The sequence below is a fragment of the Variovorax sp. AC194 genome (assembly GCF_979257995.1).
Map to the genome: position 1 here is coordinate 5,547,135 of NZ_OZ409823.1, position 55,707 is coordinate 5,602,841.

The 55,707-nt window shown below is 67.6% G+C and carries 53 protein-coding genes and 1 pseudogene (2 of these 54 running past the window's edge); 35 read left to right on the forward strand and 19 right to left on the reverse strand.

The window, feature by feature from the left end; all coding sequences use genetic code 11:
* Positions 1-9, reverse strand: the 5' end (the start) of a protein-coding gene (locus tag ACZYRS_RS26330; RefSeq protein WP_013539832.1) for an HNH endonuclease. The gene continues 552 nt to the left of window position 1, outside the view; only the first 9 of its 561 coding nucleotides appear in the window; the start codon lies at positions 7-9; its stop codon lies beyond the left edge, outside the window.
* A 167-nt stretch (positions 10-176) separates the two neighbouring features.
* On the opposite strand from ACZYRS_RS26330, the gene ACZYRS_RS26335 reads away from it, so the two are divergent.
* The 10 genes from ACZYRS_RS26335 to ACZYRS_RS26380 all read left to right on the forward strand — a co-directional run bounded on the left by ACZYRS_RS26335 (position 177) and on the right by ACZYRS_RS26380 (position 12,224).
* Entirely contained in the window at positions 177-1,226 is a 1,050-nt protein-coding gene (locus ACZYRS_RS26335; RefSeq protein ID WP_463421582.1) for a bifunctional riboflavin kinase/FAD synthetase, read from the forward strand.
* A 123-nt stretch (positions 1,227-1,349) separates the two neighbouring features.
* Positions 1,350-4,199, forward strand: coding sequence for an isoleucine--tRNA ligase (gene ileS / locus ACZYRS_RS26340; RefSeq protein ID WP_463421583.1), 2,850 nt, complete (start codon positions 1,350-1,352; stop codon positions 4,197-4,199).
* On the forward strand, positions 4,199-4,717 hold the full coding sequence (gene lspA / locus ACZYRS_RS26345; RefSeq protein WP_013539829.1) for a signal peptidase II: 519 nt from the start codon (positions 4,199-4,201) through the stop codon (positions 4,715-4,717). The genes ileS and lspA overlap by 1 nt, the downstream gene beginning before the upstream one ends.
* A 161-nt stretch (positions 4,718-4,878) precedes the next feature.
* Positions 4,879-5,892, forward strand: a complete 1,014-nt coding sequence (locus ACZYRS_RS26350) for a LacI family DNA-binding transcriptional regulator (RefSeq protein WP_463421584.1) — start codon at positions 4,879-4,881, stop codon at positions 5,890-5,892.
* Between the two features lie 40 nt (positions 5,893-5,932).
* Positions 5,933-6,946: an ABC transporter substrate-binding protein gene (locus ACZYRS_RS26355; protein WP_463421585.1), complete on the forward strand. Its 1,014-nt coding sequence runs from the start codon at positions 5,933-5,935 to the stop codon at positions 6,944-6,946.
* A gap of 18 nt (positions 6,947-6,964) precedes the next feature.
* Positions 6,965-7,786 (forward strand): ABC transporter permease, encoded by an 822-nt coding sequence (locus ACZYRS_RS26360; protein WP_463421586.1) that lies wholly within the window; start codon positions 6,965-6,967, stop codon positions 7,784-7,786.
* 12 nt (positions 7,787-7,798) lie between these two features.
* On the forward strand, positions 7,799-8,599 hold the full coding sequence (locus ACZYRS_RS26365) for an ABC transporter permease (RefSeq protein ID WP_198785844.1): 801 nt from the start codon (positions 7,799-7,801) through the stop codon (positions 8,597-8,599).
* Positions 8,589-9,650, forward strand: a complete 1,062-nt coding sequence (locus ACZYRS_RS26370; RefSeq protein ID WP_463421587.1) for an ABC transporter ATP-binding protein — start codon at positions 8,589-8,591, stop codon at positions 9,648-9,650. The genes ACZYRS_RS26365 and ACZYRS_RS26370 overlap by 11 nt, the downstream gene beginning before the upstream one ends.
* Positions 9,647-10,501, forward strand: a complete 855-nt coding sequence (locus ACZYRS_RS26375; protein WP_463421588.1) for a phosphodiesterase — start codon at positions 9,647-9,649, stop codon at positions 10,499-10,501. The genes ACZYRS_RS26370 and ACZYRS_RS26375 overlap by 4 nt, the downstream gene beginning before the upstream one ends.
* A gap of 64 nt (positions 10,502-10,565) precedes the next feature.
* Entirely contained in the window at positions 10,566-12,224 is a 1,659-nt protein-coding gene (locus tag ACZYRS_RS26380; RefSeq protein WP_463421589.1) for a Na/Pi cotransporter family protein, read from the forward strand.
* Between the two features lie 53 nt (positions 12,225-12,277).
* On the opposite strand, the gene ACZYRS_RS26385 is transcribed toward ACZYRS_RS26380, so the two are convergent.
* The 3 genes from ACZYRS_RS26385 to ACZYRS_RS26395 form a co-directional block, all read right to left on the reverse strand.
* Positions 12,278-13,276, reverse strand: coding sequence for a bile acid:sodium symporter family protein (locus ACZYRS_RS26385; RefSeq protein ID WP_463421590.1), 999 nt, complete (start codon positions 13,274-13,276; stop codon positions 12,278-12,280).
* Between the two features lie 184 nt (positions 13,277-13,460).
* Positions 13,461-13,862 carry a response regulator gene (locus ACZYRS_RS26390; RefSeq protein ID WP_198785849.1) on the reverse strand — a complete coding sequence of 134 codons (402 nt, stop codon included), beginning with the start codon at positions 13,860-13,862 and terminating at the stop codon, positions 13,461-13,463.
* 134 nt (positions 13,863-13,996) lie between these two features.
* Positions 13,997-14,983 (reverse strand): quinone oxidoreductase family protein, encoded by a 987-nt coding sequence (locus tag ACZYRS_RS26395; RefSeq protein ID WP_463421591.1) that lies wholly within the window; start codon positions 14,981-14,983, stop codon positions 13,997-13,999.
* A 97-nt stretch (positions 14,984-15,080) separates the two neighbouring features.
* On the opposite strand from ACZYRS_RS26395, the gene ACZYRS_RS26400 reads away from it, so the two are divergent.
* Positions 15,081-15,989, forward strand: coding sequence for a DMT family transporter (locus ACZYRS_RS26400; RefSeq protein ID WP_463421592.1), 909 nt, complete (start codon positions 15,081-15,083; stop codon positions 15,987-15,989).
* 3 nt (positions 15,990-15,992) lie between these two features.
* Here the strand turns inward: ACZYRS_RS26400 and ACZYRS_RS26405 are convergent, their stop codons facing one another.
* From ACZYRS_RS26405 to ACZYRS_RS26425, 5 genes are all read right to left on the reverse strand, one after another.
* On the reverse strand, positions 15,993-18,353 hold the full coding sequence (locus ACZYRS_RS26405) for a DUF5672 family protein (protein WP_463421593.1): 2,361 nt from the start codon (positions 18,351-18,353) through the stop codon (positions 15,993-15,995).
* A 191-nt stretch (positions 18,354-18,544) separates the two neighbouring features.
* Positions 18,545-19,339 (reverse strand): SDR family oxidoreductase, encoded by a 795-nt coding sequence (locus ACZYRS_RS26410; RefSeq protein WP_463421594.1) that lies wholly within the window; start codon positions 19,337-19,339, stop codon positions 18,545-18,547.
* 11 nt (positions 19,340-19,350) lie between these two features.
* Positions 19,351-20,316, reverse strand: coding sequence for a DMT family transporter (locus ACZYRS_RS26415; protein ID WP_463421595.1), 966 nt, complete (start codon positions 20,314-20,316; stop codon positions 19,351-19,353).
* A 21-nt stretch (positions 20,317-20,337) separates the two neighbouring features.
* Entirely contained in the window at positions 20,338-21,951 is a 1,614-nt protein-coding gene (locus ACZYRS_RS26420) for a gamma-glutamyltransferase family protein (protein ID WP_463421596.1), read from the reverse strand.
* 130 nt (positions 21,952-22,081) lie between these two features.
* Positions 22,082-23,059: a Bug family tripartite tricarboxylate transporter substrate binding protein gene (locus tag ACZYRS_RS26425; RefSeq protein ID WP_463421597.1), complete on the reverse strand. Its 978-nt coding sequence runs from the start codon at positions 23,057-23,059 to the stop codon at positions 22,082-22,084.
* A 98-nt stretch (positions 23,060-23,157) separates the two neighbouring features.
* Here ACZYRS_RS26425 and ACZYRS_RS26430 point away from each other — a divergent pair, with 98 nt between their 5' ends.
* The gene (locus tag ACZYRS_RS26430; RefSeq protein ID WP_463421598.1) at positions 23,158-24,084 is read left to right on the forward strand and encodes a LysR family transcriptional regulator; all 927 of its coding nucleotides are present in this window, start codon (positions 23,158-23,160) and stop codon (positions 24,082-24,084) included.
* Between the two features lie 332 nt (positions 24,085-24,416).
* Here ACZYRS_RS26430 and ACZYRS_RS26435 read toward each other — a convergent pair whose 3' ends face one another.
* The 5 genes from ACZYRS_RS26435 to ACZYRS_RS26455 all read right to left on the reverse strand — a co-directional run bounded on the left by ACZYRS_RS26435 (position 24,417) and on the right by ACZYRS_RS26455 (position 29,646).
* Positions 24,417-25,928, reverse strand: a complete 1,512-nt coding sequence (locus ACZYRS_RS26435; protein ID WP_198785857.1) for a tripartite tricarboxylate transporter permease — start codon at positions 25,926-25,928, stop codon at positions 24,417-24,419.
* 16 nt (positions 25,929-25,944) lie between these two features.
* The gene (locus ACZYRS_RS26440) at positions 25,945-26,433 is read right to left on the reverse strand and encodes a tripartite tricarboxylate transporter TctB family protein (RefSeq protein ID WP_463421599.1); all 489 of its coding nucleotides are present in this window, start codon (positions 26,431-26,433) and stop codon (positions 25,945-25,947) included.
* Between the two features lie 110 nt (positions 26,434-26,543).
* Positions 26,544-28,340: a type IV pilus assembly ATPase TfpB gene (tfpB, locus tag ACZYRS_RS26445; RefSeq protein ID WP_198785859.1), complete on the reverse strand. Its 1,797-nt coding sequence runs from the start codon at positions 28,338-28,340 to the stop codon at positions 26,544-26,546.
* Complete coding sequence (locus ACZYRS_RS26450; RefSeq protein WP_463421600.1) at positions 28,337-29,119, reverse strand: class I SAM-dependent methyltransferase; 783 nt, start codon at positions 29,117-29,119, stop codon at positions 28,337-28,339. The genes tfpB and ACZYRS_RS26450 overlap by 4 nt, the downstream gene beginning before the upstream one ends.
* A complete protein-coding gene (locus ACZYRS_RS26455) occupies positions 29,119-29,646 on the reverse strand; it encodes a DNA-deoxyinosine glycosylase (protein ID WP_463421601.1) in 528 nt (175 codons plus the stop codon). Before ACZYRS_RS26455 ends, ACZYRS_RS26450 begins: the two co-directional genes overlap by 1 nt.
* Before the next feature lie 167 nt (positions 29,647-29,813).
* Between ACZYRS_RS26455 and ACZYRS_RS26460 the strand changes: the two genes are divergently transcribed.
* The 6 genes and pseudogenes from ACZYRS_RS26460 to cysC all read left to right on the forward strand — a co-directional run.
* Entirely contained in the window at positions 29,814-30,725 is a 912-nt protein-coding gene (locus tag ACZYRS_RS26460; protein WP_463421602.1) for an STM4015 family protein, read from the forward strand.
* 10 nt (positions 30,726-30,735) lie between these two features.
* A complete protein-coding gene (locus ACZYRS_RS26465) occupies positions 30,736-31,818 on the forward strand; it encodes an STM4014 family protein (RefSeq protein WP_463421603.1) in 1,083 nt (360 codons plus the stop codon).
* The gene (locus ACZYRS_RS26470) at positions 31,815-32,621 is read left to right on the forward strand and encodes an STM4013/SEN3800 family hydrolase (protein WP_463421604.1); all 807 of its coding nucleotides are present in this window, start codon (positions 31,815-31,817) and stop codon (positions 32,619-32,621) included. Before ACZYRS_RS26465 ends, ACZYRS_RS26470 begins: the two co-directional genes overlap by 4 nt.
* Positions 32,618-33,961 (forward strand): STM4012 family radical SAM protein, encoded by a 1,344-nt coding sequence (locus ACZYRS_RS26475; RefSeq protein WP_463421605.1) that lies wholly within the window; start codon positions 32,618-32,620, stop codon positions 33,959-33,961. The genes ACZYRS_RS26470 and ACZYRS_RS26475 overlap by 4 nt, the downstream gene beginning before the upstream one ends.
* A complete protein-coding gene (locus ACZYRS_RS26480) occupies positions 33,955-34,803 on the forward strand; it encodes an STM4011 family radical SAM protein (protein ID WP_463421606.1) in 849 nt (282 codons plus the stop codon). The genes ACZYRS_RS26475 and ACZYRS_RS26480 overlap by 7 nt, the downstream gene beginning before the upstream one ends.
* Before the next feature lie 5 nt (positions 34,804-34,808).
* Positions 34,809-35,327 (forward strand): annotated as a pseudogene (gene cysC / locus ACZYRS_RS26485) (adenylyl-sulfate kinase); the annotation flags it as partial.
* 63 nt (positions 35,328-35,390) lie between these two features.
* On the opposite strand, the gene ACZYRS_RS26490 reads toward cysC, so the two are convergent.
* Both ACZYRS_RS26490 and ACZYRS_RS26495 read right to left on the reverse strand, forming a co-directional pair.
* On the reverse strand, positions 35,391-35,849 hold the full coding sequence (locus tag ACZYRS_RS26490; RefSeq protein WP_198785867.1) for a hypothetical protein: 459 nt from the start codon (positions 35,847-35,849) through the stop codon (positions 35,391-35,393).
* Between the two features lie 130 nt (positions 35,850-35,979).
* Positions 35,980-36,840: a TatD family hydrolase gene (locus ACZYRS_RS26495; RefSeq protein WP_463421607.1), complete on the reverse strand. Its 861-nt coding sequence runs from the start codon at positions 36,838-36,840 to the stop codon at positions 35,980-35,982.
* 89 nt (positions 36,841-36,929) lie between these two features.
* Here ACZYRS_RS26495 and ACZYRS_RS26500 point away from each other — a divergent pair, with 89 nt between their 5' ends.
* The 4 genes from ACZYRS_RS26500 to ACZYRS_RS26515 are packed head-to-tail and all read left to right on the forward strand — an operon-like array spanning position 36,930 to position 41,051.
* Positions 36,930-37,940 (forward strand): S1C family serine protease, encoded by a 1,011-nt coding sequence (locus tag ACZYRS_RS26500; RefSeq protein ID WP_463421608.1) that lies wholly within the window; start codon positions 36,930-36,932, stop codon positions 37,938-37,940.
* A 54-nt stretch (positions 37,941-37,994) separates the two neighbouring features.
* Positions 37,995-39,029: an AAA family ATPase gene (locus ACZYRS_RS26505; protein ID WP_463421609.1), complete on the forward strand. Its 1,035-nt coding sequence runs from the start codon at positions 37,995-37,997 to the stop codon at positions 39,027-39,029.
* Entirely contained in the window at positions 39,010-40,017 is a 1,008-nt protein-coding gene (locus ACZYRS_RS26510) for a DUF58 domain-containing protein (protein ID WP_463421610.1), read from the forward strand. The genes ACZYRS_RS26505 and ACZYRS_RS26510 overlap by 20 nt, the downstream gene beginning before the upstream one ends.
* Positions 40,014-41,051 (forward strand): VWA domain-containing protein, encoded by a 1,038-nt coding sequence (locus ACZYRS_RS26515; RefSeq protein WP_198785872.1) that lies wholly within the window; start codon positions 40,014-40,016, stop codon positions 41,049-41,051. The genes ACZYRS_RS26510 and ACZYRS_RS26515 overlap by 4 nt, the downstream gene beginning before the upstream one ends.
* A gap of 1 nt (position 41,052) precedes the next feature.
* On the opposite strand, the gene ACZYRS_RS26520 is transcribed toward ACZYRS_RS26515, so the two are convergent.
* A complete protein-coding gene (locus ACZYRS_RS26520; protein ID WP_198785873.1) occupies positions 41,053-41,631 on the reverse strand; it encodes a TetR/AcrR family transcriptional regulator in 579 nt (192 codons plus the stop codon).
* 149 nt (positions 41,632-41,780) lie between these two features.
* Between ACZYRS_RS26520 and ACZYRS_RS26525 the strand changes: the two genes are divergently transcribed.
* Positions 41,781-42,584: an SDR family NAD(P)-dependent oxidoreductase gene (locus tag ACZYRS_RS26525; RefSeq protein ID WP_463421611.1), complete on the forward strand. Its 804-nt coding sequence runs from the start codon at positions 41,781-41,783 to the stop codon at positions 42,582-42,584.
* Here the strand turns inward: ACZYRS_RS26525 and ACZYRS_RS26530 are convergent.
* Together ACZYRS_RS26530 and paaY are read right to left on the reverse strand one after the other, a co-directional pair.
* Positions 42,566-43,231 (reverse strand): TetR/AcrR family transcriptional regulator, encoded by a 666-nt coding sequence (locus tag ACZYRS_RS26530; protein ID WP_463421612.1) that lies wholly within the window; start codon positions 43,229-43,231, stop codon positions 42,566-42,568. The genes ACZYRS_RS26525 and ACZYRS_RS26530 overlap by 19 nt on opposite strands.
* Before the next feature lie 65 nt (positions 43,232-43,296).
* On the reverse strand, positions 43,297-43,899 hold the full coding sequence (gene paaY, locus ACZYRS_RS26535) for a phenylacetic acid degradation protein PaaY (protein ID WP_463421613.1): 603 nt from the start codon (positions 43,897-43,899) through the stop codon (positions 43,297-43,299).
* Between the two features lie 149 nt (positions 43,900-44,048).
* On the opposite strand from paaY, the gene ACZYRS_RS26540 reads away from it, so the two are divergent.
* The 12 genes from ACZYRS_RS26540 to ACZYRS_RS26595 form a co-directional block, all read left to right on the forward strand.
* On the forward strand, positions 44,049-44,852 hold the full coding sequence (locus tag ACZYRS_RS26540) for an enoyl-CoA hydratase-related protein (protein WP_463421614.1): 804 nt from the start codon (positions 44,049-44,051) through the stop codon (positions 44,850-44,852).
* A gap of 2 nt (positions 44,853-44,854) precedes the next feature.
* Positions 44,855-45,298 (forward strand): hydroxyphenylacetyl-CoA thioesterase PaaI, encoded by a 444-nt coding sequence (gene paaI, locus ACZYRS_RS26545; protein ID WP_463421615.1) that lies wholly within the window; start codon positions 44,855-44,857, stop codon positions 45,296-45,298.
* Between the two features lie 33 nt (positions 45,299-45,331).
* On the forward strand, positions 45,332-46,642 hold the full coding sequence (paaK, locus tag ACZYRS_RS26550; protein ID WP_463421616.1) for a phenylacetate--CoA ligase PaaK: 1,311 nt from the start codon (positions 45,332-45,334) through the stop codon (positions 46,640-46,642).
* Between the two features lie 28 nt (positions 46,643-46,670).
* The gene (locus ACZYRS_RS26555) at positions 46,671-49,115 is read left to right on the forward strand and encodes a penicillin acylase family protein (RefSeq protein WP_463421617.1); all 2,445 of its coding nucleotides are present in this window, start codon (positions 46,671-46,673) and stop codon (positions 49,113-49,115) included.
* 43 nt (positions 49,116-49,158) lie between these two features.
* Entirely contained in the window at positions 49,159-50,166 is a 1,008-nt protein-coding gene (gene paaA, locus ACZYRS_RS26560) for a 1,2-phenylacetyl-CoA epoxidase subunit PaaA (RefSeq protein WP_463421618.1), read from the forward strand.
* Positions 50,163-50,462: a 1,2-phenylacetyl-CoA epoxidase subunit PaaB gene (gene paaB / locus ACZYRS_RS26565; RefSeq protein WP_042578792.1), complete on the forward strand. Its 300-nt coding sequence runs from the start codon at positions 50,163-50,165 to the stop codon at positions 50,460-50,462. The genes paaA and paaB overlap by 4 nt, the downstream gene beginning before the upstream one ends.
* Positions 50,463-50,631: 169 nt before the next feature.
* Complete coding sequence (gene paaC / locus ACZYRS_RS26570) at positions 50,632-51,411, forward strand: 1,2-phenylacetyl-CoA epoxidase subunit PaaC (protein ID WP_463421619.1); 780 nt, start codon at positions 50,632-50,634, stop codon at positions 51,409-51,411.
* Between the two features lie 8 nt (positions 51,412-51,419).
* Positions 51,420-51,935: a 1,2-phenylacetyl-CoA epoxidase subunit PaaD gene (paaD, locus tag ACZYRS_RS26575; RefSeq protein ID WP_463422539.1), complete on the forward strand. Its 516-nt coding sequence runs from the start codon at positions 51,420-51,422 to the stop codon at positions 51,933-51,935.
* A gap of 130 nt (positions 51,936-52,065) precedes the next feature.
* On the forward strand, positions 52,066-53,151 hold the full coding sequence (gene paaE / locus ACZYRS_RS26580; RefSeq protein WP_198785884.1) for a 1,2-phenylacetyl-CoA epoxidase subunit PaaE: 1,086 nt from the start codon (positions 52,066-52,068) through the stop codon (positions 53,149-53,151).
* Between the two features lie 43 nt (positions 53,152-53,194).
* The gene (locus ACZYRS_RS26585; protein WP_463421620.1) at positions 53,195-54,340 is read left to right on the forward strand and encodes an ABC transporter substrate-binding protein; all 1,146 of its coding nucleotides are present in this window, start codon (positions 53,195-53,197) and stop codon (positions 54,338-54,340) included.
* A gap of 192 nt (positions 54,341-54,532) precedes the next feature.
* Positions 54,533-55,561 (forward strand): branched-chain amino acid ABC transporter permease, encoded by a 1,029-nt coding sequence (locus ACZYRS_RS26590; RefSeq protein WP_463421621.1) that lies wholly within the window; start codon positions 54,533-54,535, stop codon positions 55,559-55,561.
* Positions 55,558-55,707: the 5' portion of a branched-chain amino acid ABC transporter ATP-binding protein/permease gene (locus ACZYRS_RS26595; RefSeq protein WP_463421622.1), read on the forward strand. It continues 1,752 nt past the right edge of the window; the window shows 150 of its 1,902 coding nt (coding positions 1-150); the start codon lies at positions 55,558-55,560; the stop codon falls past the right edge of the window. The genes ACZYRS_RS26590 and ACZYRS_RS26595 overlap by 4 nt, the downstream gene beginning before the upstream one ends.

A 55,707-nucleotide genomic window follows, 5' to 3' on the forward strand; every position in this document is an offset into this window, starting at 1 on the left:
GACCTTCACACACGCCTCCTCAAGAAAGTGAGAGAACACGGAAAGACCAGGGACACGGAGCGCATCGGAGACCCACGCCAGGCGACGCACTGCGTCACAATATACCGGCTTTGTGACAAAACGGCCTGATTCGCCCATTCGACGGGCGCAAGGCGCTATCAAAAAGATACTCACCGATGCAGGTTTTTCGCGGCTTCCGGCACCCGGGCGTGGCTCCGGCCTGCGCCCTCACCATTGGCAATTTCGACGGTGTGCACCGTGGCCACCAGGCCATGCTTGCGCTGCTGCAGACCGAGGCCCGCCAGCGCGGGCTGCCCAGTTGCGTGCTGACCTTCGAGCCGCACCCGCGCGACTACTTCGCCGCGCTCACCAAGAAACCCGACCTCGCGCCGGCCCGCATCGGCACCCTGCGCGACAAGTTGAGCGAACTCGCGGCCTGCGGCGTGGCGCAGACCATCGTGCTGCCGTTCGATGGCCGGCTGGCCTCCCAGTCGCCCGAGGATTTCATCCAGAACGTGCTGGTCGACGGCCTGGGCGCGCGCTACGTGCTGGTGGGCGACGACTTCCGCTTCGGCGCCAAGCGGGCCGGCGACTACGCCATGCTGGATGCGGCCGGCGATGCGCGCGGCTTCGACGTGGCGCGCATGAACAGCTACGAGGTGCACGGCCTGCGCGTCTCGAGTTCGGCGGTGCGTGAGGCGCTGGCCGAGGGCCGCATGGCCGATGCGCAAACGCTGCTCGGCCGGCCCTACGCGATTTCGGGCCACGTGGTCCACGGCCGCAAGCTCGGCCGCGCGCTGGGCGCCTCGGCGCCGGGCCAGGACGACGGCTTTCGCACCCTCAACCTGCGCTTCAAGCACTGGAAGCCGGCCGCCAGCGGCATCTTCGCGGTGCTGGTGCATGGCCTGGCCGACAAGCCCTTGCCGGGCGTGGCCAACCTGGGCGTTCGCCCCTCGCTGGACGCCAACGACGTCAACGCCGGCCGGGTGCTGCTGGAGACGCATTGCCTGGAGTGGCCTTCGCATCTGGGGTCCGAAGGGGCCTACGGTAAAATCGTCCGCGTGGAACTCCTGCACAAACTGCACGACGAATTGCGCTACACCAGCCTCGAGGCCCTCACTGCGGGCATCGCCAAGGATGGGCGCGACGCACGCGCGTTCTTTGCATCGACCCACGCCCAACACCACGCGGAAGTCCACCGCCAGACCACGCGCGACCGAATTTAGCCCTGCACGCCCCGTGCTGCCGCCCTTCGACAAGCTCAGGGCGAACGGCTATATCTTCCGCACCGACCGCTCAATGCAGTTCGGGCTGAGCCTGTCGAAGCCCCTCTGTTTCGCACTCCCAACATGTCTGACGCTGCTTCCCCCACCGACTACCGCTCCACGCTGAACCTGCCCGACACCCCCTTCCCGATGCGCGGCGACCTGCCCAAGCGCGAACCGGGCTGGGTCAAGGAATGGAACGACGAAGGCCGCTACCACCGCCTGCGTGATGCCCGCCACGGCGCCCCCAAGTTCATCCTGCACGACGGCCCGCCGTACGCCAACGGCCAGATCCACATGGGCCATGCGGTGAACAAGATCCTCAAGGACATGATCACCAAGGCGCGCCAGCTCGAAGGCTTCGACGCGCTCTACGTGCCCGGCTGGGACTGCCACGGCCTGCCGATCGAGAACGCCATCGAAAAGCAGTTCGGCCGCAACCTGAGCCGCGACGAGATGCAGGCCAAGAGCCGCGCCTACGCCACCGAGCAGATCGCCCAGCAGTTGCTCGACTTCCAGCGCCTGGGCGTGCTGGGCGAATGGGACCATCCCTACAAGACGATGGACTTCGCCAACGAAGCCGGCGAGCTGCGCGCGTTCAAGCGCGTGATCGAGCGCGGCTTCGTCTATCGCGGGTTGAAGCCCGTGTACTGGTGCTTCGACTGCGGCTCGTCGCTCGCCGAATTCGAGATCGAATACGCCGACAAGAAGAGCCAGACCATCGACGTGGCCTTCAAGGCGCACGACCGCGAGAAGGTGCTCAAGGCCTTCGGCACCGACCACACGATCCTGGGCGACATCTTCGCAGTGATCTGGACCACCACCGCGTGGACCATCCCGGCCAACCAGGCGATCAACCTCAACCCCGAGATCGAGTACTCGCTGGTGGACACCGAGCGCGGCCTCCTGATCCTGGCCAACTCGCTGGTCGAGATGTGCATGACGCGCTATGCGCTCGACGGCAAGGTGCTGGCCACGGTGAAGGGCGAGGCGCTCGGCGGCCTGGAATTCGAGCATCCGCTGTACGACGTGGACGCCGGCTACAAGCGCCTGTCGCCCGTGTACCTGGCCGACTACGCCACCGCCACCGACGGCACCGGCCTCGTGCACTCCTCGCCCGCCTATGGCGTGGACGACTTCAACTCCTGCATCGCGCATGGCGTGGCCTACGACGACATCCTGAACCCGGTGCAGGGCAACGGCAGCTACGCGCCCGACTTCCCGCTCTTCGGCGGCCAGAACATCTGGAAGGCCGTGCCGGTGATCATCGCCACGCTGCGCGACGCCAACCGGCTGATGACCACCGAGACCATCACCCACAGCTACCCGCATTGCTGGCGCCACAAGACGCCGGTGATCTACCGCGCGGCCGCCCAGTGGTTCATCCGCATGGACGAGGGCGAAGGCGTGTTCACCAAGGACAAGGCGCCCAAGACGCTGCGCCAGACCGCGCTCGACGCGATCGAGCAGACCAGCTTCTATCCGGAGAACGGCAAGGCGCGCCTGCACGACATGATCGCCGGCCGGCCCGACTGGTGCATCAGCCGCCAGCGCAGCTGGGGCGTGCCGATCCCGTTCTTCCTGCACAAGGATTCGGGCGAGCTGCATCCGCGCACCATGGAAATCCTCGACCAGGCCGCCGACATCGTCGAGAAGGGCGGCATCGAGGCCTGGAGCCGCGTGACGACCGAAGAGATCCTGGGCGCCGAAGACGCGCCCAGCTACACCAAGAGCACCGACATCCTGGAGGTGTGGTTCGACTCGGGCTCGACCTTCTATCACGTGCTGCGCGGCACGCATCCGAACGTTCACCACGAAACGGGGCCCGAGGCCGACCTGTACCTCGAAGGCCATGACCAGCATCGCGGCTGGTTCCATTCGTCGCTCCTGATCGCTTGCGCGCTGGAAGACCGCGCGCCGTACCGGGGCCTGCTCACGCACGGCTTCACGGTCGATGCCAAGGGCATCAAGATGAGCAAGTCGCTCAAGAACGGCATCGACCCGCAGGAAATCAGCAGCAAGCTGGGCGCGGAAATCATCCGCCTCTGGGTGGCCGCGAGCGACTACTCGGGCGACATCGCGGGCGACGACAAGATCCTCGCGCGCGTGGTCGATTCGTACCGCCGCATCCGCAACACGCTGCGCTTCCTCCTGGCCAACACCAGCGACTTCGACATCGCCAAGGATGCGGTGCCGCTCGAGCAACTGTTCGAGATCGACCGCTACGCGCTCGCGCGCGCCGCGCAGTTCCAGGCCGAGATCCTTGCGCACTACAAGGTGTACGAGTTCCACCCGGTGGTCTCCAAGCTGCAGATCTACTGCTCGGAAGACCTGGGCGGCTTCTACCTCGACATCCTGAAGGACCGCCTCTACACAAGCGCACCGGGCTCGCTCGCGCGCCGCAGCGCGCAGACCGCGCTCTGGCACATCTCGCAGGCGATGCTGCGCTGGATGGCGCCGTTCCTGAGCTTCACGGCCGAGGAAGCATGGAAATTCGTGAGCACCGGCAAGCCGGGCGAATCGATCTTCGCGGAGACCTACAGCAAGTTCGCCGCGCCCGACGAAGCGTTGCTCGCCAAGTGGACCCGCATCCGCGAGATCCGCGACGTGGTCAACAAGGACATCGAAGCCGTGCGCGCCGAAGGCAAGGTCGGCTCCTCGCTGCAGGCCGACCTGCAGCTGAGCGCACCGGCCGATGACTTTGCGCTGCTCAGCACGCTGGGCGACGACCTGAAGTTCGTCTTCATCACCTCGGCCATCGCGCTGGCGGCGGGCGACACGCTCGCGACCACCGTCGCGCCGAGCACCGCGCAGAAATGCGAGCGCTGCTGGCACTACCGCGAGGACGTGGGCCACGACCCGGCGCATCCGACGATCTGCGGCCGTTGCACGAGCAACCTGTTCGGCGCCGGCGAATCGCGGAGCTTTGCCTGATGGCCACCACACGTTCCGCATCGGCATCGCGTTCGCGCGGCGGCAGCCTGGGCATCTGGCCCTGGCTCGGGCTGGCGGTGATCATCGTGATCATCGACCAGTTCACCAAGACGCTGATCCTGGGCTACTACAAGCTGGGCGACGCGACCTACGTGACGAGCTTCTTCAACGTCGTGCGGGCGCACAACACCGGCGCCGCGTTTTCATTTCTCGCCGACCACTCGGGCTGGCAGCGCTGGTTCTTCACGGCCATCGGCGTGGCGGCGGCGATCTTCATCGTCTGGATGCTCAGGTCGCACGCGGGCCAGAAGCTCTTTTCGTTCGCGATGGCCTGCATCCTGGGCGGCGCCATCGGCAACGTGGTCGACCGGATGATGCACGGCTACGTCGTGGACTTCCTGAGCTTTCACGCGGGCAACTGGTATTTCCCGGCGTTCAATGCGGCGGACAGCGCGATCACGCTCGGGGCCATCTGCCTCATCGTGGACGAGATCCGGCGGGTTCGCCGGGGCAAGTAAGCCAAGTGATGCAAAGGGCCTTCGGGCCCTTTTTCTTTGGGCCCGGCTTGCAAGCGCTCCACCTTTGGCGGCACGCCGAGGGTTTCTCCCCGCTTCAATCGATGTCATGACGAAGTCATACTGCGGCGGTTCAATGTAATCGATTACATGAATACCGCACGATGAGCATCCAAGCCGTAGCCGCCAAAGCCAAGGTCTCCGTGGCCACCGTGTCGCGGGCCTTCAATTTCCCCGACAAGGTCACGCCCGCCACGCGTGAGCTGGTGGAGCGCGTGGCGCGCGAGCTGCACTACGTGCCCAACGCCAGCGCGCGCACCCTGCGCACCCAGCGCAGCCGCACCCTGGGCGTGGTGCTGCCCACGCTGCTGAACCCGACCTTCGCCGAGTGCCTTCAGGGCATCGCGCGCGCGGCCATCGCGGGCGGCTACGCGATCCTTCCGGTCACCACGGGCTACCGGCTCGACGAAGAAGAGCGCGCGGTGCAGCTGCTGCTCGCAGGCAACGTCGACGGGCTGATCCTCGTGGTCTCCAACCCGTCCACCTCGAAGGCGCTCACGCGGCTGCGCACCACCGGCACGCCCTATGTGCTCGCCTACAACCGCCATGCGGACCACCCCTGCGTCACCGTAGACAGCGAAGCCGCCGTGGCCGATGCGGTCGCGCGCCTCGTGCTGCTCGGCCATCGCCGCATCGCGATGGTCAGCGGCACGCTCGCCGCCTCCGACCGCGCGCAGCAGCGCCTGCGCGGCTACCGCAAGGGCATGGCGGATGCGGGCCTGAAGGCACCGCCGCTGATCGAAGTGCCCTTCGTCGAAAGCGCCGTCGATGCGCTCGCCCATGTGCTGCAGGCCGACAACCGCCCCACCGCGCTCGTCTGCTCGAACGACCTGCTCGCCATCCGCAGCATCCGCGCCGCGCACCTGGGTGGCCTCTCGGTGCCCGACGACTTGAGCGTGATCGGCTTCGACGGCATCGCGCTCGGCGAAGACCTCACGCCCGCGCTCACCACCATCGCCCAGCCCAACAGCGACATCGGCCGCCACAGCGTCGAGCTGCTGGTCCAGGCGATGGCCGGCGGCACCACGCTGCAGGCCGATGCGAGCCTGCTGCTGCCGCACACCTTCCGCGATGGCGAGTCGTGCGCATCCGCGTGCGACGCCGCCACCACCGATTGATCCCCCCGCTACACCTCTCATCCCTTCAAGGAGCTTCTTCATGTCCCTCCGCTTTTCCCGCATCGCTCGTCTCGGCCTGATCGCTGCCACCTTCGTTGCCGCCGGCAGCGTCATGGCCCAGACCGCCATTTGCTACAACTGCCCCACCGAATGGGCCGACTGGGGCACGCAGCTCAAGGCCATCAAGGCCAAGACCGGCGTCACCGTGCCGCCCGACAACAAGAACTCGGGCCAGTCGCTCGCGCAGATGTCGGCAGAGAAATCGAGCCCCGTCGCCGACGTCACCTACCTGGGCGTGACCTTCGCGGTGCAGGCCGCCAAGGACGGCCTCGTCGAGCCCTACAAGCCGGCCGCATGGAAAGACATTCCCGAGGGCCTGAAGGACCCGGCCGGCAACTGGTTCACCATCCACTCGGGCACGCTCGGTTTCATGGTCAACGTCGATGCCCTCAAGGGCAAGCCGATCCCGAAGTCGTGGGCCGACCTGCTCAAGCCCGAATACAAGGGCCTCATCGGTTATCTCGACCCCGCCTCGGCCTTCGTCGGTTACGTGGGCGCGGTGGCGGTCAACCAGGCGCGCGGCGGCACGCTGGACAACTTCACGCCGGGCATCGACTACTTCAAGGCGCTGCAGAAGAACGAGCCCATCGTGCCGAAGCAGACGTCTTACGCGCGCGTGCTCTCGGGCGAAATCGCGATCCTGCTGGACTACGACTTCAACGCCTACCGCGCCAAGTACAAGGACAAGGCCAACGTCGCCTTCGTCATCCCGGGCGAAGGCACGCTGGTCGTGCCCTACGTGATGAGCCTGGTCGCCAAGGCGCCGCACGCGGCCGACGCGAAGAAGGTGCTCGACTTCACGCTGTCCGACGAAGGCCAGGCGATCTGGGCCAAGGCCTACCTGCGCCCGGTGCGCGCGAGCGCGATGCCCAAGGAGATCGAGGCGCAGTTCCTGCCGGCCAGCGAATACGCGCGCGCCAAGAGCGTGGACTACGCCCGCATGGCCGAGGCGCAGCGCGCGTTTTCCGACCGCTACCTCAAAGAGGTGCGCTGATCTTCAGTAGCCCTTGAGATGAAGCCCGCCAACGCCTGGAACCCACGCTGGCGGCTGCTCGCCTGCGTGGCACCCGCAGCCGCCTTCTTCACGGCCTTCTGGCTGCTGCCGGTGGTGCGCCTGCTGGCGCTGCCGGCGGAAAAAGGCTGGGCCACCTACTTCGCGGTGCTGACCGACTCGCGCTACCTGCAGAGCATGGTCAACACCGTCGTGCTGTCGGTGGCGGTGACGTTGGCAACGCTGGTGCTGGGCGCCGCGGTGGGCATCTACCTCGCGCGCCACGCCTTCGTCGGCAAGCGCGTGCTGCTGTCGCTGCTCACGCTGCCGCTGTCGTTCCCGGGCGTGATCATCGGCTTCTTCGTCATCCTGCTGGGCGGCCGGCAAGGGCTCGTGGCCGACGTGAGCGACAGCCTCATCGGCGAACGCATCACCTTCGCCTACGGCCTGCTCGGCCTCTTTCTCGCGTACCTGTATTTCTCGCTGCCGCGCGCCATCGCCACCTACGCCGCGGCGGCCGAGGCGATGAACGTGCAACTCGAGGAAGCCGCCCGCTCGCTCGGCGCCTCGCGCCTGCGCGTGGCGCGCGACGTGTGGATGCCCGAGCTCGCGCCGACCACGCTGGCCTGCGGCGCGATCCTCTTCGCGACCTCGATGGGCGCCTTCGGCACGGCCTTCACGCTGGCCAGCAAGTTCGAGGTGATCCCGATCACCATCTACAACGAGTTCACCAACTACGCCAACTTCGCGCTCGCCGCGTCGCTGTCGATTTCGCTGGGCATCGTGACCTGGCTGGTGCTGTTCGTCGCGCGGCGTTTCGGGGCCAACCCCGTGGCGCGCTGAAAGGGAATCGGAATGCGCACGACATCGCAACCCAAGGCGCCCTTCCTCCTGGCCATCACCGTGCTCGTGAGCCTCTTCATGATCGCGCCGATGCTGCTCTCGGTGATGGCGGGTCTGGTCAACAACTACAGCGCGGGCCTGAAAAGCGGGCTCACGCTGCGCTGGCTCGGCGAGGTGTGGGAGAACTACGGCGGCACCGTCGGCTGGTCGATCGGGCTGGCTGTCGCCTGTGTGATGAGCACCGTGCTGCTGGGCGTGCCTTGCGCCTATGCGTTGGCGCGCAGCCGCTCGCGGGCCGCTCGCATCTTCGAGGAACTGCTGACGCTGCCCGTCGCCGTGCCAGGCCTTGCCACCGCCCTCGCGCTGATCCTCGCCTACGGCCAGCTCACCGCCTTCCGCCAGAGCTTCGCCTTCATCCTCGTGGGCCACATCGTCTTCACGCTGCCCTTCATGGTGCGCACCGTGAGCTCGGCCTTCCAGCGCGACGACCTGCTCGCGCTCGAGGAGGCCGCGCGCTCGCTGGGCGCGAACTTCCGCCAGCGCTTCATGGGCATCCTCGTGCCCGCGGTGTTCCCCGCCATCGTGGCCGGCAGCCTGATGGTGTTCACGCTCTCGGTGGGCGAATTCAACCTCACCTGGATGCTGCACACGCCGCTCACCCGCACGCTGCCCGTGGGGCTGGCCGACAGCTACGCCTCGATGCGCATCGAGGTCGGATCGGCCTACACGCTGGTCTTCTTCGCGGTCATTCTCCCGGTGCTGTGGGGCCTGCAGTACCTTGCCAACCTGATGCAGAAACGCCATGGAACTTGAACGCATCCCCATCGACATCGCGAACTGCGCGAAGACCTACGCCGACGGCACGCGCGGCCTGCAGCCCACCGACCTGCACGTGGAGGCCGGCGAGGTGCTCGCGCTGCTCGGCCCCTCGGGCTGCGGCAAGACCACGCTGCTGCGGCTGATCGCGGGGCTGGAGGCGCCCGACGCGGGCAGCCGCATCGTCTTCGGCGGCCAGGACGTCACGCAGCGCCCGGTCGAGCACCGCGGCGTGGGCATGGTGTTCCAGAGCTACGCGCTTTTTCCGCAGATGACGGTGGCGGCCAACATCGGCTATGGCCTGCGCATTCGCGGTGTGTCAGCCGATGAAGAAAAGCGCGCCGTGGGCGAGCTGGTCGATCTCGTGCGCCTCAACGGCCTGGAGGGCAAGCGCCCCGCCGAACTCTCCGGCGGCCAGCGCCAGCGCGTGGCCCTCGCGCGCGCCGTGGCCGTGCGCCCGCGCGTGCTGCTGCTGGACGAGCCGCTGGCCGCGCTGGACGCCAAGCTCAAGGAGTCGCTGCGCGACGAGCTCGCCGAGCTGCTGCGCCGCCTGCACATCACCGCCATCCACGTGACGCACGACCAGCAGGAGGCGCTCGCCATCGCCGACCGGCTCGCCGTGATGCGCGCCGGCCGCATCGTGCAGGTGGGCCGCGGCGAAGACCTGTACCGCGCGCCCGCGCACCCCTTCGTCGCGGAGTTCCTCGGCCGGGTCAACCGGCTGGAGCGCGCGCCCGAGGCCATCGCGCAAGGCGTTGTCCGACTCGGCGGAAGCACCCTGCCTTGCCCGCCCGCCTGGCAGGGCCATGCGATGCTGTTGGTGCGACCCGAAGACGTCGAAGTGAGCGCGCCCCAGCCCGACTGGGGCACTGCCATCGTCGAGCGCCGCACCTTCCTCGGCGACCGCGTGCAGCTTCAGCTGCGCGTGCACGACCAGCCCCTGCTGGTGGCCGACGTGGGGCGCGACAACCCTTTCGGTCCGGGCGATCCGGTGGGCCTGCGCGTCCACCCCGATCGCCTGATGACGTCGCAGGAGCCCAGTGCATGACGACCACAACGCAAGACACCTTCCTGGTCCAACTGACCGACCTCCATATCCGCGAGCCGGGCCGCCTCGCCTATGGCCGCATCGACACCGCGCCGTATCTCCAGCAGGCGGTGCAGTCGGTGCTCGCGCTGCCGCAGCAACCCGATGCGGTGGTGATCACCGGCGACCTGACCGACTTCGGCCGCGCCGCCGAGTACGAGCACCTCGCGCGCCTGCTCGCGCCGCTCGCCATGCCGGTCTACCTGATGCCCGGCAACCACGACGACCGCGACCAGTTGCGCCGGAGCTTTCCCGGCCATGCGTACCTCGGTACCGGCGACGACACGGCCGGCTTCATCCAGTATTCGGTGCGCATCGGCGCGCTGCGGCTGCTGACCCTAGACACCTGCGTGCCCGGCGCGAGCCACGGCACGCTGTGCGACAAGCGCCTGGGCTGGCTTGAGGCCCAGCTCGACGCCTGCCGCGGCGAGCCGGTCGTGGTCGCGATGCACCACCCCCCCTTCACGACGCTGATCGGCCACATGGACGAAATCGGCCTGCTCGAAGGCGCCGGTGCGCTCGAAGCGCTGATCGCCCGCCACCCCAACGTGGAGCGCGTGATCTGCGGCCACCTGCACCGCGCCATCGATGTGCGCTTCGGCGGAAGCATCGCATCGACTTCGCCAGCGCCGGCGCACCAGGTCTGCCTGGACCTGGCACCCGGTGCGCCCTCCGCATGGACGCTGGAGCCACCCGGTTTCCGCGTGCATGCGTGGTCCACGCGGAGCGGCCGCCTCGTCACCCATCTGGCGGCCTCCGGCCGCTTCGAAGGCCCTTTCCCCTTCCACGACAACGGGGCGCTGATCGACTGAATCGCCACTTGTGGAAAATGGGGGTCAAAACGAACCAAAACGAAAAGGACAGAACCCGACACCCATGAAGCATCTCCTGAATCTGCTCGCGGCAGTCGCACTGCTGGTGTGGGGCACCCACCTGGTTCGCACCGGCGTGCTGCGCGTGTTCGGCGCCAACCTGCGCAAGATCCTCGTGCAGAGCATGCGCAACCGGTTCACGGCCGCCCTCTCGGGCATCGGCGTGACGGCGCTGGTGCAGTCGAGCACCGCCACCTCGCTCATGACCTCGTCCTTCGTCGGGCAGGGCCTGGTCACGCTGCCGGCGGCACTGGCGGTGATGCGGGGGGCCGACGTGGGCACGGCGCTGATCTCGGTGCTGTTCTCGGCAGACCTGTCATGGCTCTCGCCGATGTTCATCTTCGTGGGGGTGGTGCTGTTCATCACGCGCTCGGCCACCGTGGCGGGCCGCGTGGGGCGGGTGCTGATCGGCCTGGGGCTGATGCTGCTCGCGCTGCAGCTGGTGGTGGAAGCCACGGAGCCGCTCTTCTCGGCCCCCGCGATGCGCGCGGTGCTGGCCTCGATCAACAGCGACGTGCTGCTGGAGATCACCATCGGCGCGGTGCTCGCCATCGTGGCCTATTCGAGTCTCGCGGTGGTGCTGCTGGTCGCGGCCATGGCGACGTCGAACGTGGTGCCGCTGGACGTGGCCCTGGGCCTGGTGCTCGGCGCCAACCTGGGCAGCGGTTTGCTCGCCGTGCTGACCACGGCCAAGTCGGCCGTCTCGGTGCGGCAGGTGACGGTGGGCAACCTGCTCTTCAAGGCGCTGGGCGTGGCGATCGTCGCGCCTTTCGTGGGCCTGTGGATCCGCTACGTGCAGCCCGAGCTGCCGAACCAGACGCACGGCGTGGTGCTGTTCCACCTGGCCTTCAACGTCATCATCAGCGTCGGCTTCATCGGCCTCACGCAATGGGTCGCCAAGCTGGTGACGCGCATGCTGCCGACGCCGCAGGCCTCCAGCACCAGCCGCCCGCATCACCTGGACCCCTCGGCGCTCTCGACGCCCTCGCTCGCGATCTCGAACGCCGCGCGCGAGGCGCTGCACCAGGCCGACATCGTGGAGACCATGCTGATCGGCGTGCTCGACGTGATCCGCAACAACGACACGCGGCTCTCGCAGGAGCTGCGGCAGCTGGACGACACGGTGGACGAGCTCTATTCGGCCATCAAGTACTACATGACGCGCATCTCGCGCGAGGCGCTGGGCGAAGAGGAGAGCCGGCGCTGGACGGACATCATCAGCTTCACGATCAACATGGAGCAGATCGGCGACATCATCGAGCGGGTGATCATCGACATCGAGGACAAGAAGATCAAGCCGCAGCGCAATTTCTCGCAGGCCGGGATGGCGGAGATCGTCGAGCTGCATGGGCGGCTGGTGGCCAACCTGCGGTTGAGCATGAGCGTGTTCCTGAACGGGAATGTTCGGGATGCGCAGAAGCTGCTTGAGGAGAAGGCTCGCTTTCGGGATCTGGAAAGGGCCTATGCGACGACTCATCTGGATCGGTTGTCGGATCGGACGACGCTGAGCATCGAGACGAGTTCGCTGCATATCGACTTGATCAGCGATTTGAAGCGGATCAATTCGCACATCTGCTCCATTGCTTATCCGATTCTCGAATCGGCGGGGGCTTTGGCGCCAAGCCGGTTGCGGGAGTCGCGGCTTGGGAAGATCGAGGGGTAGGTTTCTTTTTTGATTCCGAGGCCGGGTCTCGCCCAGGCCTCGGAAAACAAACCCTACTCAGCCGTCTTCAAGACAGAAGTCTCAACACGCCCGCGCCGCGCATACCGCTGAGCCAACACAGCACAAACCATCAACTGCATCTGATGAAACAGCATCAGAGGCAAAACGATGGCCCCCACAGCGTGCGAAGGAAACAGCACCTTCGCCATAGGAATCCCACTCGCCAGGCTCTTCTTGGACCCACAAAAGACGATAGTGATCTCGTCCTCCCGATCGAACCCCAGCTTGCGCGCCAGCAGCGTCGTCATGCCCAGCGCAAGCCCCAGCACCACCGCGCATGCAATGAGCAGCCCGACGAGCGCATGCGCAGGCACCTGCCGCCAAAGCCCCTCGATCACAGCCGCACTGAACGCCGTATAGACCACCAGCAGGATCGACCCCTGGTCCACGAACTTCAGCACCGCAGCACGCCGCTGAATCCACTTGCCGATCCAGGGCCGCAGCAGATGCCCCACGAGAAACGGCACCATCAACTGCAGCAAGATGCGCCCGATCGACCCCAGCGAAGAACTCGCATGCCCCCCGTTCGGCAGCACCACGAGATTGACCAGCAAAGGCGTGATGAACACCCCCAGCAGCGTGGACGCCGACGCACTGCAGATCGCAGCAGGCAGGTTCCCCCGCGCCATCGCCGTGAACGCAATGGCCGACTGCACCGTGGCAGGCAGCACGCAGAGGTACAGCACCCCCGTATAGAGCTCCGGCGTCATCAAAGGCAAGAGCAGCGGCTTGAGCGCCAACCCCAGCAGCGGAAACATCACGAAGGTACTGCCGAACACCAGCAGGTGCAGCCGCCAGTGCGTGATGCCGTTCATGATCGCCTCGCGCGACAGCTTGGCGCCATGCAGGAAGAACAGGAGGCCGATGGCCACCGTCGTCAGCAGCTCGAAGAAGTGAGCCGCATCGCCGCTCGCGGGCAACAGGCTGGCAAGGGTGACGACAGAGACCAGCGCGAAGGTGAAGTTGTCGGGAAGAAAGCGGGAGCGGGACATGGCGGGACAGGAGCGCCCCACGACACGACCCGTGCGGCAGCAGATTCAGCAGATGGATGAGTGATTTCCGCGCATGAATCTCGTCGCCAATTTGCGGAGCCCGGCGCGTGCTCCTCGCGCCCTGTAGAGAGTGATTTTCGGCGAAGCGCCGCGTCGCTGCCGGCCGGCGCCCGAATGCCCCGCCTCAGTGTGCAGGTTGCGAGCTGAACCGCTCGTGGCGGCGGCGCTGGCAGTAGTCGATCAGGTCGTCGATCTCGGTGGCCTTGTCGAACACGGCGTCGGCGCCCAGGTGCGCGCATTTGCGGCGGATCTCGGGCGTGGCGTAGTTGCTGAGCACCACGATCTTCTGCGCCGGGTCGCGGTGGCGGCAGGCCTCGAGCACCCGGAAGCCGGTGCCGTCCTTCAGGAACAGATCGACGATCGCCAGGTCCCACAGCGCCGGGTTGCGCGTGAGCCAGCGCGAGCCTTCGGCCTCCGTCTCGGCCTCGCCGATGGGATCGACGCGCGCCACCTCGCGCAGCGTGCCCACGAGGCTCTCGCGGATGGTGGGGTTGTCTTCGACGATGAAGGTGCGGATGGTGGTCATGACTTCTTGCTGCCTTTGCGCTTGGTCACAAGCCTACAAAGTGCACCCGCCACAAGTCGAAGGCATGACACCCCACCGCGGGTAGGACAAGACTGGCTGCGCGGCCGCCCTGCCCACCCCTGAAACCCTGCGCCTTACAGCGTGAGGATCGTGCAGCCCGTGGTCTTGCGCGCTTCCAGGTCGCGGTGCGCCTGCTGCACGTCGGCCAAGGCGTAGCGCTGGTCGATCGGAATCTTCACCGCGCCGCTCGCGACCACCGCGAACAGGTCGTCGGCCATCGCCTGCGTGGCCTCGCGCGTGGCGATGTGGGTGAACAGCGTGGGGCGCGTCACGTAGAGCGAGCCCTTGGAGGCCAGCGTGCCCAGGCTGATCGGCGGCACCGGGCCCGAGCCGTTGCCGAAGACGGCCAGGAGGCCGAAGGGGCGCAGGCACTCGATGGAGCCCTCGTAGGTGTCCTTGCCCACCGAGTCGTACACCACCTTCACGCCCTTGCCGCCGGTGATCTCCTTCACGCGGGCCGCGAAGTTCTCGGTGCTGTAGTTGATGGCGTGCGCCGCGCCGTGGTCGAGCGCGAGCTTGCACTTGGCATCGCTGCCCGCGGTGCCGATCAGCTGCAGGCCCAGCGCCTTGGCCCACTGGCAGGCGATGAGGCCGACGCCGCCGGCCGCGGCATGAAAGAGGATGAAGTCGCCGGGCTGCAGGCCTTCGGCGGGCAGCGTTTTCTTCAGCAGGTACTGCGTGGTCAGGCCCTTGAGCATCATGGCCGCGCCGGTCTCGAAGGAGATGGCGTCGGGCAGCTTGCAGACGTTCTTGGCCGGCATCACGCGCAGCTCGCAGTAAGCGCCGGGCGGCCCGCTCGCGTAGGCGGCGCGATCGCCGGGCGCCAGGTGCGAAACGCCCTCGCCCACCGCCTCGACCACGCCCGAAGCCTCCATGCCCAGTTGCAGCGGCATCTGGAACGGATAGAGCCCGCTGCGCTGGTAGGTGTCGATGAAGTTCAGGCCCACGGCCTTGTGGCGGATGCGGATCTCGCCGGGGCCCGGGTCGCCGACTTCCACCTCCACGATCTTCAGTTCTTCGGGGCCGCCATGGCGGTCGATACGGACAGCTTTGCTCAACATCGTTGCAGTCTCCACGCGCAGAAAAAGAAGAGGCGCATGGTGCCACGTTTGGCCCTCCGAAGGCGTCCAGGGGCGATGGCCGTTAGAGTCGGCGGCCATGTCGACACCGCAGCCGCGCCTCACCTCGCTCACCGTTCTTCTTCTCACCACGCCGCCGCTGCTGTGGGCCGGCAACGCCGTCGTCGGCCGGCTGGTGCGCGAACTGGTGTCGCCGCTCACGCTGAACTTCGTGCGATGGGTGATCGCCTTCGTGCTTTTGCTGCCGTTCGCGGCGTCGGTGCTGCGCAGAGCGAGCCCGCTCTGGGCGCACTGGAAGCGCTATGCAGTGCTGGGCCTGCTGGGCATCGGTCTGTACAACGCCTTCCAGTACCTGGCGCTGCAGACCTCCACGCCGATCAACGTGACGCTGGTGGGCTCCAGCCTGCCGCTGTGGATGCTCGCGGTGGGCATGCTCTTCTTCGGCGCCCGTACCAATGCGCGCGAGATCGGCGGCGCGCTGCTCTCGATGCTCGGCGTGCTGCTGGTGCTCAGCCGCGGCGAATGGCGCCAGCTGCTGGCGCTGCGGCTGGTGCCGGGCGATCTCTACATGATCGCGGGCACCATCGCCTGGGCCTTCTACAGCTGGCTGCTCGCGCGCACGCACGAGCCGAAAGCCGTGCGGCAGGACTGGGCCGCTTTCCTCATGGCGCAGCTGGTGTTCGGCCTCGCATGGTCGGGCGCGCTGGCCGCCGGCGAGTGGGCGTTGACCCCGGCCCACATCGACCTGGGCTGGCCGCTCGTCGCCGCGATGGCCTTCATCGGCATCGGCCCCGCGGTGGTGGCCTACCGCTGCTGGGGCACCGGCGTGCAGCGCGCGGGGCCGCAGGCGGCGAGCATCTTCATGAACCTCACGCCGCTGTTCGCGGCGCTGCTGTCGGCCGCGTTCCTGCGCGAGGCGCCGCACTGGTACCACGGGGTGGCGTTCGTGCTGATCGTGGGCGGGATCGTGGTGTCGTCGCGGCGCTGAGGTTCAGGGCCTGCGGAACAACCCCGTCAGCAGGTCCTTTTCGTCGAACCGGTCGTCCTTGAAGCACTCGACGGTTTCGAGGCCCGCAGCCTCCATCGCCCGCGCCAGGCTGGCCTCGTTGTAGAAGCCGACGTGGCAGGGGTCCGGGTAGGCCCGGTCGTAGGGAATGGAGATGACGAAGTGGCCGCCGGGCGCCAGCGACTGGCATGCCGATGCAAGAAAGTCGGGCACGTCGTCCGCATAGATGTGCTCGAGCGTATGGAAGCTCACGACGGTGTCGGCCGGCGGAAGAATCGGGCCGTCGGCCGTCATGTCGTGGCCGACGAACATGCTGGGCATGGGCACCGACGCGAAGAGTTCGCGCGCGAGGTCCAAGGCCTGTTCATTCAGGTCCACGCCGATCACCTCGGTCACCGCAGGGTTCTCGCGCAGCCAGTAGGTGCTTGCGCCGTGGTTGCAGCCGAGGTCGAGCACCCGGCCACGGATGAATGGCGCGTAGGCCTGCAGGATGCGGCGGTTCGCATGCCGCTCCCAGAAACCGAAGGGGCTCGGCTCGACGGTGACGTACGACTCCTTGGCGTAGCGCGTGGCGTCGGACGAAGGGTCGGCGAACAGATGCGCCAGCGCCGGCTGGCTGGCCAGCCACTGCGGCGCTTCGTCGCGACCGACGACGCGCCACGCATAGCCCGGGCGGTCGTAGAGATCTTTCCCCGAAGCCAGCAGCGCCGCGATGTCGATGGCGGCCAGGAATTCCGGCGCGTTGTGCTCCTGGTGTGCGAAGCCGCGGACCTTGGCGCGCACCGCGTCCTCGTCCATCGCGAGGTACGAGAGGTGCCAGCCGGCGTCCGCAAGGATCAGCGCGGGCTGCGCGCCGGTGCGAATCCGCATGCGCAACTGGTCGGGCGTGAGTGTATCGAGTTGCGCGCGCGTCGCCGCGACGGTCCACACCGACGACGCCTCCGGCCCCTCGACGTTGCGGTAATTCGCATAGAAGTAATAGAAGGCCAGGCACAGCCCGAAGAGCGCGTGCCGGCGGTCGTCGCGCATCGCGCGCACCACCGATGCGCGCGGAATCTCGTCGGCATCGGAGATCAGCACGAGGTCGTCGGGCACCGCATCGTGCAGCCCTCGCACGATCTGGTTGCGCTGGAATTTCTCGCGGATCCAGAAGCCGGACTTCGGCGTGTCGGAGTGCCAGTCGCCCACCACCGGAACCGCGTCCGCCGCCTCGTCGACGACCGGCATGTCGTGCACCGCGATGTAGCGGATGCGCGGCAGGAACGATGCGATGCGCGGGTCGGCGGCATCGAAGCGCAGCGCTTTGGGCTCGCCGCTGAAGGTACGGTCGGCTTCGACGATCACGAAGCAATCGACGACTTCAGACAACTCGTGCAGCCGCGCCGCGAGGATGTCCGCCTCGCCGTTGTACGTGATGCAGTCGTACACCTTGCGGGGCGCGGCATTCGAGGCCACGGGCTCGGGCGCGAATTCGATGCGGTAGCCGTTGCGCTCGAACATCTGCAGGATGTCGCGCTCGCCGTACCAGGCATCGAGCTCGGACAGCGGAATCAGCGAACGCAGCGTGAGCGGCGAGAGGCTCGCGAGTTGCCGCATCTTCGCGTGGTGCCCGAACAGCAGCATCGCGTTGTAGCCATGGTGCAGCTGCGGCCCCGCGTGCTCGATGGAAAAACTGCGCGCCAACTCCAGCGGCGCGAAGCGCATGCCGACCGCTTCGAGGGCGGGCCGCAGCACGCCGCTGAGCTGCACGTCTTCGAGCAGCGCGTTGTGCTGCCAGTGCATCCTGAGCGGATCGCCTTCGACCGCATCGGGCGGCGGAATCTCCACGCGGATGTGCGGATGGTCGATGAGCGCCCGCATGAAGCGGCGGCTGCGCAGGCTGAAGCCGCCGTTCTGGATCGGCGTGACGACGTGGCCGGGCTTGTCCATCTCGTCGGCCCACGCGAAGCGGTTGCGCCAGTACGTGCCTTGCGGCGAATCGATCTTCGCCAAGTGGATCGGCGCGCCGATGTAGTCGAAGCCGAGGAACTCGTCGCGCCAGTTGTCCGCATTGACGACCCAGCCGTCTTCCTGCACCACCAATGCGAATTCGGTGGGCACCACGCGGCAGAGCGCGAACATCATGAACCAGCCGTACTCGTGGTAGTTCAGCGGCGCGATCGACAGGTGTTCGATGCCGGGTGCGAGGTCGTGCGGCGCCTGCGGGCTGCACAGGAGCGCGCGGGCGCCGGGCATCTGCGCTTGGCTGTGCTGCAGGGCCATTGCCGCGCCGCGCGCATCGGGCAGCCCGGTGACCGACACGAGCGTGATCTTCTCGAAAGACGCCCGGTGATTGCTGTTGCTCACGAAGCGCCTCCCTTCGCTCGTGAGCCGGCTCAGAGGCTGAGAGGCAGTTCGGCGTGACCGAGCAGCCCCCGCAAACGGCGCCGATCAAGGCGCAAAGCGCAGCCATAGCTCGGGCTATGGCGAGCATTTGCAACGCAGAGTGGGGCCGTTTGCGGGGGATGAGCGGTCATGTCGAATTGCCTCTCAGCCTCTTAGTAGGTGCCGGGGTAGGCGCCGCCGTCTGCCAGCACGTTCTGGCCGGTCATGTAGCCGGCCTGCAGGCTGCAGAGAAAGGCACAGATGGCGCCGAACTCGGCCGGCGTGCCGAAGCGCTTGGCCGGGATGTTCTTCTTGCGGGCTTCCCACACGGTGTCGAAGTCCTGGCCGGTCTTCTGCGCCGCGCCGGCCATGGTGCCCTTGAGGCGATCGGTGTCGAAGGAGCCGGGCAAGAGGTTGTTGATGGTCACGCCCTGCGCCGCGATGGCCGTGCGCGCCACGCCGGCCACGAAGCCGGTGAGGCCGCTGCGCGCGCCGTTGGAGAGACCCAGGATATCGATGGGCGACTTCACCGAACTGGAGGTGATGTTCACGATGCGGCCGAACCCGCGTTTGGCCATGCCGTCCACCGTGGCCTTGATGAGCTCGATGGGCGTGAGCATGTTCGCGTCGACCGCCTTGATCCACGCCTCGCGGTCCCAGTTGCGGAAGTCGCCGGGCGGCGGGCCGCCGGCGTTGGTGACGACGATGTCGAAGTCATGGCCCAGCGCGAACACGGCCGCGCGGCCGGCCTCGGTGGTGATGTCGGCGGCCACGTGCTTGACAAACGGGGCGCCCGATGCACCCGCCGCTTCGGTCAGCTTCTTCGCCGCCGCTTCCAGCGCCTCGGCGCCGCGCGCCACGATCACCACGTTGACGCCTTCGCGCACCAGCGCCTCGGCGCAGCCGAAGCCCAGCCCCTTGCTCGCGCCGCACACCAGCGCGGTCTTGCCCGCAATGCCCAGATCCATGTTTGTTGCTCCTAACTTGCAGGGGCCTGGCGCCCCTTGCGTGTGAAAACGAAGATGCCCGCAATGACGAGCACCGTGCCGGCCGCGATCCACGCGGTGAACGGCTCATCGAGTATGACCACCCCCATGAGGATGGTCGACAGGGGCCCGATCATGCCGGTTTGCGCGGCCACCGCGGGGCCGATGCGCTCGATGGCCATCATGACCATCAGGACAGGCACCGCCGTGCACACCGTGGCGTTGAGCACCGAGAGCCAGATGACCTCGGGCGCCAGCTGCATCGCCACGCTGATCGGCCGCGTGAGCACGAACTGCAGGATGCACAGCACGCAGGCCACGGTGGTGGCCAGGCCCACGAGCCGGAGCGACCCCAGGCGCTTGACGAACTCGCCGCTGTAGACGAGGTAGCCCGCGTAGCTCACCGCGCTCAGGAACACGAGGAACGCACCCCAGGCCGCAGCCCCGCCGCCCTTGCCGCCGCCACCGGTCCACAGCTCGTGGCCGAACACCAGCAGCACGCCCGCGTAGCTCACGACCATGCCCAGCACCTGCGGGCGCGTGGCACGCCGCCGGTACAGCAGCCAGCCGAAGAGCAGCACCAGCGTCGGGTTGAGGTACAGGATCAGCCGCTCGAAGCTCGCCGAGATATAGGCCAGCCCTGCGAAGTCCAGAAAGCTCGCGAGGTAGTAACCCGAGAAGCCCAGACCGACGACGCCGAGCCAGTCGCGAAAGGTGAGCGCCGGCTTGCCGCGCCCCGCCCACCACGCCATCACCGCGAACAGCGGCAACGCGAAGAGCATGCGCAGCATGATGAGCGTGATGGCGTCGACGCCGTAGCGGTAGGCCAGCTTGACGATGATCGCCTTGCCGCTGAACGCGATGGCGCCCAGCGAGGCGAGCACGAGGCCGGGCGCGATGCTCTTTGCGCCGGCGGAGGAAGAAAGGGGGATGCCGGTCTGTGCGGCGGTCTTGGTCATCCCCCGATCATCGCGCGCCCGTTAAAACCCTGCCGCCACGCCGTCGCGGCGCGGGTCGCTCGCGGCCACGTAGCCTTCGACCGACGGGTCGCCCGCGCGCCAGATGAACTGGCCCGCGCCGAAGTCCTGGTACGAGTCGTTGATCACGTCCAGGTGATGGCCCAGGTCGCGCAGGCCCTGCAAGGTATCGGCATTCATCGCGGCCTCGACGTTGATCTCCAGCCCCGCATTGAAGCGCCAGCGCGGCGCATCGCAGGCGGCCTGCGGGTTCTGCTTGTAGTCGAGCATGCGCACCAGCGTCTGCATGTGGCCCTGCGGCTGCATGTTGCCGCCCATCACGCCGAAGCTCATGACCGGCTGGCCGTCCTTGGTGAGGAAGGCCGGGATGATCGTGTGGAACGGCCGCTTGCCCGGCGCCACCACGTTCGGGCTCTCGGCCTTCAGGCTGAAGCCATGGCCGCGGTTCTGCAGGCTGATGCCGAATTCGGGCTCCACGCAGCCCGAGCCGAAGCCCATGAAGTTGCTCTGGATGAAGCTCACCATCATCCCGCTCTCGTCCGCCGCGGTGAGGTAGATGGTGCCGCCCTTGACGGGGTTGCCGGCCTTGAAGTCCTGCGCCTTTTTCACGTCGATGAGTCTCGCACGCGATGCGAGGTATGCGTCATCGAGCATTTGCGCGGGGGTCACCGTCATCGACGATGGCTCCGACACGTAGCGGTACACGTCGGCGAAGGCCAGCTTCATCGCTTCGATCTGCAGATGCTGCGATTGCACCGAGTCGACCGGCAGCGACGCGATGTCGAACTTCTCCAGGATGCCGAGCGCGATCAGCGCCGCGATGCCCTGGCCGTTCGGCGGAATCTCGTGCAGCGTATGGCCGCGGTAGTCGCGCGAGATGGGCTGCACCCACTCCGGCTGGTAGGCCGCGAGGTCGGCCACGGTGAGCGCGCCGCCCTGCTCCTCGGAGAACTTCGCGAGCGCCTCGGCGATCTCGCCGGTGTAGTAGGCCTCGCCCTTGGTGCGGGCGATGGCCTTGAGCGCGCGCGCCGCCGCGGTGAAGCGGAACAGCTCGCCCACCTCGGGCGCACGGCCCCAGGGCAGAAAGGTCTGCGCGAAGCCCGGTTGCGAACCCAGCAGCGGCGTGGCCGCGGCCCACTTGCCCTGCACCACCGGCGGCACGAGGTAGCCGCGCTCGGCGATGTCGATGGCCGGCGCCAGCAGGTCGGCGAACGGCAGCTTGCCGAAGCGCTCGCTCATCGCGACCCAGCCGCGCACCGCGCCCGGCACGGTGACCGAGTCGATGCCGCGCATCGGCGGCGTGGCGGCATCGGCGCCGTACTTGGCCTTGAAGTACTCGGGCGTCCAGGCCTTCGGTGCGGGGCCCGAGGCGTTCAGGCCGTGCAGTTCCTTGCCGTCCCACAGGATGCAGAAGGCATCGCTCCCGAGGCCGTTGCTCACCGGCTCGACCAGCGTCATCACGGCCGCGGTGGCGATGGCCGCATCGACGGCGTTGCCGCCCTGCTGCAGGATGCGCAGGCCCGCCTGCGAGGCGAGCGGGTGCGAGGTCGACACCACGTTGCGCGCGAAGATCGGGATGCGCGTGGAGAGGTAGGGGTTGGCGTAGTCAAACTTCATGCTGTGCCTTCAAAGACGGTTCGAACAATCCGGGAACACCGCGGAACCGGCTTTGCCGGGCCGCAGGTGTTGCCCCCGGTAGGGGGTAGGCGAAGCGACACGAAGTGCGCGCAGCCTGGGGGCGAGCCGATTACTCGTTGGTGATCTTGCGGTCCACGACGATCTTTTTCCACTTGGCGGCGTCGATGGCCACCATCTTGGCGAACTGCTCGGGCGTGCCGGCAACGGCGGGTTCGATGCCCAGGCGCGCGAGCTTGTCCTTCACTTCCGGATCGGCGATGGCCTCGTTGGCCGCCTTGTTGACGCGCGCCACGATGTCGGCCGGCAGGTTCTTCGGTCCGTAGAAGCCGAACCAGGTGTTCGACTCGTAGCCGGGCAGCGTGTCGGCGATCGGCGGCAGTTCGGGCGCGAGCGGCGAGCGCTTGAGCGTCGTCACGCCCAGGGCGCGCAGGCGCCCGTCGCGCACGTGCGGCATGCCGGTGGGGAGCGAGTCGAACAGCACGTCGATCTTGCCGCTGATGAGGTCGGGAATGGCGAGCGCCGTGCCCTTGTAGGGAATGTGCGTGACGAACACGCCGGCCTGCGCCTTGAAGAGCTCGGCCGTGAGCTGCACGATGGTGCCGTTGCCGCTCGATGCGTAGTTCAGCTTGCCGGGGTTCTTCTTCGCGTAGTCGATCCACTCGCGCACCGTCTTGGCGGGCGAGGTGACCGGCACCAGCATGATGCTGGGCGCATCGCCCACGTGGCCGATGGGCGTGAAGTCGCGCACCGTGTCGTAGGGCAGTTTCTGCATCACGGCCGGGCCGATCGAATGCGTGCTGGTGGTGGCCAGCAGCAGCGTGTAGCCGTCGGCCGGCGCCTTGGCCGCCTGGTCGGAGCCGATGGCGCCGCCGGCGCCGGGCTTGTTGTCGATGATCAGCTGGGTGCCGAGCTTCTCGCCCATCTTCTGGCCGAGCGTTCGGGCGAAGAGGTCGGTGGCGCCACCCGCGGGAAACGGCACGATGAGCCGGATCGGCTTGTTCGGATAACCCTGGGCCAAGCTGGCGGACGAGGCGGCCATGCACAGCAGCGCAACGGCGGCCCCTTGAAGGAACTGGATTCTTTTCATGGTGCTTAGATTCTGGCCCGGTGGGGAAACCCCCCATGCTATGCAGCCGCCGTGCATCAAGCCAGATAATCCAGCTTATTCAACTATGAGCGCGGCTTATGACAAAGAACGCCACCGAAGAGGTCTCGCTGCAGCAGCTGCGGGCGCTGGCGGCGGTCGCCGAATCGGGCAGCTTCACGCTGGCGGCCGAGAGCCTGCAGCTCACGCAGCCGGCCATCAGCCACCTGGTCAAGCGCATGGAAGAGCAGCTCGGGCAGCCGCTCCTCGTGCGGGGGCGCCGCATCCAGCTCACGAGCGCGGGCCAGGTGATGGTCGAGACGGCCGTGCGGGCGCTGCGGCTGATCGATGAATCCGTTGGCGCCTGCCGCTCGCAATCGCAACTGCGCGAGGGGCGCGTGGTGCTGGCCGTGGGCCACCTCACGGCGGGCGCGCTGCTGCCGCCGATGCTCGGGCGCTTCTCGCAGAAGCACCCGACGCTCGCGACCACGCTGCTGGACAGCACGGCCGAGCAGATGATCTCGCGCATCCTCTCGCAGGAGGCCGATCTGGGCTTCGGTTCGGACATCGGGCAGAAGCACTCCGAACTCGCGACCGAGCCGCTGTTCACGGAGCGCATGGCGCTCTTCGTGCGCGACGACCATCCGCTCGCGCAGCGCGTGGTGGTCGATGCGAAGCACCTGGACGCGCTGCCCTTCATCCACGTCAACCCCGACGCCAACATCTGGCGCGCGGTGAGCCGCCAGCTGTCGAGCGTTGCCAATGTGTACCCGCACGTGGTGCATCACGTGTCGATGCTGTCGACGGCGTTCGGCCTCATCCAGGCGGGCGCGGGCGTGGCGCTGCTGCCGCGTTATGTGGAGGTGCTGATGCCCGGCAACCTGCGCGCCGTGGCGGTGACGCGTCCGACGCTCGAATATCCGGTGGTTGCTGTGCGGCTGGCCAAGCATCCGCTCAGTCCTGCCGCTCTGGCGTTTCTTGCGATGGCTCGGCAGCACATGAAGCCGCTGCGGGCGAGCAAGCCGTAAGAGGCATTCAGGGCGGCGATCACGCCGACGGTGGGCCCTGTTTCGCGAATGTCCCCCGGGCTGCGCCCTCCTCCTTGATTTCGCGAAACAGGGCCCACCGCCAGCGCGATCTTCAAGCGCACTGGTCGTTCGACCCGCACCAGCAGAGCGCTTGATGTGCGCAGGGCATCGGGTGCTCCCCGCAGCGAAATCAAGGAGGAGGGGCGAAGCCCCGGGGGACATTCGCGGAGGGGAGTACCCGGTGGCCTGTGCACACGCCCCGAACCACCCCGACAGAAATGAAAAACGGCGCCCGAAGGCGCCGCTTTTTCCAAAGAGGACCGAAGCCCCGCTTATTCCTCGACGAAGGCTTCCTCGCGCTTCGACTTCACCGCAGGCAGCAGCACGATCACCAGCAGCAGCGCTGCAGCGGCCAGCAGGCTCGCGGAGATCGGACGCGTGACGAACACGCTCCAGTCGCCACGCGAGAGCAGCAGCGAGCGGCGCAGGTTCTCTTCCATCATCGGCCCGAGGATGAAGCCCAGCAGCAACGGCGCAGGCTCGCAACCCAGCTTGAAGAAGGTGTAGCCCACCAGACCGAAGATGCCCACCATCCAGATGTCGAAGGTGTTGTTGTTGGTCGAGTACACGCCGATCGCGCAGAACAGCACGATCGCCGGGAACAGGAACTTGTACGGCACCGACAGGAGCTTGATCCACATGCCGATGAGCGGCAGGTTCAGGATGATCAGCATCGCATTGCCCAGCCACATCGAGGCGATCAGGCCCCAGAACAGTTCGGGATTGCTGGTCATCACCTGCGGGCCCGGCTGGATGTTGTGGATGGTCATCGCGCCCACCATCAACGCCATCACGGCGTTGGGCGGAATGCCCAGCGTCAGCAGCGGAATGAAGGACGTTTGCGCACCGGCGTTGTTGGCCGACTCCGGAGCCGCCACGCCGCGGATGTTGCCCTTGCCGAAGGGCACTTCGCCCGGCTTGAGCTTGGTCTTCTTCTCGATCGTGTAGGCCGCGAAAGCCGCCAGCAGCGCACCGCCACCGGGCAGGATGCCCAGGGCCGAACCCAACGCCGTGCCGCGCAGGACCGCGGGCACCATGCGCTTGAAGTCTTCCTTGGTCGGGAACAGGCCCGAGACCTTGGCAGTGAACACTTCACGCTCGTCGTCCGGACGCGAGAGGTTGGCAATGATTTCGCCGTAACCGAACACGCCCATGGCGATGGCCACGAAGCCGATGCCGTCGGTGAGCTCGGGGATGTCGAAGCTATAGCGCGCGACACCCGAGTTCACGTCGGTACCGACCAGGCCCAGCAAGAGGCCCAGCACGATCATCGCGATGGCCTTCAGGAGCGAACCCGAAGCCAGCACCACGGCGCCGATCAGGCCCAGGATCATCAGCGAGAAGTACTCGGCCGGGCCGAACTTGAAGGCCAGTTCGGTCAGCGGCGGCGCGAAGGCGGCCAGGATCAGCGTGCCGACGCAACCCGCGAAGAACGAGCCGAGGCCCGCGGCCGCGAGCGCCGGACCCGCACGGCCCTTGCGCGCCATCTGGTAGCCGTCGATCACGGTCACCACCGAGGACGATTCGCCCGGCAGGTTCACCAGGATGGCGGTGGTCGAACCGCCGTATTGCGCGCCGTAGTAAATACCGGCCAGCATGATCAGCGCCGAGACGGGCGGCAGCGCATACGTGGCGGGCAGCAGCATCGCGATGGTCGCGACCGGGCCGATGCCCGGGAGCACGCCGATCAGCGTGCCCAGAATGCAGCCGACCAGGCAGTACAGCAGGTTCGTGAAGGTAAAGGCAACGCCAAAACCCATCGAGAGGTGTTCAAACAATTCCATGTGAGCAGCTTTCTTCTCAACCGGTGATGAAGGTCGGCCAGACCTGGATCTGCAGCTTGAGCGCCCAGATGAATGCGATGTAGCTGCCGATGGCAAGCACCGTCGCCAGGATCAGCACGGTGGGCAGCTTGAACTCGTGGCCCGCGAGGCTGGCGATGATCACGAGCGCGTAGATCGCGATGATCATTCCCATGGCCGGCACGCCGATGCTCGGCAGGCCCCCCAGCAGCACGCCGAATGCGAGGTTGGCGCCCAGGATGAACACCACCTGCTTCCAGGCCCATTTGCCGATCTTTTCGCCGTCGGTCGTTTCAACGGTCAGGCCGCTGAACATGATCCCCAGGCCGATCAGGGACATCAGGATGCCGAGCATCAATGGGAAGTAACCAGGACCCATGCGGGCGCCGCTGCCCACGCTGTAGGTGGTGGCGCCCCAGGCGAACCCCACACCCACGATGGTGAACATCAGTCCCGAGAAAAAGTCTTTCTGACTTTTGATTTTCACGAACAGTCTCCTCGAACAAGTTTCGATGCGGGATTGTCCAGTCAGCTTGCGGTCAGGCGGATGTGGATTTCACTAACCGAACGCTTAGGGTTAACCCAAAGGGCAACACCTCACTCCAGGGGTGGCGTGGCGCTCAGCACCTCTTCGATGGTGGTCACGCCTTCGGCCACGCGCAGCGCGCCGGCCAGGCGCAGCGGCCGCATGCCGTCGATCACGGCCTGGCGCCGGAGGCCCGTGAGGTTGGGCTCCTTGGTGACCTTGTCCTTGAACGGCTCGGTCACGCTCAGCAGTTCATAAAGGCCCATGCGGCCCATGTAGCCGGTCATGCGGCAATCCACGCAGCCCACCGGCTTGTAGGCGCGCACGGAGCCGGTGATCTGCCACGGCTTGACGATGGCCTCCAGGCTCTCGCGCGTGACGGCGTCGTCGGGCTGCTTGCAGTGCGGGCAGAGCGTGCGCACCAGGCGCTGCGCGAGCACGCCCAGCATCACGGCGGTCATCAGGTACGAGGGCACGCCCAGTTCCATCATCCGCGTGATGGCACTGGGCGCATCGTTGGTGTGCAGCGTGCTGAATACGAGGTGTCCGGTGAGCGCGGCCTGCACCGCCATCTCGGCGGTGGCGAGGTCGCGGATTTCGCCCACCATGATGATGTCCGGGTCCTGCCGCATCAGCGCGCGCAGGCCCTCGGTGAAACCGAAATCGAGTTGCGGCTGCACCTGCGTCTGGTTGAACGAGGGCTCGATCATTTCGATCGGGTCTTCCACCGTGCTCACGTTCACTTCTTCGGTCGCCACGCGCTTGAGCGTGGAGTACAGCGTGGTGGTCTTGCCCGAGCCCGTGGGGCCGGTCACCAGGATGATGCCGTTGGGCCGCGTGACCAGCTGCTCCCAGCGCTGCGCGTCGTGCTGCGCGAAGCCGAGCGCGTCGAGGTCCTTCACCGCGGTGTCGGGGTCGAAGATCCGCATCACCATCTTCTCGCCGAAGGCGGTCGGCAAGGTCGAGAGGCGCATTTCGACTTCGTCGCCGCGCATGTTGCGGGTCTTGATGCGTCCGTCGAGCGGACGGCGCTTTTCCACCACGTCCATGCGGCCCAGCAGCTTGATGCGCGCGACCATCGCGTTCATCACGCCCATGGGCATCTGGTAGGCCGGATGCAGGATGCCGTCGATGCGAAAGCGGATCACGCCCTGCTCCCGCCGCGGCTCCAGGTGGATGTCGCTCGCGCGCTGGTCGAAGGCGTACTGCCAGAGCCAGTCGACCACCTGCACCACGCTCTGGTCGTTGGCGTCGAGCTGCTTGGTGCTCTTGCCCAGTTCGACCAGCTGCTCGAAGCTCGCGCCGCCGGTGTTGCCGCCGGCCTTCTGCGCGGCGCGCACCGATTTCGCGAGCGCGAAAAACTCGGCCGTGTAGCGCTGGATGTCGGCCGGGTTGGCCACCACGCGCCGCACCGTGCGCTTGGACTGGCGCTCGACCTCGGCGATCCAGTCGGTGAGAAAAGGCTCGGCCGTGGCCACCACCACCTCGTTGGGCAGCACCTGCACGGGCAGCACCTTGTGGCGCTCGGCGTAGGCCGCGCTCATGGTGTCGGCCACCTTGCCCACGTCGACCTTGAGCGGGTCGATGCGCAGGTACGTGAGGCCCGCGCGGCCGGCGAGCCATTGCGTGAGGGCTTCGAGGTCGAGCGGCTTGTTGTCGCTCTCGCGCGTCATCGCCACGTTGGCCAGGCGCACCAGCGGCGCCTGCCGGCTCTCGGCCTGCGCGCAGCGCGCGATGGTGCGCTTGGCTTCGACGGGGGAAATCACGCCGTCGGTGGCCAGCCATTCGATCAGGCGGCGCAGCTCGAGCGGGCCTTCGTGGCGGGCGGCCAGGGGTGCGGGGGCGGAAACTGCGGGAACAGCGCTCATGGGCTGGAGGTTCGGGTGATGGATGTATTCAGGGGCTTGAACACCCGCAGCCACTTGGGCGCGGGCAGACTCCAGCGAGTCTGGATCGTTTGCGCGCGCTCGGCAAGCACCTCGCGCTTCGGACGGCTCGGCGTGCGCTGCGCCAGCACCACCGTGTTGCCTTCGCGCGTCGGCTTGAAGGCCCAGACGGCATCGGCGCCGAAGGCACCAGCGATCTTCTCCAGGCTGCGCTCGTAGCTGGACGAGCGGCCGAAAAGGTTGACCGTCATGCAGCCGTCTTCGGTGAGGAGGGCGCGGCAGTCGGCATAGAAGTCTTCGCTGTCGAGCACCGGCGCGGCGGCCTCATGGTCGTACAGGTCGACCTGCAACGCATCGACCGTGCCGTGCCACTCGGGCTTGCGGATCTCCACAGCCGCATCGGCGATCACCACGCGCAGCTTCGGGTCGTCGGCCGGCAGCTTGAACCAGCCGCGGCAGGCCGACACCACCTGCGGGTTGAGCTCGACCGCCGTGGTGCGCATGCGCAGCGTCTTGCGGCAGAACTTGGTGAGCGTGGCCGCGCCCAGGCCCAGCTGCATCGCATGGCGGCTGGCGACGGTCTTGCCGTCGACGAAGAGCAGCCAGGCCATCATGCGCTGCACGTATTCGAGCTCGATCTCGAACGGCGCATCGAGCTTCATCGAGCCCTGGACCCATTCGGTGCCCAGGTGCAGGTAGCGGATGTCGCCCCAGTCGGAAAAATTGACTTCGGGAAGAACGAGGGTGGTGCGCGTGGCCATCAGGTGAGTTTGTGGGCGTCGAAGACCTCGCGCCAGGCCGCGAGCTTTCGCTCGAAGCTCCACGACGCATTGGCGGGGCTGGTGGAAGGCAGTTGGTAGACCGGCACGCCGAGGGTGCGCGTGTGGCGCGCGTGCTTGAAGCTCTCGCCGCCGTTGTGCGCGATGGCGGCGAGCTTGGGCAACTGGAGACCGGCGATGTCGTTCGCGACCGGCGCGCGAATCGCCGAATCGAGGCTGCCTTCGCGCTCGCAGGCCGCATACACGTCCCACACGCCCAGGCCGCGATCGAGCAGCCACGCCTTCTTTGCGGCGTAGGTGTCTGCGCCGGTCGGCAGCGGGTGGTCGGGCCAGACGGCTTGCAAGATCTTCCAGAACTGGTTTTGGGGATGCGCATAGTACTGCTGCTGCGCGAGCGAGCGCACGCCCGGAAAGCTGCCCAGGATCAGCACGACGGTGGCCGGCGACACGATCGGAGCGAGCCCCGTGAGCACCAGGCTGTCGGGGTCGGGTGCGGCGGATGGATTCATGGGGCTGCATCTTGGCACTGTCGCCGCCCGCCGTCAGGCGCTGCGGCCTTTGCCCGTGCCAGGGCGTCGCAGCGAGAGCGGAAACGGGCGCCGAATCGTCACGGACAGGCCATGCCCGTCAGTTATTCTCCCCCGCTTCACAGACACACCGTGGCGGAGGGAACAGCATGACCATCTCGGACCGTACCGAGACATTTTTCGGCAAGAGTGTTCAGGACTATCAGGGTGGCGAGGTGGCCGGCGGCCCCGGCATCGTTCACCGCCTGTGTCTGGACTACGACGACGACAAGTCGATGGGCGCCTTGCTCGAGGAGTACCTCTCCAAGGTCGACAAGTCCGCGCTCGACGCCCTCGTCCTCGGACCGTGGTCCGAGCCGCACGATACCGGGCCCGGCGATGCGTTCGAAGTCCTGATCGAGCACGCCGCCGAGCTGAAGAATCTCAAGGCGCTGTTCGTCGGCGACATGACCTTCGAGGACTGCGAGATTTCCTGGATCATCCAGGGGAACTACCAAGCGCTGCTGCAGGCCTTTCCCCAGCTCGAAGTGCTGCGCATCCGCGGCGCGACCTCGCTGCAACTGCCTGCGTTCAGCCATTCCGCACTCCGCGAACTCGTCATCGAATCCGGCGGCCTGCCGCGCGAGATCAGCGAGGCACTGGCGCAATCCACGCTGCCGTCGCTCGAGCACCTCGAACTCTGGCTGGGCACCGACGAATACGGCTTCGACGGCGACGTCGAGCTCTTGCGCGGCGTGCTGCAGAAACTGCGCACGCCCAAGCTGCGCCACCTCGGCCTTCGCGATTCGGAAATCGCCGACCAGGTGGCAGTGTGGCTGGCGACCGAAGACTGGGTCGCGGAACTCGACACCCTGGACCTCTCGCTCGGCACGCTCGGCGACGAAGGCGCCAAGGCTCTGCTCGCGAGCCCTCACGTCACGAAGCTCAAGCACCTCGATCTGTCGCACCACTACATCAGCGCGCCGGTCCAGGCGCAACTGCGCGCGGCCATCCCGGGCGTGGTGCTCGACGATCCGCAGGAGCCGGACGAAGGAAACCGCTACGTGGCGGTGGGCGAGTAGGCCTCCGGCGATGCTCCCTTGGGTGGTGCTGGGCGTTGCGACGAGCAAGCGCACGAAAGGCCTGCTTGCCGCCGCCCGGGAAACGGGGGCGTCCGTGCGGCTCGTCGAATGGCGCGCGTGGCTGGCCGACGCGCACGAGCTCGAAGATCGGCTCAAGCAGCCCTGCCGCTTCAAGATCGAACCCCCCGGGGACGATGCAGCCGTGCACATGGCGCTCGTGCACAGGGGGTGCGAGCAACTGGGCCGCGCGCCCTGCGCCCCCATCGAACGCGGTGAGCTGGCGCAAACCGATGCGTGGTTCGCGGGCTTCAGCCTTGCGATGAAACGCCTTGCGCACATGCTCACGGCGATGCCTCACGTGCAGGTCGTCAACGCGCCCGCGGAGATCCTGGCGATGACCGACAAGCTGGAGTGCCAGCAGCAACTGCAGTCCCACTCCGTGCCCACCGCGCCGCTGCTGGGGCTCGTGCATGACTACGAGCATCTCGTCGCGCTGCTCGATCGCAGCGGACTGGACCGCGTTTTCCTGAAGGCCCGCTATGGCTCGTCCGCGTCCGGCGTTGTCGCATTCCGCCGCAATCGCCGCGGGCAGCAGCAGGCCACCACGACCGCGCAGCTTCACGACGGCGGGCGGTTGTTCAACGTCAAACGCGTGTCCTGCTACACGCGCCACGACGAGGTGCGCCGCGTGATCGACCTCGTGAGCGCCCAGGGCGCGTACGCGGAGGCATGGCTGCCCAAGCCGCGCCATGGCGCGGGGCATTTCGACCTGCGCGCGGTGACCTTCGGCGGCCGCGTCGCGCACCGCATCGCGCGCCTCGCGCAACGACCGATGACCAATCTCCACCTGGACAGCGAACGCGTCGACCCCGACCGCGTGCTCGCGTCCGCAGACCAGGCGGCGCTCGCCGCGACGGCCGAACTCGCCGCGCGCGTGTTTCCGCGCAGCAACGTCGTCGGCTTCGATCTCGTGGTGCGCCAGGGACAAGCCCATGTGCTGGAGGCCAACGCCTTCGGCGACCTGTTGCCCGGCTGGTTGTGGCAGGGCAAGGACACCTACGCCACCGCCTTCTGCGACGGCGCGCTGCGATGAACGAGACCGTCGACATGAACCGGGTGGTCGGCACCCACGACATCGTGATGATCACGCTCGACACCCTGCGCTACGACGTGGCGCAGGCGGCGTTCGAGCGCGGCGAACTGCCGGTGCTCTCGCGGCACCTGCCCGCGCAAGGCTGGGAGAAGCGCCACACGCCGGGCAACTTCACCTACGCGGCCCACCACGCGTTCTTCGCCGGCTACCTGCCGACGCCGGCCCGGCCGGGCGCGCATCCGCGACTCTTCGCTACCGCCTTTCGCGGCAGCGAGACCACGGCGCGCACCACCTTCGTCTTCGACGAGGAGAGCATTCCCAAGGGCCTGGGCGCACGCGGCTACCGCACCATCTGCATCGGCGGCGTGGGCTTCTTCAACAAGCAGAACGCGCTGGGCCAGGTGTTTCCGGGGATGTTCGCGGAAAGCCATTGGCATCCCACGTTGGGTGTGGGGCATCGCCATTCCACGGAGCGCCAGGTGAGCCTGGCCGTGCAACGGCTGAATGCCGATGCGCAGCGCGTGTTTCTCTTCATCAACGTGTCCTCGATCCACACACCGAATCGCGCGCACCTCCCCGGTCATACGGAGGATTCCATCGAAACGCATGCCGCCGCGTTGCGCTACGTCGATGGGGCGCTGGCGCCCCTGCTCGATGCCTGCGCGTCGCGCGGGCCCACCTTCGTGATCGTGTGCTCCGACCACGGCACGGCGTATGGCGACGACGGCTATCACGGCCACCGCATCGGCCACGATTGCGTGTGGACCGTTCCCTACGCGCACTTCTTCCTGGGGGCCGCATGACTCAAGCTGTGATCCAAGCCTCGCTCGCCGAATGGCTCCAGCAAGGCGCCTACCAGGCCTACTCGTACAGCTACCCGCACAAGAGCGCCTACCGCGCGCTGCCCGCCCGGTCGCTGCGCGACGCCTGGGCCACGGAGGATCGCTCGGCGCTCTTCGCCTACATCCACGTGCCCTTCTGCACGATGCGGTGCGGCTTCTGCAATCTCTTCGCGATGGCGCAGCCGGCCGAGGCGCTGGTCGAGTCCTACGTCGATGCCGTCGTGCGGCAGATGCGGGCCATGGACCGCGCGCTCGGCGAGCGCCGGTTCGCGCGGCTGGCGGTGGGCGGCGGCACGCCCAGCTACCTGCCGGCCGCGCTGCTCGAGCGGCTGTACGTCGCGGCCGAGCGCATCCTGGGCATCGACCTGCAGGCCACACCGTCGGGCATCGAGGTCTCGCCCGAAACCGTGACGCCCGAGCGCCTGCGCGTGTGCCGCGCGATGGGCGTGCAGCGCGTGAGCATGGGCATCCAGAGCTTCGCGCAGCACGAAGTTCGCGCGCTGGCGCGCCCGCAGCAGAACGCCGTGGTCGTCGAGGCGATCGCTCGGATCCGCGAGGCGGGGTTTCCGGTCATGAACCTCGACCTGATCTACGGCATCGATGGGCAGACGGTGGAAAGCTGGCTGTCTTCCATCGAGAGCGCGCTGGCGTTCGCGCCCGAGGAGCTCTACCTCTATCCGCTCTATGTGCGCGAGCAGACGGGGCTCGGAAAGATGGCGATCCGCAAGGCCGAGCAGGGCGCGGATTTCCGCCAGGCGCTGTACGCCGCAGCGCGGGCGCGCCTGCTGGCCGCGGGCTACGAGCAGGTCTCGATGCGCATGTTTCGCGCACCGCACGCGCCCCGCGACAACGGCCCTGTCTATTGCTGCCAGGACGACGGCATGGTGGGGTTCGGCGCCGGTGCGCGGTCGTACACCCGCAGCCTTCACTACTCCTCCAGCTACGCCGTGCAGCGCAGCGCGACGCGCAGCATCATCGAAGACTTCATCGCCTGCGACGAGGCGCAGTTCGCGGAGGCGACCTACGGATTCGAACTCGATGGCGAAGAACAGCGCCGGCGCTTCGTGATCCAGTCGCTCCTGACGGACCCCGGCCTCTCGCACGCCGCCTACGAACAGCGCTTCGGCGCGTCGGTGCTCGAAGACCTGCCGCAGCTGCAGGAACTCACGGCCCTGGAACTCGCGACAGACGAGGCGGGCCTCTTCACGTTGAGCGCGCAGGGCGTTTCCTATTCCGACACCATCGGCCCCTGGCTCGCATCGACGGCCGTGCGCCGCCTGATGCCGGACGCGCCATGCTGACGGTGCTCTACCGGGGCAGCCTCGCGAGCTGCAACTACAGCTGCAGCTATTGCCCGTTCGCCAAGCGGCGCGACTCCCGGGCCGCACTGGCGCGGGATGCCGCCGAGGTGGCGCGCTTCGTCGAGTGGGCGGGCGGGCAGACGCGCCCCCTGCGAATCCTCTTCACGCCCTGGGGCGAAGCCATGGTGCGGCGCCACTATCGCCACGCGATGCTGGCGCTCGCCGCCATGCCGCATGTGTCCCAGGTGGCGCTGCAGACCAACCTGGCGGGACCGCTGTCGTGGCTCGCCGAGGCGCCGGCCGGCAAGATTTCGCTGTGGTGTACCTATCACCCCGACCAGACGCGGCTCGAACGTTTCCTCGAGCGCACCCGACAGTTGTCCGTGCTGGGCATCGGTCACTCGGTCGGCGTCGTGGCAATGCAGGCGCACTACGAGGCCATTCGCGCGCTGAAGTCGGCGCTCCCTGAAACGACGCCCTTCTGGCTCAACGCCTATGACCGGCGCGGCCCCGGCTACTACACGGCCCAGGACCTGCAGTGGCTCGATGCCATGGACCCGCGCTTCGTCCACGAGCATTCGCCCGGGCCGTCGCGCGGAAAGGCCTGCCGCGCGGGCTCCGAAGCCATCGCCGTCGATGGCGACGGCGAGGTGCAGCGGTGCCATTTCATTCCGCGGCGCCTGGGCAACCTGTATGCCGACGACCTCGACGGCATGCTGGCGGAGCAGCCCTGCAGCCGGTTCAAGTGCGACTGCTTCATCGGCTACGTGCACCGGCGCGACCTGGACTTCTACCCGGCCTACGGCGACGGCGTGCTCGCCCGCATTCCGCTGCAGACATGAACGACCGGGCGCCCTGCGTCGTCTGGCTCACCGGCATCTCCGGCGCGGGCAAGACGACCATCGCGCGCAAGGTCGAGGCGCGGCTTCGCGCGCTCGGCAAGCACACGGTGCTGCTGGATGGCGATGACATGCGGCTCGGGCTGAACCGCGACCTCGGCTTCAGCGATGCGGATCGCATGGAAAGCACGCGGCGGGTGGCAGAGGTCGCGAAGCTGATGAGCGCGGCGGGCCTGGTCGTCATCGTGGCGCTCATCTCGCCGTTTCGCAGCGCCCGCGCGATGGCGCGGGCGCTCTTTCCGGCGGGCGCGTTCTTCGAGATCCATGTCGACACGCCGATCGAGATCGCGGAGGCGCGCGATCCGAAATTTCTGTACCGCAAAGCGCGGCGGGGCGAGATCGCGGACTTCACGGGCATCGACTCTCCTTACGAGGCACCGGCGCAGCCGGAGCTGCGCCTCGATGGCACCCATCTGTCGCCTGACGCCCTCGCGGACCAGGTGATCGAGCTGCTCCAAGGCGCCTAGCCCGCCCATGAAAAAACCCGCCGAAGCGGGTTTTTTCGAGAGCGCGCGGACCGAAGCCCAGGCTTACTTCTTGGCGGCTTCGTTCTCGGCGGTGCCGGGAATCTTCTCGCCGATGGCCGCGCCGGTGCTGCGCATGCCGTCGGCCGTCTTGTGGCCGGCGGTTTCCACGGCGTCGCCGGTCTTGGCGGCCGCGTTCTTGGTGGCGTTGGTCGCCTTCTTGGTGGTGTTCTTGGTCGCGCTCCAGGCCTTCTTGGTGCCGCGCTCCGTGGCATTGGCGGCCTTCTTGGTGGTGCTCTTGGTGGCGTCCCAGGCCTTCTCGGCGCCGTTTTCGGTGGCGTTCACGGCCTTCTTGGTGGTGCGCTTGGTGGCGTCCACGGCGTCCTTGCCGGTTTCCTTCACCTTCTCGGTGGTGGTGGGCTCGGCCGTTGCGGGGGCTGCGGTCTGTGCCACGGCGGACACACCGATGGAGGCGAGCGCCAGGGCGAGCACGACGGGCATGGTGCGAACGAAAGATGTGGTCATGGAAGACTCCTTTTTGAGTGAAGTGTTGGAGTGACGGACTTGCCACTGTGCAAGCAACGCCACTTCGAACTTCAAGGATGACAGCAAAAACTCGCCCCATGCCGCTCCAAACGCAACTCGGGACATTGGCCTACGCGGGGTGCGGCGGACGTTCCGACAAGGCCATCAGACTTTCGAGCTTCGGCAGCGTCTGGACCGCATTCCGGGTGGTGGCTTCGGCCAGCGCATCGATGCCGATGCCGCGCAATCCGGCCACCACTTCGGCGATGCGCGGCAGCTCGCCAGGGTCGTTGCGGCCCTGCGCTTCGCCCGCGTCGCGTTGCGCTTGCGTGCGGTAGAGCCAGTGCGGCTGGATGTCGGGCGCGTCCGTTTCCATCACGATCGCATCGAGCGGCAACGTGGTCGCGAGTCGCCGCAGCTGAAGCGCGCGCTCGAAGGTCACCGCGCCGCCGAAGCCGAGCCGAAGGCCCAGCGCGATGCAGGCGTCGGCCTGCTGCTCGCTGCCGTTGAACGCATGCGCGATGCCCTGCCATGGCCGCCCGCCCGCGGTCTGCCGCAGGTGCTTGAGCACCTTGTCGACCGAACGCCGCACGTGGATGAGCACGGGTAACCCGTGCTTGCGTGCCAGTTGCAACTGAGTGTGAAAAAAACGCTCCTGCTTGGGGCCATCGAGGCCGTCGACGAAGTAGTCCAGGCCGATCTCGCCGACCGCCACGAGCCGCGGATCGCCCTGCCGCGCGGTCAGTTCCGCGTCGAGCACCTCGAGGTCGGCATCCTCCGCCTGGCCCGTGCAAAGTGGGTGGATACCCAGGGCGTAGGCATCGCCCTGCCTGTGGGCGAGCTCCCGCACGGCGGCGAAGTTGAAGACGGCCACGGCCGGAATCACGCACAGGGAAACCCCTCGGGCCGCGGCGCGGGCGCGGATCTGCGGCATCTCCGCACCGAATTCGGGCGCGTCCAGGTGGCAGTGGGTATCGACAAACGAAGCCATCGCGCCATGATGCCCGAAGGGATGCGCAGGCGCGGAAAGCGTGCTACTGTGAACTCCTTCACGCGTCTTTTTTTGCCGGAGGTTCTCCGATGCGCAGGCCCGCTTTCTACAGCCGTTCGCCCCGCACGCCGCCGCCGGCCGCAGAACAAGCGGCCGATCCGGCGGATGCCGCGGCATCGCCGGACACGGCAGGCGCAGGTGGCGCCATGCAGCCGCCGACCGCTCATGGTCAGACCGGCTGGCAGCCCGGACGCAAGAGCTTCGCCCTCCTCCTCGTGCTGTGCGCGGCGCTGGTCACCGGCGGCACCGTGTGGTGGCCGCGCCAGGGCAAGGCGATCACGCAGAAAGACATCGACGCGGCCGTGCTGCGCACGATGCAGACCGCCACCCTCCCCTCGCCCGCCGCCAAGGCCGCCGACATCATTCGCCCCTCGGTCGTTCGCGTGGTGAGCTACGGCCCCGAGAAGGCCACGCCCGAAGCCAAGACCCAGAAGCGCGGGCGCAACATGGCCAAGGGCAAGCCGCCCGAAGCGCCGCTGGACGGCGCGGCGCCCGGCGAAGTCGAGCGCGGCGTGGGCACCGGCGTGGTGATCGTCGACAAGGGCGTGATCCTCACCAACCTGCACGTCGTGGCCGGCTCCGAGAAGATCAAGGTCACCTTCGCCGATGGGCTGGAAGCCGTGGCCGTCATCACCGGCGTGCAGCCCGAGAACGACCTGGCGGTGCTGCAGGCGCAGAAGATTCCCGACGACCTGATTCCCGCCGCGATGCGCTCCACCGCCGACCTGCGCCCCGGCGACCAGGTGGCGGCCGTGGGCTTTCCGTTCGGCATCGGGCCGTCGGTGTCGGCCGGCGTGGTGTCGGGCCTGAAGCGCTCGTTCCGCTCGCCCGAGGGCAAGCAGGAGCTGGGCAACCTGATCCAGTTCGACGCGGCCGCCAACCCCGGCAACTCGGGCGGCCCTCTCATCAACATGGACGGCGAGGTGCTGGGCATCGTCACCGCCATCTTGAACCCCACGCAGCAGCGCACCTTCATCGGCATCGGCTTCGCGGTGCCCATCGAGAACGCGGCCTCCGCGGCGGGATCGCCGCCGTTCTGATTTGCAGGTTCGCCGCCGTTCCGATTTTTCTGATTTCCTTCGAAAGCCCTTCGCATGAGCACAGAGAACCCGACCACCCCGATCCCGTCCAGCTTCTCCACGGCGCCCGCCACCGCCGAGCTGATGGAGCAGATCCTCTACGAGGTCAAGCGCGTGGTCGTGGGGCAGGACCGATTTCTCGAGCGCGTGATGGTCGCGATGCTCGCGGGCGGGCACCTCTTGGTCGAAGGCGTGCCGGGCCTGGCCAAGACGCTCACCATCAAGACGCTGGCCGACACCGTGCGCGGCCATTTCAAGCGCATCCAGTTCACGCCCGACCTGGTTCCGGCCGACCTGGTGGGCACGCGCATCTACAACCAGAAGACGGGCGAATTCAGCACTTCGCTGGGCCCGGTGTTCGCCAACCTGCTCTTGGCCGACGAAATCAACCGCGCACCGGCCAAGGTGCAGAGCGCGCTGCTCGAAGTGATGCAGGAGCGCCAGGTCACCATCGCCGGCGAGACGCACAAGGTGCCGCGCCCCTTCCTCGTGATGGCGACGCAGAACCCCATCGAGACCGAAGGCACCTACCCGCTGCCCGAGGCGCAGGTCGACCGCTTCATGATGAAGGTGCTGGTCGATTACCCGAGCGACGAGGAAGAGTTCGTCATCGTCCAGCGCGTGATCGGCCCGCCGGTGGAGGCCAGCCCGGTCGCCACCACCGAGCAGCTCGCGGCGCTACAGGCGGAGGCGCGGCGCGTGTACGTCGATCCTTCGCTGATCCAGTACGCGGTGAAGCTCGTCTCGGCCACCCGCACGCCCGAGAAGCACGGCCTGAAGGACATGCGCCGCTTCATCACCTTCGGCGCGAGCCCGCGCGCCAGCATCAGCCTCACCGAGGGCGCGCGCGCCCTTGCACTGCTGCGCGGGCGAAGCTACGCGCTGCCCGAGGACATGACCGCGCTCGTGGCCGACGTGCTGCGCCATCGCGTGACGCTTTCCTACGAAGGGTTGTCCGAAGGCCTGACGCCCGACAGCCTGATCGAGAAGATCATGCGGGCGATCCCCGCACCACCCAAACCTTTGGAACATGAAAAGCTGGTGGCGTAAGGCCCCCGCGGCCGCGAACGACGAACGGCTTGCAGCGGAATCGGCTGTGGCCGGCGGAGCCGAGCGCGCGTTGCGCCGGCTCGAATGGACCGTCATCCGCCGCCTCGATGGCCTGCTGCAGGGCGACTACCGCACGCTCATGCGCGGCAGCGGCCTGGACCTCGCGGACCTGCGCGAATACCAGCACCACGACGACGTGCGCCACATCGACTGGAACGTCACCGCCCGGCTGCAGACGCCGCACGTGCGCGTCTTCACCGAAGACCGCGAGATGGCCGCCTGGTTCGTGCTGGATCTCAGCCGCTCGGTCGATTTCGGCTCGGGCCTGAAAGCCAAGCGCGAGATCTCGGCCGGCTTTGTCGGCGTGCTCGCGCGGCTCCTCACGCGGCACGGCAACCGGGTCGGCGCGCTGGTCTACGGCAACGACCTGGAAGCGGTGATTCCACCGCGCAGCGGCCGGCGCCACGTGCTGCACCTGCTGCATTCAATGGAGCGCCGCGCCGACAAGGCGGACGGCCCCGCGCAGAAAGGAATGACCCGTCTGGACGACCTGCTGAAATCCGCCGCCACGCTGATGCCGCGCCGCTCCACCGTCTTCGTGGTGTCCGACTTCCTGAGCGAACCCGGCTGGGAGCGCCCGCTCGGGCAGCTGGTGCAGCGGCACGAGGTGATCGCCGTGCGGCTTTTCGATCCGCTCGAACTCGAACTGCCGGATCTCGGCCTCGTGCCGCTGCGCGATGCCGAGACCGGCGAGCAGCTCTGGGTCGACACGCACGATGCAGGCTTTCGCAAGCGCTTTGCGCGCCTGGCCGCCGAGCGCGAGGCGACGCTGCGCGCCTCGCTCGCCAAGGCCGGCGTCGATGCGCTGGAGCTTTCGACCAGCGACGACCTGGTGGAAGCCATCGTTCGTTTTGCCGACCTGCGCAAGCGCCGCACACGCGTCAATGCAAGTTCGGGTTCGGGCAACGTGAAGGCGGTGGCAGCATGACTTTTCTCTGGCCTCAATTCCTCTGGCTGCTGGCGGCGTTGCCGCTTTTGGTGTTGCTCTATGTCTGGCTGATCCGCCGCAAGAAGAAGCTCGCGGTGCGCTACGCGAGCCTCTCGATCGTGCGCGAGGCCATGGGCGCGGGGCAGAGCTTCAGGCGCCACGTGCCGCCCCTGCTGTTCCTGCTGGCCATGGCCGCGATGCTGGTGGCCGCGGCGCGGCCGATGGCGGTGGTGATGCTGCCTTCGAACCAGCAGACCATCATCCTCGCGATGGACGTCTCGGGCAGCATGCGCGCGGCCGACGTGCTGCCCAACCGGCTGGTGGCGGCGCAGGAGGCGGCCAAGAGCTTCATCAAGGACCTGCCGCGCACCGTGAAGGTGGGCATCGTCGCCTTCGCGGGCAGCGCGCAGGTGGCGCAGCTGCCCACCACCAACCACGACGACCTGGTGACCGCCATCGACAGCTTCCAGCTGCAGCGCGCGACCGCCACCGGCAACGCCATCGTGGTGTCGCTCGCCACGCTGTTCCCCGATGCGGGCATCGACGTCGAGCAGTTCAGCGCACCGAGCCGCCAGCGCGGAACGCCGATCGACCAGACCGACAAGAAGCTCAAGGATTTCACCCCCGTGGCGCCCGGCTCCTTCACCTCGGCCGCGATCATCATGCTGACCGACGGCCAGCGCACCACCGGCGTCGATCCGCTCGACGCGGCCAAGGCCGCGGCCGACCGCGGCGTGCGCATCTACACGGTGGGCGTGGGCACGGTCGATGGCGAGACCATCGGCTTCGAAGGCTGGTCGATGCGCGTGCGGCTGGACGAGGAAACGCTCAAGGCCGTGGCCAACAAGACCAACGCCGAATACTTCTACGCGGGCACCGCGAACGACCTGAAGAAGGTCTACGAAACGCTCAGCTCCAAGCTCACCGTGGAGAAGAAGGAAACGGAAATCTCGGCGCTCTTCGCGCTCGGCGCGGCGGTGCTCACGCTGCTGTCGGCGGGGCTGTCGCTGCTCTGGTTCAACCGCATCCTCTAGCTCAGGCCTTCGGCGCGGCCTGCAGGCCCGCGAGCACTTCGCGCAGGATTTCTTCGGACAGGGCCTCGTCGTCCACGGCGCGGGCCAGCACCACGCCGCCGTACATCGACGCGAGCATGCGGATCGCATCGCCCTTCGCGTTCTTCTTCGAGCGCCACGGGAAGTTCTTCGCGAACCGGTCGATGACCGACTTCAGGTACGCCGTGAGCGGCGCGCCCACACCCTGCTCGCTGCCCGGCTGGCCCGAGTGCGCGGCGAACGCCGCCACGAGGCAGCCGTCGGCGCGGCCGTCGCGGTGGTCGGGGCTGAGGTAGTCGCGCACATAGGTGCGCATGCCTTCGGGCGTTTCGCCGGCCGCATCGAGGTCGGCGAGCGCAGCGTCCCCCGAGTGCGTGATGCACTCGGCCATCAGCGCCTCCTTCGAGTCGAAGTGGTTGTAGAACGGCCCGTGCGTGAGGCCCGTGGCTTTCATGATCTCGCTCACGCTCACGCCGTCGAAGCCGCGCTCCTTGAACAGGCGCGAGGCCTCGGCAAGGATCTTCTGGTGCTTTTCGGCGGTTTCCGCTGCTGGGTATCGCATGTGACCTCTTTCTGTTCCGGGGTACTTCAGGACCGCGGTTGACGTTAAGCATGATACCCATCATGCTTCGCCACTTCAAACATGATGGTCATCATGCTTTGATCCACACCCCTCCAAACCCACCACCACTGAACCTGAATGGATTCCAAATGAGCGAACAAGCAACCCTCGGCACCGCCATCGTCACAGGCGCCTCGGCCGGCCTCGGCAAGATCTACGCGGACCGCCTGGCCCGCCGCGGCCACGACCTCGTGCTGGTGGCGCGCCGCGCCGACCTGCTGGAAGAAGTCGCGGCCGCCCTGCGCACCCAATACGGCGTGAAGGTGCAGACGCTCGCGGCCGACCTCGCCGTGGCCGACGACCTCGCGCGCGTCACCCGAGTCATCGCCACCGACGCGTCGATCACCCTGCTGGTCAACAACGCCGGCCTCTCGACGCTGGCGCCCGTCGCGCAGACCACGACCGCGCAGCTGCAAAGCATGCTGGACGTGAACATCAACGCCCTCGCGCACCTGAGCCACGCCGCGCTGGCCGCCTTCAAGGCGCGCGACCGCGGCACGCTGGTGAACATCGGCTCGGTGCTGGGCTTCCACACGCTGCCGATCAGCAGCATCTACAGCGGCACCAAGGCCTTCGTGGTCGCGTTCACGCGCGGGCTGCAGGACGAAGTGGCGGGCACCGGCGTGAAGGTGCAGCTGGTGCTGCCGGCGGCGACGGCCACCGACATCTGGGAACTCTCAGGCGTGCCGATGTCGGCGCTGGCCGAGGGCACGATCATGGCCGCCGAAGACTGCGTGGATGCGGCCATCGCCGGCCTCGACCTGGGCGAGCCGATCACCCTGCCGTCGGTGAACGACGCCGCGCTGCTCGCGACTTTCGTCGATGCAGGCGCCACGCTGTTCGGCGCCTCGCAGACCAGCAAGCCGGCAGCGCGCTACTTGAAGACGGCCTGATCAGCCTGCGCGGCGATCGCGGCCTGCGCGGCCGCGATCGCCGCGTAGTCCGGTGACTTCACCGCCCCGATGCCGCCCAGGAACAGATCGGCCACGATCGGCGCGATCGCCGCGTGGTCGAGCGTTCCGCCCGGCTTCATCCAGGTGAACATCCAGTTGATCATGCCGAACAGCAGCATGGTCAGCGGCTTGGCCAGGTCGTCGCTGGGCGCGCCGGGCCGCAGCGCCGACACCGCGCGCGCGAAGCCCGCGACCACCTCGCGCTCCTTGTCGAGCACGCGCTCGCGGTCTTCGTCGTCGAGAAAGCGCACGTCGTCGGTCAGCACGCGGTGCGCGTCCTGCGCGCCGGCGTATTCCTCGACGATGCGGTAGATGAAGCGGCGAAGGCGCTGCTCATCGGTGTGCGTCGAGGCCTCCTCCTCAGCCACCAGCGCCGCGAGCTTGGAGACGTGCGTCTCGGCGATGCTGATGAGAAGGCTGCTCTTGTCCTTGTAGTAGTGATAGAGCGTGGCCTTCGAGAGGTTGCACGCCTCGGCCACCTGGTTCATCGACGTGGCGGGATAGCCCCGGCGCGCGAACAGCTGGGCGGCCTGCGCGAGGATCAGCTCGCGCTGGTCGTCGTAAGTGGCGGATCTTCCACGCGGCATCGGTCGGGTTCCTGGGATGAATCGGTTGGGAGGAGCGCGCGATCTTGCATGAAGCGCGGCGCGGTTCAGCCGCGCTTGGTGGCGATGAGCGGGCGCACGTCGATGGCGGGCATGCGCGGGCGCCCGGCCTCCACCGCCGCGAGCGGCGCCACTTCGTGCAGGCTCTCGAGGCAGCGCACCGTCAGCGCCTGGTAGACGTGCGTGCCTTCGAGCTTCCAGGCGATCTCCTCCTCGGTGAGCTCGCGCTTGACCTTCGCCGGAATGCCCGACACCAGCGAGCGCGCCGGCACCTTCATGCCGGCTGGAACGAAGGCGCAGGCCGCGACGATGGCCTTCTCGCCGATCTCGGCCTCGTCCATCACCACCGCGTTCATGCCCACCAGCGCATCGCGCCGCACGATGCAGCTGTGCAGGATCGCGCCGTGGCCGATGTGGCCGTTGACTTCCACCACCGTGTCGTTGTCGGGAAAGCCGTGGATGCAGCAGTGGTCCTGCACGTTGGAGCCCTCCTCCAGAACGATGCGGCCGAAGTCGCCGCGCAGGCTCGCGCAGGGGCCGACATAGCAGCGGGGGCCGACGATCACGTCGCCGATCAGCACCGCGCTGGGGTGCACGTAGGCGCTCGGGTCGACGACGGGAATCACGCCGTCGATGGAATAGCTGGGCATTCGGTCGGTCTCCTTTTTTTGGGAACTCAGGGTTTGCCCTGAATCAACCCGCTTGTGTCGGGATTGAGCTCGATCCTAAAATCAACCGAACGGTCGGTCAATAGTGTTTGCGAGCCGATTCGTACCCACACAAGGATGAGAGACGCCCCATGTCAGAACCTTTAGTTCTCACCAGCAACGCTGGCGCGGTCCGCACGCTGAGCCTGAACCGCCCCGCCGCACTCAACAGCTTCACGACCGCGCTGCATGCCGAATTGATGGCCGCGCTGGAATCGGCAGCCGGCGACGACAGCGTGCGTTGCGTCGTTCTCACCGGCGCCGGCCGCGCCTTCTGCGCGGGGCAGGACCTCGCCGATCCCTCGGTCGCCCCGGACCCCACACCCGGCGCTGCGCCCAAGGACCTGGGCCACGTCATCTCCACTTACTACGCCCCGCTCGTCGCGCGCCTGCGCTCGATGCCGGTACCGGTGGTCGCAGCCGTCAACGGCGTTGCAGCGGGAGCGGGCGCCAACCTCGCGCTGTGCTGCGACCTCGTGGTGGCCGGCCGCTCGGCCAGCTTCATCCAGGCCTTCACCAAGATCGGCCTCGTGCCCGACACCGGCGGCACCTGGCTGCTGCCGCGCCTCGTGGGCTCGGCGCGCGCAATGGGCATCGCGCTGCTGGGCGACAAGCTCCCCGCCGAAGAAGCCGCGCGCATCGGCCTGATCTGGCAGTGCGTGGACGACGCGGCGCTGGCCGATGCGGCCGCCGCGCTCGCATCGAAGCTCGCCGCCATGCCGACCCGCGCCCTCGTCGCGACGCGCCAGGCGATGGCCGCCGCGCAGGACATGGACCTCGATGCCGCGCTCGCCGAAGAAGCCCGCCTGCAGCGCGACATGGGCAACGCCGACGACTACCGCGAAGGCGTCGAGGCCTTCCGCGCCAAGCGCGCGCCTGTGTTCAAGGACCGCTGAACATGACCGACACCCACCGCACGCCGCAGCAGACCGCCGAGTACGTCCGCGACGGCATGCTCGCCAACGACAACGCCACCAAGGGCCTGGACATGCGCATCGTGGAGGTCGGCCCCGGCCAGGCCACGATCCAGATGCGGGTGCGCACCGACATGCTCAACGGCCACGCCACTTGCCACGGCGGCTTCATGGCCACGCTGGCCGACTCGACCTTCGCCTTCGCCTGCAACTCGTACAACGAGCTGACGGTGGCCTCGGGCTTCTCGATCGACTTCATCGCCCCCGCGCGCGAAGGCGACGTGCTCACCGCGCGCTGCCACGAAGTCTCCAAGGCCGGGCGCACCGGCGTGTACGACACCGAAATCACCAACCAGCGCGGCGAGCGCATCGCGATGTTCCGCGGCCGTTCGTACACCGCCAAGGGCCGGCCCGCCGTCCCCGCCTGAAGAGACCGAAGAGACCGAAGAGACGAAATCACCATGACCGCCCGACACCCCGCCCCCGGCGAACTCGATGCCATCGAAACCGCGAGCCGCGACGAGATCACCGCGCTGCAGCTCACGCGCCTGCGCGCCACGCTGCAGCGCGCCTACGACAACGTGCCGCACTACCGCCGTGCCTTCGATGCCAAGGGCGTGCACCCGGACGACCTGAAGTCGCTCGCCGACCTGTCGAAGTTTCCGTTCACGGTGAAGACCGACCTGCGCGACAACTACCCCTTCGGCATGTTCGCGGTGCCGCGCACGCAGGTCGCGCGCATCCATGCATCGTCGGGCACCACCGGCAAGCCGACCGTCGTGGGCTACACGAAGAACGACATCGACACCTGGGCCGATCTCGTCGCGCGCTCCATCCGCGCCGCGGGCGGCCGCGCGGGCGACATGATCCACGTGGCCTACGGCTACGGTCTCTTCACCGGCGGCCTGGGCGCGCACTACGGCGCCGAGCGCGCGGGCTGCACGGTCATTCCGATGTCCGGCGGGCAGACCGAGAAGCAGGTGCAGCTCATCCAGGACTTCAAGCCCGACATCATCATGGTCACGCCCAGCTACATGCAGGTGATCATCGAGCAGTTCGAGCGCCAGGGCCTCGACGCGAAAGACAGTTCTCTCAAGATCGGCATCTTCGGCGCCGAGCCGTGGACCGAGGCGATGCGCCGCGACATCGAGGCCAAGGCCGGCATCGACGCGGTCGACATCTACGGCCTCTCCGAAGTGATGGGCCCGGGCGTCGCGAGCGAATGCGTCGAGAGCAAGGACGGCCCGGTGATCTGGGAAGACCATTTCTACCCCGAGATCATCGACCCCGAAACAGGCGAGCTGAAGGCCGACGGCGAAGAGGGCGAGCTGGTCTTCACGTCGCTCAGCAAAGAAGCGATGCCGATCATCCGCTACCGCACGCGCGACCTCACGCGCCTCTTGCCGCCCACCTCGCGCGCCTTCCGCCGCATGGGCAAGATCGTCGGGCGCAGCGACGACATGATGATCATCCGCGGCGTGAACGTCTTTCCCACGCAGGTGGAAGAAATCGTGCTCGCGCACAAGAGCCTCTCGGGCCTCTACCAGGTGCACGTGAGCCGTGCCGACAAGCTCGACGAGGTCGAGGTGCACTGCGAGCTCAACCCCGCCGACGCCGCCTCGGCCGACCGCACCGCGATCGGCGATTGGGTGCAGCACCGCGTGAAGACGCTCATCGGCATTTCCACGCGCGTGGTGGTCCACGCGCCCAACGAGATGGAACGTACCCAGACCGGCAAGGCCCGCCGCGTGATCGACACGCGCCCGCGCTGAGCGCATCGCCTCCCACAGAACGTAACCGATGACATTGAATTTCCGACCGATCGCCCTCGCCTGCGCCGCCCTCGTGCTGGCCGGCTGCGCCGCCACGACGTCCGCGCCCGGCGGCAAGGTCACGATCAAGCGCGACGCCTACGGCGTGCCGCACGTGTATGCCAACGACGTGCGCGGCCTGTTCCACGGCTTCGGCTACGCGGTCGCCGAAGACCGCCTGTTCCAGATGGAGATGGCCCGCCGCGCAGTGCTCGGCACGGTCTCCGAAGTGATGGGCCCAGCCTACGTCGCGCTCGACAAGGGCAGCCGCGCCGGCTTCACGCCCGCCTCCATCCGCGCGCAGATGGCGCGCCTGTCGCCCGACGACAAGGCAATCTTCGACGGCTATGCCGCGGGATTCAACGCGCGCGTCAACGAAGTGCTCGCGGCCGAGGCGACGCTGTTGCCCAAGCAGTTCACCGACGCCGGGTTCAAGCCGAAGGCCGACTGGACGGGCTACGACGTGGCCATGATCTGGGTCGGCACCATGGCCAACCGCTACTCCAACGTGAGCAGCGAGGTCGCCAACCTGCGCCTCCTGGAGCAACTGCGCAAGGCGCGCGGCGACGTCGCCGGCCGCCAGCTGTTCGACCAGATCCGCTGGGTGGAAGACCCGCTCGCGCCGACCACCGTGCCGCGCACCGGCGCGCGCGCACAGGCTGCTGCCGTGCAGCCGGCCGGCGGCGACGCCGTCGCCCGCCTGGCCCCCGTCTCGCCCGAGCTGCTGGTCGCGCGCAACGACATCGACGCGGCCCGCCGCGGCGTGGCCGAGCCGTGGACCCGGCCCATCGCCAGCAACCTCTGGATCGCCGGCCCGTCCAAGACCACCGACGGCAGCACCGTCTTCATCAACGGCCCGCAGTTCAACTGGTTCAACCCGTCCTACGTGTTCGGCATCGGCCTGCACGGCGCCGGCTTCGACGTGACGGGCAACACGCCGTTCGCGCACCCGGTCGTGCTCTTCGGCACCAACGGCAAGATCGCCTGGGGCGCCACCGCCGGACCGCTGGACGTGAACGACATGTACCAGGAGAAGCTCAACCCGGCCAACCCGCACCAGTACCAGTTCAACGGCGCGATGCGCGCGATGACCCAGCGTACCGAAGTGATCAAGGTCAAGGGCCAGCCCGACCAGAGCGTGGACGTGTTCGCCACCGTGCACGGCATCGTCACCAACTTCGACCTGCCCAACGGCACCGCCTATTCGATGAAGCGCAGCTGGGACGGCTACGAGCTCGAATCGCTGCTCGGCTGGATCCACTCGATGCAGGCGAAGAACTGGGACCAGTGGCTGGCACAGGCCTCGCGCGTGGCCATCACCATCAACTGGTACTACGCGGACACCGAAGGCAACATCGGCTATGTCTCGCCCGGCCGCCTGCCGATCCGCCCGGCCACGCAGGACATCCGCCTGCCGGCCTTGGGCGACGGCTCGATGGAATGGCTCGGCATCCGCCCCTTCAGCGAAGACCCCAGGACCTTCAACCCGGCGCAGGGCTACGTGGCCAACTGGAACAACCAGTCCGCCCCGGGCGCGGTGAGCGACGGCGGCAACTACTCGGTGGTCGACCGCGTGCGCGAATTCACCGCGCGCCTGGAAGCCAAGCCGAAGCTCACGCCCGAGGAACTGTGGGCGCTCAACCGCACCACCGCCTACGCCGACACCAACGCGCGCTACATGGTGCCCTTCGCCATCGAGGCCACGCGCAACCTGCCGGCCACCGCCCCCGCACGCCGCGCGGCCCGCATGCTGGCCGACTGGAATGCGCTGAACGAAGACCCGGCCGAGCGTGGCGTCTACGACAGCCCCGCCACCACGCTGATGATGAACTGGCTGCCCATCCTCTACAAAAAGGTGCTGGCCGACGACCTGCCGCCCGAGGTGTTCGCGGCCTATGCGGGCAACGGCTACGCGGGCGACACGCAGGTGGCGAGCATCCGCCCCGGCAACGGCATGAAGCTGGTCTACAACGCGCTGCTCGGCGCGAAGGCCGGCGTGCCGCAGACCTACGACTTCTTCAACGGCGAAGACAGGAACGCGGTGCTGGGCACCACGCTCGCGGAGGCCATGGCCGCGCTGGAGAAGCGCTACGGCAAGGACACCGCGAAGTGGCGCACGCCGGTGGTCAAGCACGCCTTTCTCACCAGCAACTTCATCGGCGCACCGCAGGCGGGTGCCGACGAGCTGCTCACGCTGCCCAGCTTCATGAACCGGGGCTCGCAGAACGACAAGGTGGTGCTCGGTGCGCGCGGCGTCACGCTGTGCACCGCCGCGCCGCCCGGCCAGAGCGGCTTCGTCGCGCCCGACGGCCGCAAGTCGGCGCACTACGCCGACCAGATGACGCTTTTCAAGGACTTCGGCTGCAAGAGCGAGGCGCTGACGCCCGCCGAAGTGGACCGCCACGCCGAATCGACCAAGCAGCTGAGCTACTGACCGCAGCCCGGCACACACCCATTCACCCGCAAGGAGAACCACGATGTACACGCAAGCCATGGACACCATGGGCAAGGACGCAGGCGACGGCAAGAAGGCCGTGCGTTCGGCCGACGAGATGCGGCTCGAGGAGCGCTTCGATGCGCAGATCGATGCCGGCGACTTCATCGAGGCCAAGGACTGGATGCCCGAGCACTACCGCAAGACGCTGGTGCGCCAGATCAGCCAGCACGCGCACTCCGAGATCGTCGGCATGCTGCCCGAGGGCAACTGGATCAGCCGCGCGCCGACGTTGAAGCGCAAGGCCATCCTCTTGGCCAAGGTGCAGGACGAGGGCGGCCACGGGCTCTACCTGTATGCCGCCGCCGAGACGCTGGGCACCTCGCGCGACCAGATGTTCGACGCGCTGCACAGCGGCAAGGCCAAGTACAGCTCGATCTTCAACTACCCCACGCTCACCTGGGCCGACATGGGCACCATCGGCTGGCTGGTCGATGGCGCGGCCATCATGAACCAGGTGCCGATCTGCCGCTGCTCGTACGCGCCGTATGCGCGCGCCATGATCCGCATCTGCCGCGAGGAGAGCTTTCACCAGCGCCAGGGCTACGAGGCGCTGCTCACCATGATGACCCACGGCACCGACGCGCAGAAGGCGATGGTGCAGGACGCGGTGAACCGCTGGTGGTGGCCCTCGATCATGATGTTCGGCCCGCCGGACGACCAGTCGCCCAACTCGGCGCAGTCGATGCGCTGGGGCATCAAGCGCTTCAGCAACGACGAGCTGCGCCAGAAGTTCATCGACGCGGCCGTCGAGCAGGCCGCCATCCTCGGCGTGACCCTGCCCGACCCCGACCTGAAGTGGAACGAGGAGCGCCAGGCGCACGACTTCGGCACGATCGACTGGAGCGAGTTCTGGCGCGTGGTGGGCGGCGACGGCCCCTGCAACCGCGAGCGCCTGCAGGCGCGCGTCGACGCCTGGGAAGACGGCGAATGGGTCCGCGAGGCCGCCATGGCCCACGCCAACAAGCAACCAATGAAGGAGGCCGCATGAGCGCCGATACGACCAAGCAAGAGTGGCCCCTGTGGGAAGTGTTCGTGCGCAGCAAGGCGGGCCTGGACCACAAGCACTGCGGCAGCCTGCACGCGGCCGATTCGAAGATGGCCATCCAGATGGCGCGCGACGTGTACACGCGCCGCCAGGAAGGCAGCAGCATCTGGGTGGTGCGCTCCGAGCAGATCGTGGCGAGCGATCCGGGCGAGAAGGACATGTACTTCGATCCGGCCGAAGACAAGGTCTACCGCCATCCGACTTTCTACGCGCTGCCCAAGCAGGTCGACCACATGTAATGCCCACCCAGCCGTTCGGGCTGAGCCTGTCGCCCTTCGACGAGCTCAGGATGAACGGATCGAGACACGCTCGCCCCCAACCATTCGGGCTGAGCTTGTCGAAGCCGGTCACCAGCCTTCGACAAGCTCAGGCCGAACGGATCGGGAGTCGCAAAAGGAATTCAACACCATGCAAGCATCGATCGAACTGAACCGCACGCCCGCCGTGCAATACCTGCTGCGCATCGGCGACACGTGCCTCGTGCTCGCGCAGCGCCTGGGCGAGTGGTGCGGCCATGCGCCCGTGCTGGAAGAAGACATCGCGATGGCCAACATCGCCCTGGACCTCGTGGGCCAGGCCCGCGGCCTGCTCACGCACGCCGGCAAGCTGGAGGGCGAGGGCCGCGCGCACGACGAGGACCAGCTCGCGTACCTGCGCAACGAGCGCGACTACTTCAACCTCACGCTGGTCGAGCTGCCGCGCGGCGACTTCGCCTTTGCCGTGGTGCGCAACACCATGGTCGCCACGCTGCTCAAGCTGCTGTGGCAGCGCCTCGCGGCATCGAGCGACGCCGAAGTGGCCGCCATCGCCGGCAAGGCCGTGAAGGAAGCGCGCTACCACCAGCAGCACTCGGCCGACTGGGTCGTGCGCCTGGGCGACGGCACCGACGAATCGCGCCGCCGCACCGAGAAGGCCTTCAAGCAACTCTGGCTCTACGTGCCGGAGCTGTTCGAGAGCGATGCGGTGGACGAAGCCGCGAGCGCCAGCGGCCTCGGCCCGGGCTGGAACGAACTGCGCGAACCCTGGCTCGCCGAGATGCAGCAGGTGCTCGACGCGGCCGGCCTCGCGATGCCGAAGGAAGCCGCCTTCCGCAGCACGGGCAAGCAGGGCGTGCACAGCGAGCACATGGGCTACATCCTCACCGAGATGCAGCACCTGCAGCGCAGCTTCCCCGGAGGCGTGTGGTGAACACCGACATGGCCTCGCGCGTCGACGCGGCGTGGGCGGTGCTGCACACGGTGCTCGACCCCGAGGTGCCGGCCGTGTCGGTGTGCGACCTGGGCATCGTGCGCGAAGTGATCGAGCACGACGACGGCCTGGAGATCGTGCTCACGCCGACCTACTCCGGCTGCCCCGCGACCGAGGCCATCGAGCACGACGTGCTGGCGGCCATCGCGCAGGCGGGCCTGGGCCATGCACGCGCCACGCTGCGCCGCGCGCCCGCGTGGAGCAGCGACTGGATCAGCGACGAAGGCCGCGCCAAGCTCAAGGCCTACGGTATCGCGCCGCCGGCCCACCTCACGCCCGAAGCCGCCGCCAACACCGCGATGCCGATCAAGCTCTTCGGGCGCATCGCCGGCGAACGCATCGCCTGCCCGCGCTGCGCGAGCGAGCGCACCGAGCGCCTCTCAGCCTTCGGCTCCACGGCCTGCAAGGCGCTCTACCGCTGCATGGCCTGCCGCGAACCCTTCGAACACTTCAAGCCCATATGAAGAACCACCCCCAGGCTTCGCGCACTTCGTGTCGCTTCTCCTCCCCCCTCAAGGGGGCGCTGCCAGTGGCCCGGCAAAGCCGGTTCCACAGCAGCCCTGGAAAAACGCCTGGCAACCCTGAGCATCTGGCATGAGTACCCTTTTCCACCCCCTTCGCGTGAAGGCCATCGAGCCCGACACGCACGAGGCCGTCATCGTCTCGTTCGAGGTGCCGGCCGATCTGCAGGAAGTCTTCGGCTTCACGCAGGGCCAGTACCTGACCCTGCGCCACGACATCGACGGCCAGGACCTGCGCCGCTCCTATTCGATCTGCGCGGGCCTGGACGACGGCGAGCTGCGCGTGGGCGTGCGCAAGGTGCGCGGCGGCGTGTTCTCCAACTGGATCAACGCGAACCTGCAGCCGGGCGACACGCTGCAGGTGATGGCGCCGCAGGGCCGCTTCTTCGTGCCGATCGAGCCGGCCTCGGCGCGGCACCACGTGGGCATCGCGGGCGGCAGCGGCATCACGCCGATCCTCTCCATCATGAAGACGGTGCTGGCGCGCGAACCCGCGAGCCGCTTCACGCTGATCTACGGCAACCGGCAATTGCAGTCCACGATGTTCAAGGAAGAAATCGAGGACCTGAAGAACCGCTACATGACGCGCCTCGTGCTGCTGCACGTGTTCTCCGACGAGCACACCGATTCGCCCCTGGGCTTCGGCGTGATGAACCGCGAGAAGATCGGCGAGTTTTTGCAGTCGGTGGTGCCGGCCAAGAAGATCGACCACGTGTATGTCTGCGGCCCGTTCCAGATGAACGACGAGGCCGAGGCCGCGCTGCTCGCGGCCGGCGTGCCGGAAGACCGCATCCACATCGAGCGCTTCGGCGTCGCGCTGCCCTCGGCCACACAGGTCGGCGCCGTGGTGCACGAGCCGCTGCCGGGCGACGCCAAGCAGGCCCGCATCACCATCGTGCGCGACGGCCTGCAGCGCGAGATCACCTTCACCGAGGGCCAGCCCAGCATCCTCGATGCGGCCTCGGCCGCGGGCCTGGAAGTGCCGTTCTCGTGCACCTCGGGCGTGTGCGGCACCTGCCGCGCCAAGTGCGTTGACGGGGAAGTCCGCATGGAACGCAACTTCGCGCTCGACAAGAATGAAGTGGCCGCGGGGTTCGTCCTGACCTGCCAGGCACACCCCCTCACCGAACGTGTCACCTTGTCCTTCGACGAGCGTTGATACTTCAGGCCTCAACGATTTTTCAACCCGGAGACAAGCCCAAATGAAATTCTTCAAGCCCCTTCTGATCGCCGCGCTGTGCGCCACCGCCGCCGCGGCGTGGGCCGACGTCAATGTCGGCGTGACGGTCTCGGCCACCGGCCCTGCCGCCTCGCTCGGCATTCCCGAGAAGAACACCATCGCGCTGATGCCCAAGACCATCGGCGGCCAGAAGATCAACTACATCGTGCTGGACGATGCCTCCGACACCACCGCGGCCGTGGCCAACACCCGCAAGCTCATCGCCGAGAACAAGGTCGACATCGTGCTGGGCTCCACCACCACGCCCAACTCGCTCGCGATGATCGACGTGGTGAGCGAGGCCAAGGTGCCGATGATCTCCATCGCCGCTTCGGCCCGCATCATCGAGCCGATGGACGCGAAGAAGAAGTGGGTCTTCAAGACGCCGCAGAACGACATCATGATGTCGCTGGCCATCGCCGAGCACATGGCCGCCAACGGCGTGAAGACGGTCGCCTTCATCGGCTTCTCCGATGCGTACGGCGAAGGCTGGTCGGAAGAATTCGCCAAGGCCGCCGCGCTCAAGAAGATCACCATCGTGGCCAACGAGCGCTATTCGCGCAGCGATACCTCGGTGACCGGCCAGGCGCTGAAGATCATGTCCGCCAAGGCCGACGCCGTGCTGGTCGCAGGCTCCGGCACGCCGGCCGCGCTGCCGCAGAAGACGCTCAAGGAGCGCGGCTACACCGGCAAGATGTACCAGACGCACGGCGTGGCGAACGCCGACTTCCTGCGCGTGGGCGGCAAGGACGTGGAAGGCACCTTCCTGCCCGCCGGCCCCGTGCTCGTGGCCGACCAGCTGCCGGCCAGCAACCCGGTCAAGAAGTCTGCGCTGACCTACGTGGCGGCCTATGAAGCGGCCAACGGCAAGGGCAGCGTGTCGACCTTCGGCGCGCACGCATGGGATGCGGGTCTCCTGATGACGTCGGCCGTTCCGGTCGCGCTGAAGAAGGCGCAGCCGGGCACGCCGGAATTCCGCGCGGCGCTGCGCGATGCGCTGGAGCAGGTCAAGGAAGTGTCGGGCGCGCATGGCGTGTTCAGCATGACCGAGAAGGATCACCTCGGTCTGGACCAGCGCGCCCGCGTGATGGTCAAGATCGAAAACGGCGCCTGGAAGTACCAGCCCTGATGTCTTGACTCCCTCCCCCCGGGGGAGGGCAGGGGTGGGGGCACGACGGCACACGGCAAGGCACTGCGCCGAACAAGGGCCGCTTGCCCCCATCCCAACCTTCCCCCAGAGGGGGAAGGCGCAATGCAGCGCGGCTGACGGCGTTGGCGGCAGACACTGATTCGATACACGGGCCGAGCCCAAAGGTTCTTTATGGATTTGCAGATCGCCCTGTTGTTGGGGCAGGACGGCATCGTCAACGGTGCCGTCTATGGATTGATGGCGCTCGCCCTCGTGCTGGTGTTCTCGGTCACGCGCGTCATCTTCATTCCCCAGGGCGAGTTCGTCGCCTTCGGGGCCCTCTCGATGGCGATGCTGCAGGCCGGCCGCGTGCCGGCCACGCTGTGGCTCTTGCTCGCGCTCGCGGCGATGGTGCTGGTGGTGGAGTTCTGGCGCTGGAAGCGCGGCGCGGTGGTCGACTGGGCCTCGGCGCTCGCCTGGTGCGTGGTGCTGCCGCTGGCGGCCGCCGCGCTGGTGCTGCTGCTCAAGCCCACCTCGATGGCGGGGCAGACGCTCACCACGCTCATCCTCATCATGCCGCTCGGCCCGCTGCTCTACCGCCTGGCCTACCGGCCGCTGGCGGACGCCAACGTGCTGATGCTGCTGATCGTCTCGGTCGCGCTGCACGGCGTGCTGGTGGGCCTGGGTCTCCTCTTCTTCGGCGCCGAAGGCTCGCGCACCACGGCCTTCTCGGATGCGCGCTTCGACATCGGCGGCATTCCCGTCAGCGGGCAATCGCTGGTGGTGGTGGGCGTCACGCTGCTGCTGGTGATCGCGATGTTCCTGTTCTTCGGGCGTTCGATGGTGGGCAAGGCGCTGCGCGCCACCGCCATCAACCGCGTGGGCGCACGGCTCTCGGGCATTCCGACCGAGCTCTCGGGCGACCTGAGCTTCGCGCTCGCGGCGCTCATCGGCGCGGTGTCGGGGCTGCTCATCGCGCCGATCACCACCGTGTACTACGACACCGGCTTTCTCATCGGCCTCAAAGGCTTCGTGGCGGCCATCGTCGGCGGGCTCGCGAGCTATCCGCTGGCGCTCGTCGGCGCGCTGCTGGTGGGGCAGCTCGAAGCCTTCGCCTCTTTCTGGGCCAGCCCCTTCAAGGAGGTGCTGGTCTTCACCCTGATCATTCCCGTGCTGTGGTGGCGATCGCTGCGCAGCCATCATGTGGAGGACGAGGAATGAGCTCGCCATCCAACAACATCGCCGCCACTGCTCCGCCCGCCGGCAAGCCGCTGGTCACGCCGCGCCAGCTCACCCTGGTCTTCGTCGTCGCGCTCGCGATGGCCTGGGGCTTCCTGCCCGAGTTCACCGTGTCCGTGCTCAGCAAC

Excerpts from the sequence above, each read along its gene's own strand:
- ACZYRS_RS26540 (WP_463421614.1), top strand. The coding sequence starts at position 44,049 with ATGTCAGAACCTTTAGTTCTCACCAGCAACGCTGGCGCGGTCCGCACG.
- ACZYRS_RS26335 (WP_463421582.1), top strand. The coding sequence starts at position 177 with ATGCAGGTTTTTCGCGGCTTCCGGCACCCGGGCGTGGCTCCGGCCTGC.
- ACZYRS_RS26555 (WP_463421617.1), top strand. The coding sequence starts at position 46,671 with ATGACATTGAATTTCCGACCGATCGCCCTCGCCTGCGCCGCCCTCGTG.
- ACZYRS_RS26500 (WP_463421608.1), top strand. The coding sequence starts at position 36,930 with ATGCGCAGGCCCGCTTTCTACAGCCGTTCGCCCCGCACGCCGCCGCCG.
- ACZYRS_RS26380 (WP_463421589.1), top strand. The coding sequence starts at position 10,566 with ATGAAGCATCTCCTGAATCTGCTCGCGGCAGTCGCACTGCTGGTGTGG.
- ACZYRS_RS26370 (WP_463421587.1), top strand. The coding sequence starts at position 8,589 with ATGGAACTTGAACGCATCCCCATCGACATCGCGAACTGCGCGAAGACC.
- paaB (WP_042578792.1), top strand. The coding sequence starts at position 50,163 with ATGAGCGCCGATACGACCAAGCAAGAGTGGCCCCTGTGGGAAGTGTTC.
- ACZYRS_RS26360 (WP_463421586.1), top strand. The coding sequence starts at position 6,965 with ATGAAGCCCGCCAACGCCTGGAACCCACGCTGGCGGCTGCTCGCCTGC.
- ACZYRS_RS26525 (WP_463421611.1), top strand. The coding sequence starts at position 41,781 with ATGAGCGAACAAGCAACCCTCGGCACCGCCATCGTCACAGGCGCCTCG.
- ACZYRS_RS26395 (WP_463421591.1), bottom strand. The coding sequence starts at position 14,983 with ATGTTGAGCAAAGCTGTCCGTATCGACCGCCATGGCGGCCCCGAAGAA.
- ACZYRS_RS26470 (WP_463421604.1), top strand. The coding sequence starts at position 31,815 with ATGAACGAGACCGTCGACATGAACCGGGTGGTCGGCACCCACGACATC.
- ileS (WP_463421583.1), top strand. The coding sequence starts at position 1,350 with ATGTCTGACGCTGCTTCCCCCACCGACTACCGCTCCACGCTGAACCTG.
- ACZYRS_RS26355 (WP_463421585.1), top strand. The coding sequence starts at position 5,933 with ATGTCCCTCCGCTTTTCCCGCATCGCTCGTCTCGGCCTGATCGCTGCC.
- ACZYRS_RS26390 (WP_198785849.1), bottom strand. The coding sequence starts at position 13,862 with ATGACCACCATCCGCACCTTCATCGTCGAAGACAACCCCACCATCCGC.
- ACZYRS_RS26520 (WP_198785873.1), bottom strand. The coding sequence starts at position 41,631 with ATGCGATACCCAGCAGCGGAAACCGCCGAAAAGCACCAGAAGATCCTT.
- paaC (WP_463421619.1), top strand. The coding sequence starts at position 50,632 with ATGCAAGCATCGATCGAACTGAACCGCACGCCCGCCGTGCAATACCTG.
- ACZYRS_RS26455 (WP_463421601.1), bottom strand. The coding sequence starts at position 29,646 with ATGAATCCATCCGCCGCACCCGACCCCGACAGCCTGGTGCTCACGGGG.
- ACZYRS_RS26420 (WP_463421596.1), bottom strand. The coding sequence starts at position 21,951 with ATGAAGTTTGACTACGCCAACCCCTACCTCTCCACGCGCATCCCGATC.
- ACZYRS_RS26585 (WP_463421620.1), top strand. The coding sequence starts at position 53,195 with ATGAAATTCTTCAAGCCCCTTCTGATCGCCGCGCTGTGCGCCACCGCC.
- ACZYRS_RS26375 (WP_463421588.1), top strand. The coding sequence starts at position 9,647 with ATGACGACCACAACGCAAGACACCTTCCTGGTCCAACTGACCGACCTC.
- ACZYRS_RS26530 (WP_463421612.1), bottom strand. The coding sequence starts at position 43,231 with ATGCCGCGTGGAAGATCCGCCACTTACGACGACCAGCGCGAGCTGATC.
- ACZYRS_RS26415 (WP_463421595.1), bottom strand. The coding sequence starts at position 20,316 with ATGACCAAGACCGCCGCACAGACCGGCATCCCCCTTTCTTCCTCCGCC.
- ACZYRS_RS26505 (WP_463421609.1), top strand. The coding sequence starts at position 37,995 with ATGAGCACAGAGAACCCGACCACCCCGATCCCGTCCAGCTTCTCCACG.
- paaY (WP_463421613.1), bottom strand. The coding sequence starts at position 43,899 with ATGCCCAGCTATTCCATCGACGGCGTGATTCCCGTCGTCGACCCGAGC.
- ACZYRS_RS26435 (WP_198785857.1), bottom strand. The coding sequence starts at position 25,928 with ATGGAATTGTTTGAACACCTCTCGATGGGTTTTGGCGTTGCCTTTACC.
- ACZYRS_RS26425 (WP_463421597.1), bottom strand. The coding sequence starts at position 23,059 with ATGAAAAGAATCCAGTTCCTTCAAGGGGCCGCCGTTGCGCTGCTGTGC.
- ACZYRS_RS26475 (WP_463421605.1), top strand. The coding sequence starts at position 32,618 with ATGACTCAAGCTGTGATCCAAGCCTCGCTCGCCGAATGGCTCCAGCAA.
- ACZYRS_RS26480 (WP_463421606.1), top strand. The coding sequence starts at position 33,955 with ATGCTGACGGTGCTCTACCGGGGCAGCCTCGCGAGCTGCAACTACAGC.
- ACZYRS_RS26590 (WP_463421621.1), top strand. The coding sequence starts at position 54,533 with ATGGATTTGCAGATCGCCCTGTTGTTGGGGCAGGACGGCATCGTCAAC.
- ACZYRS_RS26510 (WP_463421610.1), top strand. The coding sequence starts at position 39,010 with ATGAAAAGCTGGTGGCGTAAGGCCCCCGCGGCCGCGAACGACGAACGG.
- paaE (WP_198785884.1), top strand. The coding sequence starts at position 52,066 with ATGAGTACCCTTTTCCACCCCCTTCGCGTGAAGGCCATCGAGCCCGAC.
- ACZYRS_RS26450 (WP_463421600.1), bottom strand. The coding sequence starts at position 29,119 with ATGGCCACGCGCACCACCCTCGTTCTTCCCGAAGTCAATTTTTCCGAC.
- tfpB (WP_198785859.1), bottom strand. The coding sequence starts at position 28,340 with ATGAGCGCTGTTCCCGCAGTTTCCGCCCCCGCACCCCTGGCCGCCCGC.
- paaA (WP_463421618.1), top strand. The coding sequence starts at position 49,159 with ATGTACACGCAAGCCATGGACACCATGGGCAAGGACGCAGGCGACGGC.
- lspA (WP_013539829.1), top strand. The coding sequence starts at position 4,199 with ATGGCCACCACACGTTCCGCATCGGCATCGCGTTCGCGCGGCGGCAGC.
- paaK (WP_463421616.1), top strand. The coding sequence starts at position 45,332 with ATGACCGCCCGACACCCCGCCCCCGGCGAACTCGATGCCATCGAAACC.
- ACZYRS_RS26350 (WP_463421584.1), top strand. The coding sequence starts at position 4,879 with ATGAGCATCCAAGCCGTAGCCGCCAAAGCCAAGGTCTCCGTGGCCACC.
- ACZYRS_RS26365 (WP_198785844.1), top strand. The coding sequence starts at position 7,799 with ATGCGCACGACATCGCAACCCAAGGCGCCCTTCCTCCTGGCCATCACC.
- ACZYRS_RS26460 (WP_463421602.1), top strand. The coding sequence starts at position 29,814 with ATGACCATCTCGGACCGTACCGAGACATTTTTCGGCAAGAGTGTTCAG.
- ACZYRS_RS26430 (WP_463421598.1), top strand. The coding sequence starts at position 23,158 with ATGACAAAGAACGCCACCGAAGAGGTCTCGCTGCAGCAGCTGCGGGCG.
- ACZYRS_RS26515 (WP_198785872.1), top strand. The coding sequence starts at position 40,014 with ATGACTTTTCTCTGGCCTCAATTCCTCTGGCTGCTGGCGGCGTTGCCG.
- ACZYRS_RS26495 (WP_463421607.1), bottom strand. The coding sequence starts at position 36,840 with ATGGCTTCGTTTGTCGATACCCACTGCCACCTGGACGCGCCCGAATTC.
- paaI (WP_463421615.1), top strand. The coding sequence starts at position 44,855 with ATGACCGACACCCACCGCACGCCGCAGCAGACCGCCGAGTACGTCCGC.
- ACZYRS_RS26385 (WP_463421590.1), bottom strand. The coding sequence starts at position 13,276 with ATGTCCCGCTCCCGCTTTCTTCCCGACAACTTCACCTTCGCGCTGGTC.
- ACZYRS_RS26400 (WP_463421592.1), top strand. The coding sequence starts at position 15,081 with ATGTCGACACCGCAGCCGCGCCTCACCTCGCTCACCGTTCTTCTTCTC.
- ACZYRS_RS26410 (WP_463421594.1), bottom strand. The coding sequence starts at position 19,339 with ATGGATCTGGGCATTGCGGGCAAGACCGCGCTGGTGTGCGGCGCGAGC.
- paaD (WP_463422539.1), top strand. The coding sequence starts at position 51,420 with ATGGCCTCGCGCGTCGACGCGGCGTGGGCGGTGCTGCACACGGTGCTC.
- ACZYRS_RS26465 (WP_463421603.1), top strand. The coding sequence starts at position 30,736 with ATGCTCCCTTGGGTGGTGCTGGGCGTTGCGACGAGCAAGCGCACGAAA.
- ACZYRS_RS26490 (WP_198785867.1), bottom strand. The coding sequence starts at position 35,849 with ATGACCACATCTTTCGTTCGCACCATGCCCGTCGTGCTCGCCCTGGCG.